Genomic DNA, 50,109 nt, shown 5'->3' with positions numbered 1-50,109 from the left:
TTGCCCGCATCCGAGATCCCGGTCGCCTGGATCGCAGCGATGTGCGCTGGAGTCAGGCCGGCTTCCTCGGCGAGCTGCATGGCCCGCCGCGCCTGAGGCCGGGACGGGTCCAGGTCCGCGGTCCGGCCGATGATCCGCACCGACGGAGTCGAGCAACTGCCGCATACGCGGCGGGGACAACCCAGCATGATCGCTCTGCGGGCCAGCTCGACCGGGAACGGCGCCAGGTGCGGGGAGAGGCCGCGCTCGGGTTCGATGCTCCACACGTCGCCGGGGTTGGCTCCGTTGCCGTATCGCTCGGCATAGCCGTGCAGGTCGTAGTGGTAGCGGCGCCCGGTCAGGTGCAGCACGTACTCGTGCCGCCCGGCGAGACGGTCCCGCACAGGGTCGGGCATGCCGCGGGTCTTCGCCCAGATGATCCGGTTGCGGACGAGCCATCCGGCGCCGATCGCGGCAGCCTCGATACGGGCCGGAATACCGGCGAGAGTGCGGCGGTGATAGCTGTCGCCGATGTTCAGCATCACCGACCCTGATGGGGTGAGGACGCGGCGCCACTCGGCGAGGCACTGCATGACCGCCTCGACGTAGCCGGCAGGTGTGGCTTCCTGGCCGAGCTGACCGGGCAAACCGTAGTCGCGCTTCTTCCAGTACGGCGGCGACGTGACGACCAAGTCGACGGAAGCGGCCGGCAGGGGAAGGCGTCTGGCATCGGCGACAAGCAGATGGCGGGTGTCGGACATGGTCACTTCCTGGGGTTGGTGGGATCGTGTCGGGTGCAGCGCCCGGGTTCGAGCCGGGCGCTGCGCTGGGGTGGTCACGGGGCGGGATCGGGCGACGCGTGTTCGCAGTCGCCGTAGTGGACGTGTGTCTGCTGGTCGGTCCATTCCGGCGTCCACCCGGACGTGATCGCCTCCGTGAGCTTCTGCAGCAGGCCCGTGTACGCCGCCAACTTCGCCCGGTAGGAGACGAGCTCGTCCCGGTACCTGGCCGCAGTACCGGGCTGCTCGTCCTGCCAGCGGTCAATCCCGGACTCGTTGACGTAGACGAGCCGCTGGTAGGTGTCGATCCGTTCACCGACCGGGCCGAGCAGCGCTCCGGGCGTCGCCCACTTGTCGAGGACGAGCGTCGCGCCGCCCTCGGCGACCGCTTGGGCATGCTCACCCGGCTCGATGAGGCGGACCTCCAGGCGGTCGGCTACAACATCAGGGCCGATGTGGAGGCGGCGCCGGCCGTGCTGGTCGTGGGCCCGCACGGTTCCGCCGCACCGGGTGACGGTCCATCCGGAGGGCAGAACCATCTCGCGCAGCCTCGGCTTGCCGGGCAGGAGGGCGCCGACTGCAGCGCCGAGGTTGTGGAGTTGTGAAGTCTGACGGTCCGGGACGGTGACGACCGCCCGGTTCGCGGCGAATGTGGTCATTTGATACTCCTGGGGTGCATTGGGTTGGCGGTCGCTTTGATGCCTTCGATCGGGCCGGCCACGTCGCGTGTGCTCACCGCGATGGCCGCTGTCACTTCCTGGGGTTCGTGGGATCGTGTCGGGTGCAGCGCCCGGGTTCGAGCCGGGCGCTGCGCTGGGGTGGTCACGTGTTGTTGGCGCAGTGCCGCAGAGCGGCGGCAACGTTGGTCAGGTCGTCGGGGTTCGGCATGTCGGCCGGGTAGCAGCCGCCTTGCTGCTCCGCCCACGCGTCGGCGAGCTTGGCGACCGGTCCGGAGAGATCGGCCAGGGCGTGGCTGAGGTCGAGGAGGATCTCCCGCAGCGAGCTGGTGTCGCCGAGGTTGTCGAGCTCGGCGAGCCGGGCAGCGTTCTCGCGAATGGCGACGGCTTCAGCTGCGCCAAGGTGGTAGTTGCTGTTCATGTCGTGCTCCTTCGGGTCGGGGATCAGGGGTGGAGGAGGTCGGGCTGGTTATCGATCGACTTGTTCGACCACAGGACCTCGGTGCGCTCACGGCTCAGATCGGACCTTGCGTTACCTGCACTGGCCGTGAGTTCGACTCGCTGCCAGCCGCCGTACAACTCGTCGTACAACGGCGAGTGGTAGCCCGAGAGAACGACCGCCGCCTTGCATCCGGCGAGCGCCCCGGCAAGTTCCCGGTGTTCGGCTTCCGTGCGCATCTCGTGCCGGTAGCCGGTCGCGATCCGCGTCGAGCCCAGGTAGGGCGGGTCGACGTACAGCAGGACGTCCGGGCGGCTGCCGAACTCGGCGATCAGTTCTAGGGCGGGGCGGGCCTCGAGCTGCACGCCCATCAGCCGCTCGGCCGCCGGGTGCAGGCGCGTTCGGTAGCCGTCCAGGTAGGCGGGCATGTTCGTGCCGATGTCGGACTTGCAGTGCCGCCACCCGGTGCGGTCCATGCGCCCCGACCGGCCCTGGGTGAGACGCACCCACACCCGGCGGGCCGTCTCCAGGTCGTCGGCCGCGGGCTCGTAGGACAGGGCGTGCTCGCTGCGGGAGTGCGGGGTGAGGGCACACATCCGGGCGAGCTCGTCGGGCTGGTCGCGCACGATCCGCCAGAAGGTGACCAGTTGGCCGTCGAGGTCGCTGGCCGTCTCCAACGGGGACGCCGCCTTGGCGAGGAGGACGGACAGGCCGCCGCAGTACGGCTCGACATAGTGCGTGTGGGCGGGCAGTCGGGCTGCAATCCGGCGAGCCAGACGCTGCTTGCCACCGAAGTACGGGACGGGCGGGCGCGTCGGGGTTGTGGTCACGGTGCTTCTCCTTCGGGTCGGGTTGGGGGTCACGGGGTGGCCTTGCAGGCGGGGCAGAGGTCGACCGGGCGGCCGTTGCGGCGGCGGTGGACCCATCCGTCCCTGCGCCCGTCGGCGCGCACTGCCGCCGCAGTCATCGAAGCGAAACGGGCGGAGACCGCGGCCGAGTCCGGGCAATCCCGGGACGCGCCGGGCCCGTCGCAGGCGATCTCGACGCCGAGACGATGCGCGGTCATCGGGGCACCGCCACGTCATCGTTGACGAGACTGAGAAGCACGTCGGCGTGGCACGGCTCATCGAGCGGGCACCAGCACATGAGGTCCCGGCCGGCCAGCTCGGCGCGCGCAGCGTCTGCCAAGGACGGCCGCTGATTGATCCAGTCCCGGAACATGGCGACGGTCTGCTCGCGGGTGGCGTCCTTCACCAGATGCGAGGTGGTGGTCCCGTCGGGATGCCGGAAACCGTGGTGCTGGCCAGACGTCTTGCCAAGGCGGCCTTCGCGCTCCCACTCGGAGCCGTCGAGGGCGGGCATGCGGACCTGGGTGCAGGGGTTTCCCCACTTGCTGCCACGACCGACGTAGACGGCACCAGCGGGCTTACGCCACCCCTTCGTGCGGCGACGCTGGATACGGACCGGAGCGGTCATCGCTGCACCGCCTCGGCGTCGGCCTGGTCCCGGTTGCTGTGCGGGGCGATCTGGAACTGGCCCCATCAGGCGCCAGTCACCTCGTCGATGTGCCGCCAGTCCGGGTGCGGGCCGCGCCGCAGCGTGCACGTCCACCCGTTGAACTGGTCACCGCACGGACGGATCTCTTCGCCGTTCGCAGACTGGTTGGTCACTGGTCTTCTCCTTCGGTGGCGGGCGCTTCGAGGCCGAGTTGGACGGCGGCGAGGTTGACGGCGTCGCGAATCGACAGGCCGTCCTCGGATGCGGCACGCAGGGCGAGCGCCCGGGTGTGGAGGTCGTCGGCGAGGGCGAGCTGGGCGGGGGTCAGATCACGGACTCGACGACGGCGGGTCGGACCCCAGCAGTCGTCGGGGGCGAGGTCAGTCATCGGGTTCCTCTCGGCTAGTTCGGTAAGACTCGGAAGACTTCGAAGCTCTGTACGGCTCTCTGACGGCCGAACGGGCCCCCGGGCCGCCGCTCGGGGTCCAGCAGGGCGGGTTCAGGCGCTCCTGGGCGGCTCTGGAGTGCTTCTCGGCCGCCGTTCCGGGCAGAGCGAACATCCCGCCACGCCAGCACTGCCCGACTTGGGGAAGTTTGCGGCGGTCCGCGCCCGCGATTCGCCCGGACACCGGTCCCTCGCGGACACCGGTCAGCCACTCCCCCGTCAGCCGCCACCCGGCAGCCTCCGCAGCCGCCCACTCCGCGGCCAGCCGGCCGATACACGCCGAGCCGATCGGATGCACGCGCACACCGTCCCGGGCCGCGCACACTGCGGGCCCGGTCCCAACCCGGTGCACGATGACCGTCAGCGGCCAGCCGTCCACCACCTCACGCAGAGCCGCCAGTTGCCGCGGCGCAGTGTGCGTGCCGTCGACGAGGACGTCCGCGCCGTCCGCCAGCAACTGGCCCACGAGCGCCGCCTGCGCGCGGGCCGTCGACTCCTCCGCGCCGCCCGCCCACCACGCCGTCGGCGTCTGCGCGTCCAGCATCAAACGCAGCGCATCCAGACCGACGTAGCGGATCGGAGTCGGCGAGTCGGCGATCAGCTTCCGGGCCAGCGTTGATTTCCCGGCCGCAGGCAGGCCCTGGGTTAGATGCAGAGTGGGCATCAGGCGGCCTCGCCTTCGATGACCCGCAGCCGCGGCTTACCCGTCCCCCGGCCTTCGAGCCGGTCCAACTCGGCTTCCAGCGCGGTGACATGCGCGGCCTGCTCCTCCGGCGACCACCGCGACGGCCGCTCAAGAACGCGCGGCACGGCGGGGGCGGCGTGGCCGAACGTGCCCGTCGGCAGGGCCTCGGCGAGGAGGCGGTCGTAGGCGTTCATGCGGCGGTCGCCTCGGCTTCCTGGTAGCGGCGGGCGTGGACGGCTCCGTGCGCGAGCGGCGAACTGCCCTGACGGCACGGGGTTCCGGGCAGCACCTGGCAGGAAGGACAGCAGGCGACGGCGCGGGCCCATGCGGCACGGCGCTGCCAGCGGCTGGGCCGACGGGAGCTCGGCCGCCTCACGCTGCCTCCTCCAGTTCCGCGGCGGTCTCTTGCGGCTGGTCGCGGCGACGCTCGGCTTCGGCGACTAGGGCCAGCAGGACCGGCCGGCCGGAGTAGGTGTTCATCGCCTGGTTCCAGGTGGCCGGCGGGATGTAGCCGTTCCAGTGCTTGGGGGCCGTGAAGCGCAGCGGCGACTCGGTGAGCTTGGCGGCCAGGTCCGGGTAGCGCAGAACGAGGGCGCGGCGGTAGGCGGCAACGCGCTGAGCTTCGGACATGTGCGTCTTGATGAACCGGGCCAGGTCGCCTTGGGCTTTGAGTTCGCGGGCGTCGGCGAAGGTCATGGGCTCGCTCATGCCGCCATCCCCTTCCGGCGGTCGTCGCCCTTGAGCGCGACGCGCTCGCACATTTCGGTGAGGCGGGAGGCGATGCGTTCGCCGAGGACGTCGCGCAGTTGGGTGGGCGGCACGTTGCTGGTGAAGATCGCCGGGCGGCACTGCTCGTACCGGTGGTTGATCAGTCGGTAGGTGACCTCTTCGGTCCACTCCGTGAGCTTGGCGGCGGCCAGGTCGTCGACGAACAGGACATCGGATCCGGCGATCGACTCGAAGGTGGCTTCGCTGTCGCGCCCGGCGCGGGGGCGAAGCTGGGCGTACAGGTCGGCGGCGGTGTAGGCGGCCCATCCGGTGGCGGCACCGGTTTCGGCGATGGCCCGCAGCACCGCGTAGGCGTAGTGGGTTTTGCCCGTGCCGGTGGGGCCGACGACGAGGAGCGAGCGGGTGTCGTCGGGGTTGGCGACGACGGCCTGCGCCCAGGCGGCGGCGACCGGGTTGGGCCGGGCGGACAGGTAGCGGCGCGGAACCTTGGTCTCGAAGTAGGCGATGGACTTCTGTCGCTGCTCTTCGACGCAGCGCAGGAAGTGCTGGCGGAGGAACTCGGTCTCGGCGGGCTGGAGGCTGTCGAGATCGGCTTCGCGGCGGACCCAGGCGTCGACGCGGGCGGCACCTTCGCGGTTGCCCTCGGGGGTGGTGAGGTACTCGGTGGCGTCGGGCAGTGGGTAGCGGCCGGAGGGGATGCCGAGGGCGGCAAGGTTGTGGCCGCGGCGTTTCTGGCTGGGCGGGATCCACTGGTCGGTCATGGCGCTCCTAGATGAGGGGTTCGTCGTAGACGTCGTGGTTCTCGGGGTTCTGGAAGGGGCGCCAGCCGCCGGAGACAGCGCGAAGCTGGGGACGGCTGCCAGGTGCTGGGGTGGGCGGCGCGAACTTGTCCTCGTAGCGGCGTTCACGGACCCAGCGGTCGGATTGCTTGATGTAGCGGAACTCGGTGTTGACGACCTCGTGCGCGTAGGCCTGTGCCGCGGCGGTGATCTTCTTGGGGTCGACTCCGTCGCGGACGGCTGCCGCCCAGGCGGCTTTGGTCTTGTCCATGTCGCGGCTCTTGGGGTGGAGCTGCCAGAAGCGACCGAACTCGAGCTTCTCTTCGGCGGTGATCTCTCGACCGGCGGCAGAAGAGGCTTCTTCTTCTTCATGGTTTCTGTGGTCTTGGTTATGGGGTCCGGATTCCGGACCCCTAGGGGTCTCGTTTTCGGACCCCTGGGGTCCGGAATCCGGACCCCTAGGGTTCTGGCTAGGGGTCTCGTTTCCGGACTGCTGCGACTCGTCTAGGGGTCCGGTTTTCGGACCTCTAGCGCCACGCTCGGGGCGGAGGTAACCGACCGCTCCAGGGATCCTGTAGAGGGCTGCGCGAGTGCCGCAGCCCTCCTCGAGGAGCTGAAGCTCGCCGGATTTCACGAGGGCATCGACGGCCTTGATGACGGATGAGCGGGCGGCGTTGGAGAACTGGACCAGTTCCGCCGTGCTCGCCCGGACGGTGCACTCCGGACCGGTGATCCAGTTGGCGCAGGCCAGCATCACGTGTCGGCCGGTTCCCTTCGACCGGGAGTGGTTCCACACCCAGTACATGGCGTCGATGCTCACGGGATCTCTCTTCGCGGAGGGGTGTCTCTGGGGGTTGATCTGCTGTTTCGGGACAGCCCTCATGGAGGCTTCAGCGGGGCGGAGTTGAGGCCTTCGCGAGGAGCTCGGCCAGTTCGGTCCGCTCCCCGGCGGTGAGATGGTGACGCAGCTTGCTGGCGATCTCTTCCAGAGATCTGTCCAGTCGGACGTAGTACGTCTTGGGCCCCTTGACGGGTGTGAGGATTCGGTCCTTGACCGCGTAGGGCTTTCGCGAGGCGATGATCTGTTCCGCCTGCTTGAACTCCTCGGGCGTGGGCTGCTCGAACGCCGCGAGGTGATACCTGCGCGCCTTGTCCGCCCACGGCAGTGAGGACGGTCCCCATGTGGCCCGCCGGTCGTGGCGCGACATCACCGAGTTGCAGCGGTCGCAGATCAAGCCGCGCACAAAGAACAGGTCGCCTCCCGCGAAGTGATCGATGACTAGCGCGCCTCGCGTCGTCCTGCTTTCTGCGGTCTGACACAGCTCGCAGTGGCCATTCGCCCGGGCCACCAGTAAGTCGTAGTTGTCGCAGGTCAAGCCGTACTTCATGTAGTGATTGCAGGAGTTTCCGGGGCTGGCGTGACGCGTTTCGGTCAGCCTGCTGGGTGAGGTCAAAGAGTCCCTCGTCATGTGAATGAGAATAGCGTTCGCGCACCGCGTTCACAATGCGCGCTGGCGTAGCGCGACCACAGATCCGTGTGTCACGATGTGCAACATGGATGAGCTGGACGAGAGGATTCAGGCGGCGGCCAAGAAGCGGGCCCGCGCCGAGGACGCCCTGAAGCGCGCTGACGAGGAACTTCGCGACCTCCTGCGAGAGGGACGAGCGGCCAACAAGGGCCCATCCCACATGGCCAAGCTCTCTGGCTTCACCCGTGAGTGGGTGGCGCGCATCGCCCCCGCTGCGAAGTCCTAGCTGCCTCATCCCTCCTCCTCCCGGCCCCGCCGTGTGCGGGGCTTTTGTCGTGTGCGGGTTCAAGTTGTCGTGCCCGGGTTGGTCTGTCATGTTTCGTGGGGTTTGCGCACGCGGTTGGTGTGCGCAAACCCGGTGTCTCGTCTGGCTGGTCGGGGCGGGGGCGCGCGGCGTGGTCCGCGTGCTTCCGTTGGTCAGGTCCCGGCGCGGCGGCCGGCTCAGGCGGCGGTGCGTTTGCTGCGGGCGTAGTAGACGGTCTGCCGGGTGCACTTGAGCCGTGCGGCGGTGATCCGTGCGGGGACGCCCCGCTGGTCGCAGAGGGCGATGGCGGCGTGCCGTTCGACCCAGGTGAGGTCGGAGGGCTGGTCTCCCCCGGCGGCCCGTTCGACGGCCATCTCGTCCGGGGCGGGTCCGGTCCAGGTGAAGTCGTCGCCGTCGGCGCGCCGTTTGGCGCGGGCCCGGTGGACGGTGCGCTGGGTGCAGCCGAGCTGTTCGGCGATCTCTCTGCTGGACATGCCTTGCCGGTCCAGCTCGGCTATGGCGGCGTGCCGCTGGGTGGCGTTCATGCGGACACCGGCTTCCGGCTGCCGGTGAGTCGGTAGCGGCGGTCGGCGGCGGCGTTGGCGGCCCGGCAGGCGTCGCAGGGCTTCTCGCCGTTCTTGAGGTGCCGGCGGTACATGCGGACCTCACCGCACTTCGGCTCGGTGGGCAGGCTGTATACGCGCGGCGTGGGGGGACGGCCGGGCTTCCAGCCGTGGTCCTTCCAACCCGCGACCGTCGCCCGGTCGGAGCTGACGCGCCCGCCGATGGCGGTCAGGTCGTAGCCGCGGGCGTCGAGGATGCGTGCGGCGTGGATCTTTTCGGCGGGTGTGAGGGTTACGGGTTCGCCGTTGAGGGCGTATTCGATGGCGATGAGGTCGAGGTCGCCGTCGAACGTTGCGGTGGTGGACGCGTAGAGGCGTTCGCGGCGGCCGGCGCCGACTCGGTTGCCGTTCATGCGGCCACCTCCGTGGCGTATTCGGGGAAGTCGCGGAAGGCGTGGTCGATGTAGTCGCGGGAGACGCCGAGGCGTTCGGCGGTGGCGCCGCGGTCGAGGCCGGTGGTCCGCATGATGAAGCTGGCGTCCTCGGCGATGACCAGACGCCGGGTGATCCCGTACATCGGCTGGAAGTGCGGGTCGTCGATGGCGTCGGCGTACTCGTCCCAGTAGGCGGGTTTAGCCCACCTCCGCTCCGCGGCGTGGCGCCGGGCGATGGTGGAGGAGCGCTTCGGAATCCCGTGGCGCGAAGGCCGTGTGCGGCTCAGGACCTCGTAGCGTTCGGTGACGCGGCGGGCTGTGCTGGAGGCGACCTGGAGGTTGTCTTCTGTGCGGGCGCGCTTGAGGAGTTCCCACACGTAGTTGCTGGACAGGCCCAACGGCCCGGCGAGGTGGATCATGGGCCATCCGTTGGCCACGAGGGCCTGGATGCGGCGCACGGTGCCTGTGGCGTCCACGCTCGGCGGCGCGACGTCCTCGACGGCCACCGCGAGGATCTTCTCGGCGTTCGAGGTGAGCACGCTGCGCTTCAGGGGCTGGCGGCGGCCGTCTTTGGTGTGGGGCAGGAGCTGCCTGACGACCTTTTCGCTGACGCCTGCCTGGGTGGCGATGCCGTGTCCGGTGGCGCCGGCCTTCATCAGCATCTGCACGTGGTTGCGCACGGGCTGGGCGTCGGTCAGGCGTCGTGGGCCGCCGGTGCGGTTGGCGTGCAGTCGGGCCTGGTTGTTGGTGTTGTAGCGCTCGATGCATTCCGGGAGGCGGCAGTGGTAGCTCGTGTAGCAGGTGAGGGTGTTGTGGTGGGGGGCTTCGCGGACGGCGGTGGTCATGACTGCGGCGTCTCCTTCCGGGGCTGGCTGATCTCGTCGATGAGCCGGTTGGCGTCGGCGAACGCGGCGAGGATGCGGCGGATGGCCGCTGCGATGAGGGCGGCGCCGGCTGCGCTGAGGCCGATTGCGCACGTGATCCAAACCCAGGTGGCGACTTCGAAAACCGTGACGTACACGTCGAGGGCTTCGAGCAGGTCTTCCTTCACGTGCGCCTCCCGCGGTGGTCGTGGAGTGCGCCGATCGCGGCGGCGAGGGCCCCGGTGATGGCTCCGGCGGCGATGAGGGCGGCGTACAGGCCGGTGAGGCGGGCGAGGGTCATGCGGCCCTCCTGGCGGCGGCGGTGCCCTTCCATGTGCGGACTCCGGAGTGGTGGGCGGTGGGCCGGTCGGAGCAGGCCCATCCGGCGGTGCGGATGTAGCCCTCGTCCTTCAGCAAGGTCATGAGTCGTCCCCAGTGCGCCTGTGGGTTGGGCGGCGCGGGGAGATCGTCGGCGTCGGCGATCTCGTAGGTGGTGAAGGTGCGGCCTGTTGCGGCGGCGGCTATGAAGCGGGGCCAGACTTCGGCGAGCCACGTCTCGTAGTCTTCGGCCTGCCGCTGCGTGCGCGTCTTCGCCGGGGCGGGGACGGATCCGTCGAGGGCGGGCTGCACGGTGGCGGTCATGACGCGGACTCCTCGGCGGTGCGGGTGGCTTCGGCGATGCCGTCGCAGGTGGCCTTGACGGCTCCCTCGCGGGCGATGGCGCGGGCGTTGCCCTCGCAGATCTGTCGCATGGTCTCGGCGTCCTGATTGATGATCGGGTCGTTCTCCTCGAGCAGGGCCTCGGTGTCGTAGCAGCGGACGCAGAGGAGGGGCTGCTTCTCACGGGTGCACCAGCGGCAGGTGAACTGGCTGGCGCCGAGGTGACCGTGGTCAGGCTCGTACAGGAACAGGGGCCGGGTCTGCTTGCAGTGGTCGCAGCGGGCTTCGACCGGTGCTGGAGCGCTCATGACTCGTCTCCCGTCTTCGCCCCGTGCTCGTCGAGCTCGGCGTTGGTCATCAGGCCGTGCGGGATGCGGCCGGTGCGCAGGACGTCGCGAAGGTCAGCAGCGGCCCGCCGGTAGGTGACGGCGCGTTCGTGCTGCTGGAGCTGGACCGGGGTTGGCTCGTCGATGAAGAGGTTGTCGCCGAAGTCGGGCCCGGCCTTGGCCATCTGCTCCCAGCGTTCGGCGAGGCTGGCGAGCGCGGTACGGAGGTCGGCTTCCTGCTGGTGCATGGTTCGAACGGTCATCTCGTGGTCTCCTTGGGGGGAGCCGCCCGCATTGCCCGCGGGCGGCTCAGGCGTGTGCGGGCTAGAACGGGACGTCTTCGGTGGGCGCAGTGCTGGTGCCGCCCCAGGGGTTTTCTGTGCGCCGCTTGGCGTTGCGCACGGACGGGGCCTCATAGGCGTCCGCCATGTAGCCGCTACCGACGTGCTCCTCGATGTGGGCCTCGACCTCGCGGTCGATGTTGAGGTCGACCGAGTCGAGGTACTTCGAGAGGCCGAGCGCGTGCCGGTGGGCTTCGTCGGTGAGGCTGTAGATGAGGCCTTCGGCGACCTGGCGGATCAGTGCGAAGCGGTAGGTGTGGATTGCGTGGCGCAGGCTGCTGACGTCGGCTGACGTGGTCTGGCCGGCCGCGAGACTGGCGTGCCCCAGGGCCCGGTTGGTGAGGATGCCGGTGAGGACTGCGGCGTGCTGCTGGTCCTCGATCGGCAGATCCTTCTCCAGCGCGGCGGTGATGGCGGTGTCGGCGGCGGCGAGCAGTCGCTCGGCTTCCTTGCTGTGGTTGGTCATGGCGTGTGGTCTCCTGTTCGGAGGTCGCCCCGCCTAGCCCGCGGGGCGACTCTCGATGGGTGCGGGCTAGGCGGCGTTAGTGGCGGCGTGGAGACGGGCGATGAGGTCGCGGATGGCCTGCGCCCCGACGTGCTCGACGGACGCCCCGAGTTCCTCGTGGGCGAGGAGGTCGATGTCGTCGATGCCCTGTGCCTGGCCGAAGGCCCGCAGTTCGGCGACCGCTGTGGCGTGGTCGTCGTCGGTGTCGGAGGTGTCCGGCTGCTGCGCTTCGGCCGCCGGCGTTGCCGCGGTAAGGGCGGCGACGCTGAGTGCGGGCCGGGAGACCGAGTACTCGCCGCGGTTGCTGGTGGAGTCGCGGAGTTCCTCGGCCGTGTACGGAACGGCGTGCAGGGCGTCGGCGGCGATCAGGCGGCAGAGTTCGCCGGTCGCACGGGCGACGAGCATGGTCTGCGGCTGCTTCTTCCACTCGGACTTGTTGACGAGTCCGAGGAGGGCGGCGCGCGGTATGTCCCAGGAGACTTGCTGCCATTCCTCGTCGTCGGCCCGCCGCCCGCGCATGACGCAGTGCTTGTCGTCGGATTCGACGAGCTGGATCTTGTGCCCCTTGGACTGGACGAGGCCGCGCATGGCGTGCGCGCGGAGGGCGGGCGTGCCCTGGATGATGTCGAACGCCTTGAGGGCGGCCATCGGCTGCAGCCCGAGCTCGTTGCCTGCGAGGATGACGGCCGTGACCTCTTCGGGCTTGCCGCGGAGCTGTCCGGCGAACGGCGTCTTGGCGATCGAGACGGCGATGTTGGCGACGACGCGGGCTTCCTCGGCCCAGATGACGAGGGCGCTCTTGGTGGTGAGCTGCTGCGGCGTCTGCTGTTCGGTGGTAGCGACTGCCTGCTGCTCGTCGCGGGTGGCGATCTCGTTGGTGGTCACGGCTGGAGGTACTCCTCGGCTTGGCGGAGGGTGTCCCAGGTCGGCATTCCGATCTGGGGGATTTCGGTGACGGGCCCGGTCCAGTCGGGCCAGATGCCGGTCGCCTGGCACTCGGCGTAGATGCGGAGGGCCCTCTCGTTGCGGGCGCGGCCGATGTCGCGGTCCTGATCGGTGAGCTCGCGGACCGTGACCAGGTACGGGGCTTGCTTCGACTGGAAGACGAAGACGAATCGGGCGCCGTCGGGGGCGAGTCCGGCGGCTTCGACGCCGTCGATGTAGAGGGCGTCTTGCTGGTGGTAGCTGCGGTCCTTGATGGCCCGGCTGATCGTGTCGGGCGCCGCATCTTTGATCGTCTTGTAGTCGACGATGATCGGGCCGCGCCGCCAGTCTGGGCGGACTCGGCAGCGGATGCCGGTCGCCTTGTCCGTCCAGTAGATCGACTGCTCTGCGACGCCCGATCCGGGCGTGAACAGCGGGCCTGCGATCGGGTGCTGGCGGATCGCCTCGGCCATCGCGACGACCATGGCGTGGTCCTTGGTGAGCAGCGGCACCTTGCCTGCGAGGTAGGCCTCGTCTCGCTGGATCTGGGCGTCCTTCTTGCGCCAGTCCGGGAAGTCGATGACCTCCAGTTCCGGGCCCTCCCCCAGCACGTACAGGTGGGCGGCGTGCCCGAGGTCGAACTCCTTCTTCGGTGCCTGCGGGTGGTCGCGGTCATACTTGAACTGGGCGGGACAGCCCGGTGCGAGGAGGGCGCGCAGGCCTGTCGAGGAGATCGACGTCGTGTCCTGGTGGTATGCCTCGGCGGGGAGCCCGTCGATGATGGCGGGCGCTTCGGCCTCGACGGCGGCGGTCATGCGGCGGCCTCGGTGCAGGTCTCGCAGCGGCCGGTGGTCGTGTCGAACGGCCCGGCGGTGTTGCCGCAGCGGGTGCACCGCAGTGGCGCCGCCTGCTTTGTGGTGCTTTCGGTGCTCATGTGCTCTCCAAAAGGATGTGCTGAGGGTGGGGCCAGGCCCCGTCGGGGGGTGTGAGGCCTGGCCCCTGGGATGCCGCGGGCGGGGAGGGAAGGGCCCGCGGCGGGTCTTCGGTTGTTGGCCGGGCGGCTACCGGTTGATGCAGCGGGGGTAGGCGGATCCGCGGCGGCAGTTGTCGTAAACCGTGGAGTTCACGGCGAACTTGTGGTCGTTGCCGTGCTTGTCGCGGGTGGTCAGCTCGTAGTCGGTGTGGCAGGACTGGTGCGAGCGCCGCTTTGTGCGGGTGCCGGTCCACGAGGTGTGACAGTCGCGGTCCGAGCCCTTCGCGACGACGCGCCCGGCCGGGCCCTGCGGGTGGCTGTCCTGGCATCCGGTCAGGAGGGCGACGGCGGTGAGAGCCGCGCCGATGAACTGGTAGGTCTTCTGCATGGCGGTCACTCAGCCCCTGCCGCGGTGACGATCCGGTCGTGGGCCTGGTTGAAGTCGGCGGTGTCGAGGCCCATCCAGGGGATGGTGTGCGACATGGCGATCATGATTTGGAGGGCGTTGAAGCCGTCCTCCTTTGCGGCCTGCGCGGCTGCTTCGATGTCCGCGTCGGTGTAGATGCCGTTGCTGGACACGTCGCCGGGCATGTAGTTGCTGCCGGGCTCGTCGCACCACGCGGCGCTCAGCTTCGTGAACAGGTCCGTGGTTCCCTTGGGGCTGAGTGACGCCTTGATGGTGTCGGCGTCTCGCGTCCAGTCGATGCCGGTGTCGGCGAGGATGGCGGCGCCTTTGAGGGCGTTCTCGCGGGTCACTGCTTCCGCGATGGCGAGGCCGCTGTGGTGGCCGATCCGCCAGCGTGCCGGGTTGTTGAGTGACTGGGTGGCGGGCATGCGGAGGACGACCAGGCCGGGCGCTACCGGCAGTGCGTCGTGGACGGTGTGCTTGTGCTGGCCGTGGACGGTCATCACGTAGTCGGTGGTCTCGGCAGGCATCGGGGTTCCCTTTCCGTGGGATGCTTCGGTGGATTCCCGCCCGCTAGCCCCGGGCGGGGGTTTCTGTTTGGGCCGCCGCCCCGCCGGCCGGGCATCATCCGGCGGGCGGCGGAGTTCAGGCGGCCGGGAACACGAGGGCGTCCAGGCGTCGGGCCGCGGCTTCCGCGTACTCCTCGTTCGCCTCAATACCGATCGCGCGACGCCCGGATTGCCGGGCAGCGTCCAACGTGCTGCCCGAGCCCGCGAACGGATCGACGACCAGGCCGCCCTCGGGGCAGGCGTAGCGGATCAGCGGATCGAGAATCCCCAGCGGCTTCTCTGTCGGGTGGAGGGCACGGCCGTGCAGATTGCTTACCTTTAGGACTGAGCGCAGCAACCGAGTGCCGTCCGACCCGTCCCACGTCTTGGCTGCGATCTTGCCAGTGTGCTCGCGAGCAGTCGCTCCGGCGCGGAGCCCGCCCTCTCCCCCGCCCCGGCGACCTGACTTCTCCGTCGGCACGGCGTGATGGGTGCTATGCCAGTCGCCGTGATACCAGTGGGTGGCCACCTCGTGGACGCGCTTGAAGCGGTCGGTGGCGAAACCTGACCCGTTCTGCTTCTCCCAGACGATGTCCTGGCTGAGCCTCCAGGTATCGAAGTCGTCACGCCGGTCGAGGAACATACGCATCGACCCGAAGCACCACATCGACGACGCTACGGGCGCGACGAGGGCGGGCCAGCCATCGGGCCACCGGTCCCACGCGAGGCTGGTCTCCGTATACGGAGGATCTGCCACAACGAGGTCGGCCTGTACGCCGAGCGCGGGCAGGACTTCCCGCATGTCACCCAGGTACAGATGGACGGTGTCGTCTTCCCAGTACGGCTTCACGACGCCACCTGCTTCGGCAGCGGCTGGGTGTCGTCGTTCGCCCGCCCCCACGTGGTGGTGCGCGGGGCCTGGCCGGGGTCGGTGACGGCGGCCAGCGGGGACACGCCGGCGCGAAGGACGGGCCCGGTCTCGAAGCGGTGGATGGCGGGGATCGGCTGGGTGGTGACGTGCTGCGGCAGCGGGTTGACCGCGGTCGCGTTGGCGAGGCGGGCCTGCGTCGCGGCGAGCACGGTGTGGAGCCGGGCCGCCTCAGCCTTGACGACGTCCAGGTCGTAAAGGGCGCCGGAGTAGTCGACGGCCGCCCGGTCCAACTGCCGTCCCAGCCACGTGTTCTCCGCGGTGAGGGCCGCGTTCTGGCCTTCGAGGCGGGCGATGTAGGCGGCCATCTCCAGGCGGGACATCCGGCGGTGCCGGGCGGCGCTGCGGGCGGTGGCGATGACGCTCATGCCGCCTCCCGTTCGTTGACAGAGTTCACGCGCTCAACGACTTCGATGCTCTGCGGGCTGAGGACGAGACCGGGCCGACGGGGCTCCGCCAGGGCCAGGGCAGCGATGTCGAAGCTGTACCGGCCGGGCCCGTAGGAGACCGTGGCGACGACAGAGTCACGGTCGCCGTGCGGGCCGTCCGAGTGGTGCGCGGTCCGGGTGACCTTCACTTCGTCGACCCGGTTTTGGTGGGTGACCCGCACGAGGTCGCCACGGTCCAAGGACCACAGCAAGTTGATGGCTTCGTCGAGGGTCACGGCTGGTCTCCGATCGTGTCGAGGGCGGCACGGATGTCGTCCTGTTGGCCGCGGATGGGGTGTCCGCATCCGGCAAGGTCGGCGGCGGCGATCAGGTCTGCGGTTGTGGCCGCATCCGAATCGGTCAGGCCGTAGTCGGCGAGGATGTGGGCGACGGCGGTCGCGTTGAAGGTCACGGCCCCTCCAGCGGGTTGAAGTCGTCGGGGATGTCGGTGTGACCGGCGAGGATGTCGTCGATCAGGTTCGGGTCGGTGATCCACCGGGGTACGGGCCGTGTCGTGACGCCGATGCCGGTGAGGAGGCCGGGTACGAGCACCGGGGCGGCGGTCGTCGGCATCGGCGGGAGGTCGGCGAGCAGTGTCGGCTCGGGCAGGAGCGCGGTCATGCGGCCACCTCCGGCAGTTGCTTGATCTGGTTGCGGATCTTGTCGTCTCGGATGCGGTGAAGGGCTTCGATCAGGTCGTCGATGCCCTCGACGGGGGTTTCGGTGAGGGAGATGGAGAGCTTGTCGCTGCCCTCCGTGTCGCCGAGGACGAGCCGCTGTTGGCGGGTGCCGTCGAAGGCGTTGCGGCCGAACTCGGCGTGGGTCGGGGCGTTGCCAAGGTCGTAGACCAGGCCGCCGATGATGCGGGCGTTCACGACGCGTCACCGTCCTCGCGCTGTGCCTTCAGGCGGGCAATCTCGGCGCGAGCCTCGGCGAGCTCGTCGACAGCCGTTCGCTGCTGGTCGGCTCGGGCCGCCAAGTCGTCACGCCAGGCGGTTACCGCCTTGGCGAACCGGTCTGCAATCTCCAGTTGCTCGTCGATGCTGAGCTTCGCGTCGATCTGGAAGGTGACGTATCCGGAGCGGTGCTGGCCTTCAGGTTCGACGTAGAGCACGGGATGGACGGAGGCGTTGCCGCGGACATGGGTCGTCCGTCCCAGGAAGAACGTGGCTGTGAAGGCGGTCACGCTGCACCTCCGGGCGTCCAGTTCGGGTAGTCGGCGGCGGTGGAGACGGGGGCGTCGGGGTGGGTGACCAGCCACTCGTCCAGTCGCCAGGCGAGCAGGTCCGACGGGGAGTGGGTGCGCGCCTCAGCGGCGACCAGGGTCAGGCGGCGGACGTCGGCCTCCACCTCGGCGGCGGGACGGTCCCAGCGGGCCGAGGCCGTCATGACGCCGCCTCCTCTTCGGTGCCGATGGCGTACCGGAGCTGCATTTCGACGCCGTACAGGCCAGCGGCGCGGGCGTGGTTCGGCTCCAGCCGCTGCATGTCCCGCAGGCGGTCCACGGCGGCGGTGACCTCACCGCGGAGACGAGCTACCTCGGCGAGGAGGGCAGGCACGTCCGTGCGGGCGTGGGCAATGAACTCGACGTTCGCGGCCATCTGCTCGGGTGCGCGGTTCTCGTCGTCGTTCTCGTGCGCGGGGTCGTCCCAGTAGTTCTCGTCTTCGAGGTGGGCGACCTTTTCGCGGTAGGAGTACGAGGCGCGGCCCGTCATCTTGAGGTCGGCGGCGACGTCGGCGTAGGTGTCGCCGTCGTAGAAGCCCCACGGCCCGGCGGTTGCCGCGTCCACGCGCGCCTGGATCTCGGTGAGCTGCTCGTCGGTGAGGGGCTGCGGGGTGCGGGTCTCGGCGGTCATGACGCCTCCCCGAAGCGCTGCTGGGCGGGGTAGCGGTCGGCGTAGAACTCGGACCAGACCTTGTCGAACATCGGCCGGTCAGCCTCGGTGTACGACTTCACCGACCGCTCCCGGCCGTCCACCAGGCCGAGCGAGTCCTTCGGCTTCTCGCCGTACTGCATCTGGTAGGCCAGCGACACGCGACGGCCGAACGACGACCGGACCGAACGGCGCTCCACATCGGAGAGGCCGCAGTCCTTCAGGTACGTCTCGACAAGCAGGGCCCGGTCCTCGGGCGCGATCTCGGCGATCTCGCCAGCCGCCTCCGCGTAGTGGTGCAACTGCCGGGACCGCTTCCACCGCGTGTCGATGCTGTCGTCCATCGCGGCGATCAACTGGACCAGGCCGAGCGCGCGGCGGATGCGGCGCTCCTCGATTTGCTGCTGCAGGGTGTCGAGCTGCTCGTCCGTGGCCCGCTCGTTGATCGCACCGCCCTGCGTCCAATACGCCTCGATCGCGTCCGCGGTCTCGTTCTGGAAGGCGACCAGGGTGGGGCGGGCTTCGTCGGCGACACGGTTCTCGTTGACCGTCGCCAGGAGCATCAGGAAGGTGCGGACCGGGACGGCGTCCATCTCGCGGAGCTTGCCGTCCTCGGCAACCGTTGCCGTCTGAGCAACGGTTGCCCAGGAGCGAGTCTTGAGCTTGCGAGACTGGGCGGGGTAGCTCAGTCCGAGGTCTTCGACGGCGGGCTTCAGCACGATGTGCGGCTGGCCGTCGATCAGAGTCGTGTGGATGGCGCCGGCGGACAGGTCGAGTTTCACGACCTCGTTCGGCTGCGCGGGAGTCGTCGTCATGCCGCCGCCTCCTGTTTCGCGATCGTGCGGAGGAACTTGCCCGCCACGACCTGGGCGGCGTGCTTCGCGGCGCACGGCGTGCAGTCCTCGATGCACTCCCGCTCGCCGCCGGGCCACTCGACCATCGAGTGGAGGCTGTCCTCGTCCACGTTGGCGACCGCTTCCAGCAGGTCGGCGATGCTCGGGCTGTGCGGGCGGATCTTCTCCACCGCGTCGGACAGGTTGATCTCGTCCACGGGTACGGGTGTCAGAATGTGAGGCACGTGAAGCCCCTTTCTTCTCGTGAGTCGTGAGGGGTGGATCGGTGCGACCTGCGGGTCGCGAGGCCCCTGCTGCCGGTGTGTGGAAGCCCGGCGGTGGGGCCGTTTGCCGCTCTAGGCGGCGCGGGCTACGGCCGGCTTCTGGAACGGCTTGACGACGTGGCGCTGCGCGAGCGCGACGATCTGCTCGCCGGTGAAGTAGATGACGCGACCGTTCCGCGAGTGCTCGATCTCGTGCTTGGTGGCCATGTTGCGCAGGGTGCGGCCACGGAACGGCGTCCACTGGGCGGCTTCGTCGGGGGTGTAGTGGAACAGCGCGCCCTCGGCGGAGTTCGGGGCGGGCAGGTTCTCGCGGATCTCAAAGGTCCGCTTTCGCGTGGCCCTGGGGGCGGTCACGGCTTCTCCTCGTGGGTGATGTCGGCAGGGGTGACACCCAGTGCGTCCGCGAGCCGGTAGATGTTCGCGTCGCTCAGGCCCGCCTTGCCGTTGAGCACCCGGGACAGATGGCTTTCGTGTATCCCGGACCGGGCGGAGAGTTCTACAAGGCTCATTTTCAGAGCCTCCCGTCTGTAGCGGATAGCGCTGGAGTGCGGTCTCACGCCAATGAAACTAGCCCCCACAGGCGCTCACAGCAAGCCTTCAGGCGACACTAAGGCTCATCTTCTTGGCCTTCACAAGCGGAGCGCACGCCATAGCTCCCGGTACGCGACGTGCGCCCCATGCAACCCAAACGCTCTGTTTGCGAGCCAAAAGGCAGGTCAAAAGGCTTGAAGGCAGCTAGGGGGTTGCATGGAAGTAGTGCATGATGAGGTTTCATGACGCGAGATTGGGTACGGCTCGGGCGTGCCTTCGAAGCCGCGCGCCGGGCGGTCGGCCTCACGCAGATCGAGGCCGCTGCGGCGCTGCACATCACGCGCACGACCGTGCAGGCCATCGAGCGCGGACGACAGCCCAACGGCAAGGCGTTCACGAAGGTCACCAGCAACATGCGCGCCTATGCCCGGCTCGTCGGCTGGAGCGAGGACTCCCCCGACCTCATCGCCGACGGAGGCGACCCCGTACCCGCCGCCGCAGCCGAACCCCCCGCCCGTGAGACGGGCTCCTCCGACCTCCCGCCGGCCGTCGAGCTCGAACTGCGCTCCGGCCGGACCCTGGACTCCGCGGTCATCCACTTGGGCACCGAGGACGATGACGCCCGGATCGTCGTCGTCGCCAAGGGCGCCGAGAACATGAGCGAGGAGGATCTCGACCGGATCTGGCAGCAGTTCCGCCGGGCCCGCCGTCACCTGCAAGGCATCGCATCCGAGACAGAAACCCCATCAGACCCGTAAAGATTCTTTCGTCACGGGTGGCGCGCGGTGTCGCAATGTGTGCCAGCATGCTCAGACCGTCACCGAGGGGGGCACGCTCGGATCGGTGAATTGAGCATGTGGGTTATGCAAGTTGAGCGTTCTGGCGGGGGCCACTTCGCACCGTTCATCGTCGACAGCATCGACGGCTGCACGTTCGTCTTCCACGAGGACGACATCACGCCCGAGGGTGCCGGGTGGTTCTCGCAGGCCATGACGGAGCAGGCGCGCAGGTGGCTGCCGCGGACCATGGAGATGCCGCGGGGGCCGATAGTCCCGGTGCGCATCATTCGGGAGCCAGTCCTGCCTGACCCCTACCGGCTGCGGCTCGACGACAGTGCCGAGCGCATCACGTACTGGGTCATCGACACCGCCATCAAACGGCACGCGGCTGACGAAATCTGCCGCCAGCTCACGGAGAGATCCCCGCACTGGCATCGTTTGCCGGTGGCGCACAGCGCTGCGGTCTGAACGAGCTGGGGGTAGCGGTGGCCTACGCCGAGAAGGTGTACAAGGTCCGGGACGGCAAGAAGACAACCAAATACACGTGGCGATGCCGATACAAGAAGCCCGACGGCACCTGGGGTAGCGAGCCCGGGTTCCCGACGAAAATCATCGCCGAGAAGTGGGGCAACGACCAAGAGGCCGCGATCCGTGAAGGGCGCTGGGCGGACCCGGAGCTCATGCGCAAACGGTTCGGGACGTTCGTCGAAGAGTGGCTGGCCGTTCAGAACCCCCGCGGCCAGACCACCGAGAACCGGCGCGAGCGGCTGCAGTCCCATATCCTGCCGCGCTGGCGGGACACCCGCCTGATCGAGCTCAACTGGTTCGACGTTGAGGCCTGGGCCCGGACGCTGCCGTGCGCTCACAGCACCACCAAGTACTGCGTCAGCTTGATGTCGCAGATTCTCACCGGCGCCGTGGACGCCCGTCACATCCCGCACAACCCACTGGCCGGCCGACGGCTGAAGGGTCTGCCGGCGGCGACCTCTGGCAAGCGCAAGGAGCGGCCGGAGGACATGTGGGCGCCGCCCGAGACGGTCCTGCAGCTGGCCCGGCGCATGGGTCCCGTTGACGGGCTGATGGTGCTGACGACGGCGTTCATCGGCCTTCGCTTCGAGGAAGCCTCGGGGCTGCATCGCCGCAATGCACTGCTGACGCGCTCCCAGAAGCACGATGGAGGGGTCTTCGAGTGCTCCCTTGTCCGCGTGGACGGAAGCGAAGGGGCGCTGGCCCAGTACTTCCGGTACGACGAGCAGGCGAAGCGGCGCACGTTCCACGGGCTGGAGCCGCCGAAGAATGCGACGTCGGCCCGGGACATTGACGTGCCACCGTTCCTGGCCGACCTGCTGGCCCGGCATCTCGACGCCTGGCCCTTCGACTTCGTGTTCACCGCACCGAAGGGCGGATGGTGGTGGCGTTCCTCGTGGTGCGCCCGGTTGCGTCCGGCGGCTGACGGGAGGAAGGCGCGGCCGGGCGGGCACGGCCATCCGCCGCTTGAGAAGTGGGAGCCGATCATGCCAGGCCTGGACATGCGGGCGCTGCGGCACTCGCACGACACCTACCAGGCAGACATCAACGTCCATCCCGTGCTGGCCCACGAACAGGCGGGGCACAAGTACCCTGGCATCAAGGGCATTTACCAGCATCCGACGCCGTCAATGCGAGTGCATCGCCTGGAGGGTCTGCAGGGCCTGTACGAGCGGGCTCTGGGGAATCTTGGGTGGGAGTCGGTCTGGGGGAGTTGATCTCCTGAATATCTCCCATTTGATCAACTGGGATCAGTGGGAGAGTGCTCAAGTCCAGGTGAGAGCCAGGCGCAAGATCTTTTAGGCTCGTTTTCCACATCACACCGGGTGATGTTCATGGCGTGGTCGTGGTACCACCACTGCACGGCCTGGTGGTCGTTCGGGTACTCGGCGAGCTGGGCGTCGCCGGACCCCACCGCGTTGTCCGCCCAGCCGTCGTTGCCGCCGCCGGTCTGCGCCCCGTGGAGATGGGTCACGGACCAGGCGGGCAGGGCGGCGACGTCCGCGTCGGCGGGCACGCCGTCGCGGCCCGGCCGGGTGCTCGGGTTCGGTGCCCCGATGGGCACCTCCACCGCTGTCACCGGGTACTCGCTGCCCTTCGGGATGCGGTTCGTCCAGGCGATCCGGACCCGCTGCCCGCGCCGCACCTCGATGGTGGGGCCCGGTACGCAGCCGTCGTAGCCCCACATGAGGGTCGGCGGGAGCTGCGGGTGGAGCCGCTGCCAGGTGGGCCGCAGCGCGATCTCCGTCTCGGTGCGGACGTCGTCGGTGGCGGGCCGCAGGATCGGCGGCACGGTCAACGGAGCGACGTACGGCTCCAGTTCCCCCGCGGCGACGGTCCCGTCCCGGTCGGCTTCGGCCGGTGCGTGCGTGACGCCCGCGGCGTCCGTGATGTGTTCGATGGTCTCGGTCAAGGCAAGAACACCCCCGTGTGTTCTCTCATGTCCCCCGTGGATGCGGCCGGTCAGTGGCCGTCTCACCTCAAGAGATGCCGTGCGCCCCCGTGAGGTTGCCTGAATGCGGCAATCCGGACGCGGAGGTCGGGTGAGGAGGGGCTGCCGGGATCCGGTCGGGCAGGAAGCCGTGGGTGCGGCTCGCGAGGTACTCCGCGCGGTAACGGTCCACGTGGCGGTGCCAGTTGAGGATGCCCGCCAGCCAGTTCCGCAGCTCCTCGACGTAGCCGTCCAGGACGGCGCGCGCCTCGGCGGAGAGCTTGAAGTCCTCGTACAGCACCGGGAACTCGTGGGCGGCGATGTGCTCGAACTGCTCCATGCGCCGCGTCATGAGGTCGTGCACGATGCGCAGGGCCCTCGGACAGTCGATGCCGAAGAAGTTCTGCACGACGAGGATCGCGTTGTGGATCTCCCCCTCGTACTCGATCTCCTTCTGGTACGAGAACACGTCGTTGACCAGCATCGCGTAGTCCATGGCCGAGTTCTCCAGGGCCCGGACGGGTCCCGTGCGGTAGACCTCGGGCGGGACGGCGGGGCCGTGGCCCATGCGGCACAGGCTCATGGTCAGGTCGGAGCCGAAGGTGGCGCGGCGCATCTCCAGGTAGTCGACCGGGTCGGGGATGCGGCCCTGGATCTGGTTCAGCACCTCCCACACCCAGCTCTCCGTCATGACGTCGACCGTGGCCTTGAACTCCGTGCGCTGCTCCGTCGTCATCCGCGCGGTCGTGCGCGCCCACAGGTCGGTGAGGCCGCGCTCCATGGCGTTGGCCGGTACGGGGACGGGTTCGTCGGCCAGCGGCATGCAGGCCGACAGGCGTTCGGTGCTGAGGCGGGCGGCGGCGAGATCGCGCCGGTGGCCGAAGACCAGCGGGTAGTAGTCGTCCCCGTAGGTGCCCCAGGCGAGCCAGCGCGCGCTGAGGTCGAGGGCCTCGGGCGAGCCGTCCGGGTCGAGCCCGGCGGAGCAGAGCGCCAGGTCGGCGGCGGCGAGCCGGTCCTCGTCCCAGACGCCCTCGCTGAGCATGCCCATGCTCCGCGTCCAGGGGACGAGTCGCTCGCGCGCGCTGTCGAGCGCCGGGTTGAGCCGCACGGTGAACGGCATGTAGAAGTCGGGCAGCCGGCTGGGGCCCGTCTTCTGGAACGGCACATGCGTGTACGCCCGCAGCCGCTCGGCCCCCACCGAGGCGAGCAGGGCGCGGACATCGGCGGCGGCGGTCCCGGGCCCGGTGGGTCCGTGCAGGGCTGAGCGTTCCTCGACGGCGCCCTTGTTCATGTACCGGCTGGAGCGCAGGTGCCACTCGTGTCCGCCGGACTGCCAGTCCTGGAGCCCGCGCGTGTACGCGGTGACGGCCGCCAGCTCCTCGGGCGTGAGGCCCTTGTCGAGGGCGAGCGCGGGCACCTCGGTGAGCGCGGTGTGCTCGAACTGGTGCAGTCGCGAGGTGAGCACGTCGTTGACGGCCTCCGCCGCCTCCTGTGTCGTACAGCCGAAAAAGGTCTCGAGCACCAGGACGCCGTTGCTGAGTTCGCCCTCGTCGCCGACCTCGCGCTCGTAGGAGAAGAGATCGTTGCGCAGGTGCACGCCGTCGGAGAAGGTCTCCATCAGGACGCGCAGCGGCCTCGTCCCGGCGACGCGGGCGGGGACCTCGGCGGTCGCGTACTCCACGAGCCCCGCGGACCAGGGCGCGCCGCCGACCTTGCGGCGCATCTCGATGTACTCGACCGGGTTGGAGACGCGGCCCTCGTTGATGTTGGACAGCTCCCACATCGACTCGTTGAGCAGGTGCTCGGTCGATTCGGCGAAGCGGCGGCGCCAGTCGAGGGTCATCGCGGGCACGGTGCGCCGCCACAGGTCGGCGAGGCCCGCCTCGACCGGGTTGGTGGGCTCGGGGACCTCGGTGGCGAGGTCCATGGGCATGAACAGGGGCAGTCGTTCGAGGTGGTCCCGGCCGCCCTCGCGGTCGTTGGTGCGCTTGTACATGTCCAGGAAGTGGTCGTCGAAGAAGAAGACCCACACGTACCAGTCGGTGATCAGGGAGAGGGCGGGGCCGTCGCAGTCGGGGTGCGTGTAGGCGCACAGCAGGCCGTAGTCGTGCGCGTCGAGATCGCTCCGCTCCCAGATGCCGCTTCCCTCCAGCATGCCCATGTCGCGGGCCCACTCGGCGGAGTGTGCGCGCGCCTCGTCGAGGTGCGGGTTGAGCCGCGCCTGATACGGCATGTAGAAGTGCGGCAGTTGGAACGGCTGTGAGGACTGCGATGTCATGTGCGCGGCCCTACCCGTGCCGCCGGAGGGGCATCCGTTCGGCGGGCGATGATCGTCCCATCGCGTGAACGATGAGTGAGCGGGCCCGCTCCTGGGAAGCGGGCGCCCCTCGCTCTACGCGGTCCAGTGCGCGGGCCGCGTCAGACCGGCGGGCAGCTCGGTGGCCCGGTCGCCGCGGGCCGCGTTGAGCTGGGCCTGAGTGAGGAAGATGCTGTCGGTGAGGTCGGCGCCGCCGAGCCGGGTGTCCCGCAGGTCCGCCCCGATCAGGTCGGCGAAGCGCAGATCGGCGCCGGTCAGGTCGGCGGCGATGAGGAGCGCGCCGCGCAGGGTGGCGCCGCGCAGGTCGGCGTCGCGCAGCCGGGCTCCGGCGAGGTCCGCGCCGCGGTGGTTCTTCTTGCGCCCGGGCACCTCGGCGCGTACGAGGTCGCTCGCCTTGAGGAGCAGGGTGTTCACGTCGCCGCGCAGCGCGGACACGTCCGCCGCGAGCAGTTCGCCGGCACCCGCGCGCGTGAGCCGCTCGATGCCGTCGAGGGCGCGCCGGGCCTCGCGGTGCACGGGCCGGGCCCTGGGCCGCTCCAGCACCTCGCTCAAGTACCACAGCAGTTCGTGGAGGTGACGCATCACGGGGAACACCTCGTACATGGTCCGCGCGCTCTCGGGGCGCTCGCGCCAACTGACGCCCTCGAAGGTGACCTGGGAGACCTTCTGGCCCGCGCCGAAGCAGTCGAAGACGGTGCACCCCTGGTAGCCCTCGTCGCGCAGCCGCGTGTGGATGCCGCAGCGGAAGTCGTCCCGGAGGTTCCGGCAGGGGCTGCCCGCGCTCTTGTCGCGCGCGAAGTCCTGTGATCTGGCGAACGGCAGGGCGACACAGCACAGCCCGAAGCAACTGCCGCAGTCGGCACGAAGGTCCGGCCGGTCGGGCCCAGCGGGAACGGAGGGGGAGGCGTCGGAGGAGGTCACGGCCCCATTGTCGCCGATCGCCCGGGTACGCCCCCTTGTGGGCCGCGCGGGGCCGCGCCACCGTGGACGCGACCGGCACCGCCCCACTCTCCGGGAGTCGACGTGGCCTCCACCTTCCTGCTTCCCCATGAACTGCGCGGAGACGGCCCGCACAAGGTGATCGCGGTGCACGGCTGGCTGGCCGACCGCTCCGCGTACGCCCCGATCGTCGCCGACCTGGACCAGGTCTCCTTCCAGTACGCGCTCGTGGACCTGCGCGGCTACGGGGAGGCGAAGGACACCCCGGGCGCGTACACGACGGCCGAGGGCGCCGCCGACGTGCTGGCGCTCGCGGACCGGCTGGGCTGGGAGCGCTTCTCGCTGCTCGGGCACTCGATGGGGGCCGGTGTGGCGCAGCGCGTCGTGGCGTCGGCACGGCACCGGGTGCGGCGTATCGCGGGGGTCTCGCCGGTCCCGGCGTCGGGTCTGGTGCTGCCGCCGCAGCAGTGGGAGCTGTTCTCCACGGCGGACAACGAACCGGCCCACCGCCGCACCATCCTCGACCTCACCACGGGCGGGGTCCGTCCGGCGGCCTGGCTCGACCGGATGACGGCGCGCTCCCTGGCGTGCGTCGACGCCAAGGCGTTCCGCGCCTGGCTGGACTCGTGGACCGGCGACGACTTCCACCGTGATCTGGAGGGCTGCACGACACCGGCGCTCGCGGTGACCGGGCAGCTCGACCCCGCGCTGCCCGCGGAGCTGATCCGGACGACGTGGCTGCACTGGTTCAGCCGCGGCGAACTGGTCGACCTGCCGGTGTGCGGGCACTACGCGATGGACGAGGCGCCACTCGCGCTGATCCGGGTCGTCGAGGACTTCCTGCGGGCGGACCGCCCCTGACCCCTGCTACGCCAGTGGCAGCGCCTCCGGTGGCTGCTGCCCGGGCGGCCGGGGACCCCTGATGCGCCGCTCGGCGGCCCGGATCGGCACGTCGTCGATGCTCGCCTCCCGCCGCCGCATCAGGCCGCGGGCGTCGAACTCCCACAGCTCGTTGCCGTAGGAACGCCAGTGCCCGCCGGCCGCGTCCCGCCATTCGTACTGGAACCGGACGGCGATCCGGTCGTCGCCGAAGGACCACAGCTCCTTGCGGAGCGCGTAGTCGAGTTCCTTGCGCCATTTCGCCGTGAGGAACGCGTGGATCTCCTTCCGCCCGCTCAGGAACGTGTCGCGGTTGCGCCACACCGAATCCTCCGTGTACGCGAGCACGACGCGGTCGGGGTCCCGGGTGTTCCAGGCGTCCTCGGCGGCCCGCACCTTGGCGAGCGCGTCGGCCTCGGTGAACGGCGGCACGGGCGGGCGCGGGCGCGCGTCGCGGGGCGTACTCATTCCGGCCACCCCGAGTTCTCGATGACGGTCACGAAGTCGGTGCGGACGAAGCCGGGCACGAAGTGGGCGAGCACGTCCGACTTGACGTTGCCGAACGCGCTGGCGGGGCGGTGCGCGATGCCCTCGGTGAACGCCCGGAGGATCTGGCGCTTGAAGTCCGGCCGGGGGTGCGCGGCCACGACCGCGTCCCGCTGCGCGTCGTCCACCTCGTCGAAGCCGAGCCCCAGCACGTCGACCTCGACCCCGGCGGTGACCAGCGCCACCTCCGGCTCCATCCGGTAGGGGATCTCGGGGGTCGTGTGCAGGGCGACGGCCGTCCAGGCGGTCCTGGCCCGCTCGGGCGGCAGGCCGTGGCGCAGCAGGAAGTCCTGGGCCGCCTCCGCGCCGTCGAGCTCGAAGCGCTGCCGGGACGCGGCGTAGCGCGGGGTGAGACCGAGGTCGTGGAAGAGGGCGGCCACGTAGAGGAGTTCGGGGTCGAAGGTCAGCTCGCGGTGGCGGCCCCGCAGCGCCCCGAAGAGGAAGACGCGGCGCGAATGGTCGTACAGGAGGGGGCCCGCGGTGTCGCGGACGAGTTCGGTCGCCTCCTTGGCGAGTGCGCTGTCGGGGATCTCGATGTCGGCGATGCGTGAGGTCACGGTCGGCTCCTGGTCGGCTGGTGCGATGCCGTCAGCCTGCCGCTCAGGCACTCTCGCGCTCCATGTCCTTCCAGCCATGAATCCCACACATACGGACATGGCACGCCGCTAGCCTGGGGCGATGAGCGCGCCCGCCCGCACCCCCTCCCGCACCGTAGCCGTCCTCGCCTACGACGACGTCCGGCTGCTCGACGTCACGGCTCCCCTTGAGGTGTTCAGCACCGCGGCCACCCTGGGCGCCCGTTACACGGTGACGCTGCTGTCCGCGCACGGTGGGCCTGTCACCACCTCGGCGGGGACCCGGCTGCTCACGGAGCCCGTCGACGGCCTCGCCGGACGCGTCCACACCCTGATCGTGCCCGGCTCGCCCGGCCTGCCCCGGCGGCTGCCGCCGGGCCTGGTCGACACCGTCCGGGCGCTGCACTCCTCGTCCTGGCGCACCACGTCCGTCTGCACCGGCGCCTTCGCGCTCGCCGAGGCGGGGCTCCTCGACGGGCGGCGCGCCACCACACACTGGCGGCATGCGGCGACGCTGGCGGGGCGCCACCCGGACATCGAGGTGCAGGACGACGCGATCTTCGTCCAGGACGGCAGGATCTACACCTCGGCGGGTGTGAGCGCCGGGCTCGACCTCTCGCTGGCCCTCGTGGAGGCCGACGAGGGCGCCGGGCTCGCCCGTGAGGTCGCCCGTGATCTGGTGGTGTTCCTCCAGCGTCCGGGCGGCCAGTCGCAGTTCTCGGTGGCCGCGCGCACCCCCGCGCCCCGCCACGCCACGCTCACCGCGCTACTCAGGTCGGTCGTCGCGGACCCGGCGGCCGACCACTCCCTGCCGGAACTCGCCCGCCGGGCCGGTCTCAGCACCCGCCATCTCACCCGCCTCTTCCACAGCGAGATCCGGGACACGCCCGGCGGCTACGTCGAGTCGGTCCGCCTCGAAGCCGCCCGGACCCTCCTCGACGCGGGCGAGAGCGTCACCTCGGCGGCCCGCCGCAGCGGCCTCGGCAGCGACGAGACCCTGCGCCGGGTGTTCCTGCGCCACCTCGGCGTGACGCCCTCCGCCTACCGGGCCCGCTTCCGGACCACGGCCCCACTCACTCCCCGTCCGGCTCCAACCGCAGCGAGATCGAGTTGATGCAGTACCGCTGGTCGGTCGGGGTCGCGTAGCCCTCGCCCTCGAAGACGTGGCCGAGGTGCGAGCCGCAGCGGGCGCAGCGGACCTCGGTGCGGACCATGCCGTGGGAGCGGTCCTCGATCAGTTCGACGGCGGCGGAGTCCTTCGGGTCGTAGAAGGACGGCCAGCCGCAGTGGGACTCGAACTTCTCGTTCGAGGTGAACAGCTCGGCACCGCACGCCCGGCAGGAGTAGACGCCCCGGGTCTTGGTGTCCGTGTACTCACCGGTGAAGGCGGGCTCGGTGCCGGCCTGGCGCAGTACGGCGTACTCCGCCGGGTTCAGCTCCGCGCGCCACTGCTCGTCCGGCTTCTCGACGTCGTACGACATGGGGGCACTCCCTCTAACGCTGTGCGAGATGGTCCAGGATGCGCGGACCGAGGTCCGTGACGTCGCCCGCGCCCATGGTGAGAACGAGATCACCGGGCTTCGCCATTCCCGCGATCGCCCCGACGGCCGCCGTCTTGTCGTGGGCCGCCTGGACGTCGGCGCCCGCGGCGCGCGCCGCGTCGACGATGAGGGCGCTGGTGATGCCGGGGATCGGGTCCTCGCGGGCCGGGTAGATGTCGAGGACGACGGAGGCGTCCGCGAGGCGCAGGGCCTCGCCCATCTCCTGGCCCAGCTCCTGGGTGCGGGAGAACAGGTGCGGCTGGAACAGGACGAGCAGGCGGGCGTCGTCGGCCGCGGCGCGCATCGCCTCCAGGTCGGCCGCCATCTCCGTGGGGTGGTGCGCGTAGGAGTCGATGACCTGGACGCCGCTCTCCTCGCCCTTGAGCTGGAGGCGGCGCTTGACGCCGGTGTACGACTTGATGGCACCGGCCAGGTTCCGGGAGGGGATGCCGAGGGCGACGCCCGCGGCGAGCGCGGCGACCGCGTTGTGCGCGTAGTGGCGGCCGGGGACCGAGACGGTGAAGGTGAGCAGCTTGCCGTCGAGGAGGACCGTGACCTCGCTGGTCAGGCCGCGGGGCGTGACCTTGTGGATGCGGATGTCCGCGGACGGCGACTCGCCGTAGGTGACGACCTTGAGGGAGGTGGTGTCGCGGATGCGGCGGGTCAGTTCGACGGCGCCGGGGTGGTCGGCGGCGATCACGAGGGTGCCGCCGGGGACGATCTTCGAGGTGAAGATCTCGAAGGAGTCGTAGATCTCGTCCATCGACGCGTAGTTGGCGTGGTGGTCGAGTTCGACGTTGAGGATGATCGCGACTTCGGGCCGGTACCGGTGGAAGCTGCGGTCCGACTCGTCGGCCTCGGCGACGAAGATGTCGCCCGCGCCGTGCAGGGCGTTGGAGCCGGGGGCGTCGAGGTCGCCGCCGATCGCGTACGAGGGGTCGAGACCCAGGGAGGACAGGGCGACGGCCAGCATCGAGGTCGTGGTCGTCTTGCCGTGGGTGCCGGCCACCGCGATCGGCCGCCGGTCCTCCATGAGGGAGGCGAGCGCGTCGGAGCGGTGCACCACGGGGATGCCGAGTTCGGCGGCGCGCCGCAGCTCCGGGTTGTCCTCGCGGATCGCGGAGGAGACGACGACGGAGGTCGCCTCGGGCGACAGGTGCGCGGCGTCGTGGCCGATGTGGACGGTGGCGCCGAGCGCGCGCAGCGCCTCGGCCGTGGCGGACTCGCGCGCGTCGCTGCCCGTGACCCGGGCGCCGCGCTGGGCGAGGATCTTGGCGATGCCCGACATCCCGGCGCCGCCGATGCCGATGAAGTGCGGTCGGTCCATGGCGGCAGCAGAAGTGGGCAGGCCGGATGCCATACGTGTCTCTCCCCTGAGGTGCTTCGGGTGTCCCGGTCCGTGGTCACTTCGACCACGGACCGGGCCAGCCTATTGCCTCCGGCCCGCCCGCCCCGCATCCGCGTCCGGCGTCACGCCTTGCTGTACGAGAACAGCTTCAGAACCGGTACCCCCACCTTGTGCCGGGCCCGCGAGGCCCAGTCCCGGTGGAAGAACTCCTCGACGTAGTGCGGGTCGGTCAGCACGATCACCTCGTCCGCCCCCACCTCGTCGACGAGCGCCTTCAGGGCGTCGAGCGGGTGGTCCTCGACGAAGCGGCCCTCGGCGGCGCAGCCGGCCTGGTGCAACGCGGTGAGGGAGACGTGCAGTGCCTGCTCCCCCGGCGCTCTGGCCTCGTCGCCCTCGGGCACCTCGTCCTCCCGGGCCGCCTCGTCCAGCTCGCCCATCGCGACGTCGTCGATGGCCCGCAGCAGGCGGTCCGCCTGGTCACCGCGGGGCTGGAGCAGCACGTGGAAGGAGACTTCCTCGTCGCCGTGCAGTGTGGTGACGAACTCCACGTCGGCGGACGTCAGTGCCTTCTCGATCATCAATACGCTCGTGAACACGACGGGCGCCCTTCTTCTCCTGCCGTGGGCCGTCGTGCGACCGGCCCTGGGGATCTGCGGAAACCATCCTGCCCCGTGGCCGCACGGGGACTGCGAGAATTAGTGTGCCCAGCGGAAGCAGTACGGAACGGATCATTCCGCCGGGTGTCGGGGCCGACGGTACCGGGTGAAGAGAAAACCGTCCTCCTCCAGGAGAGATGCCAGCTCGAAACGTTCCGGCACGGCCAGTTCGGGACCTCCGGCGATGCGCTGCGCACTGCCCGCCGTGAGCAGCGGGGAGAGGGTCAGACAGAGTTCGTCGAGCACGTGCGCGGCCACGAACTGGCCGAGCATCCGCGGCCCGCCCTCCGTGAGCTGCCGGGTCAGACCCCGCTCGGCCAGCGCCCGCACCGCCCGCCCGGGCTCGACGGCGGTGCCGTCCCCCGCGATCAGCACCTCGGCCCCGGCCGCGCGGGCCGCCGCCACCCGGTCCGCCGGCGCGCCCGCGCCCGTGAGCACGTACGTCGGTGTCAGCGGCTCGGTGAACAGGGGCAGGCCGAAGTCGAGGTCGAGGCCGGCGCTGATCACCGCGATGGCCGGTGCGGGGCCCTGACCTGCCGCCTTGCGAAGCGCGGCGAACGCCTCACGCGCGCGGGCGGGGCGGTAGCCCTCCTGGCGGACCGTCTGGGCGCCGACGACCACGACGTCCGCGAGACCGCGCAGGGTGCCGAAGACACGCATGTCGGCGGGGCAGGAGATGGGGTGGGAGCGGCCGTCGTGCTGGGCGGCGCCGTCGAGCGTGGCGACCATGTTCGCGCGCAGCCACACCTCGCCCGCCGCCTCGGCCGGATAGGCGTAGGCCTCGGCGAGCCGGTCGAGGCTCCACTCACCGTCCGGCGGCCCCTCGGGCCCTTCGCCCCCCTCCCGGCCCGCGTGATCTGCTGTTTCGTACGTCACAGGGAACAGGCGTCGCATGACGTGCAGTGTGGCACGGCCACTAAGCTGGAGAACTGTGTCGTCCTCCACCGAAGCCCCCGGCTCCCGCTCGTCCGGCATCAGCCCCATAGCCGACGCGGCGCCCCAGTCCCTGTGCGCCCGTGAGCCGCATGTCCCCGCGGAGCGCCTGGTCGCCGAGATGGTGCCGCCGCCGCGGTTCAGCTCCGCCCGCTTCGACACGTACATCCCCGATCCGAACCAGCCGAGCCAGACGCGGGCCGTGCAGGTGCTGAGCTCGTTCGCCGCCGGGCTCGGCGGGGCGCACGCCGCGGGCGCGGGCCGGAAGCGGGGCCTGTTCGGCTTCGGAAGGAAGGCAGCCGCCCCGGCCGGGCCGCGCGGCGTGTACCTCGACGGCGGGTACGGCGTCGGCAAGACCCACCTCCTCGCCTCCCTGTGGCACGCCACCCCGGCCGCGCCCGAGCGCAAGGCGTTCGGCACCTTCGTCGAGCTCACGAACCTGGTCGGCGCCCTCGGCTTCCAGCAGACGGTGCGCACGCTGAGCGAGCACCGGCTGCTCTGCATCGACGAGTTCGAGCTCGACGACCCGGGCGACACCGTCCTGGTCTCCACGCTGCTCGGCAAGCTGGTCGAGGCGGGCGTCGCGCTGGCCGCCACCTCGAACACGCTGCCCGGCAAGCTCGGCGAGGGCCGGTTCGCCGCCGCGGACTTCCTGCGCGAGATCCAGGGGCTGTCCGCGCACTTCCAGCCGCTGCGCATCGACGGCGAGGACTACCGGCACCGGGGCCTGCCCGAGGCGCCCGCGCCCTTCTCCGAGGAGCAGGTCACCAAGGCCGCGTACGCCACCGAGGGCGCCTCGCTCGACGACTTCCCGCACCTGTTGGAGCACCTGGCGCGGGTGCACCCCAGCCGGTACGGCGCGCTGACGGACGATCTGACGGCGGTCTGCCTGACGGAGGTCTCCGCCGTTCCCGACCAGTCCACCGCCCTGCGGCTCGTGGTGCTCGCCGACCGGCTCTACGACCGGGAGATACCGGTCCTCGCGTCCGGACAGCCGTTCGACCGCCTGTTCAGCGAGGAGATGCTGAACGGCGGCTACCGGAAGAAGTACTTCCGGGCGATCTCCCGGCTCACCGCCCTCGCGCGGGACGCCAAGGGCCTCGTCCAGGCGTAGCCGCCGCGTCGGGGGACGCGCAGGACGACACGAGTAACCAGTGCGCCCCGCCGTTGCTACGCGCGTGGTTCACGGCGCGCGGAGTGCGTGATAGACACACCGGGTCACAGTTCCTGTCCGCCAGCAGGAGGTTGCCCCATGTCCGATACACGGCTGTCCGCAACACGACGTCAAGTGCTCGCCCGTACCGGCGCGTTGGGGGCGGGCATCGCCTTCGCCGGGTCCCTGTCCGAGCTGTTCGCCGGTTCCGCCGCCGCCCAGGGACGTGCCGGTTACGGCCCCCTGGTGCCCGACCCGGCCGGCCTCCTCGATCTGCCGAAAGGTTTCCGCTACAAGGTCCTCTCGCGCGAGGGCGACCCCCTGCGCTCCGGCGAGGGGCAGGTGCCCAGCAACCACGACGGCATGGCCGCCTTCGCCGGCAGACAGGGCCGCGTCCACCTCGTGCGCAACCACGAGAACCGCGTCACCGGCAAGATCGCCGTGCCGACCGTCGACGGACTCACCTACGACCCGATGGGCAAGGGCGGCTGTACGGCGCTCACCGTGGACCGGCACAACAACGTGTTGTCCGAACGGGTCGCCATCGCCGGTACGGCCGTCAACTGCGCCGGTGGGCCCACCCCGTGGGGTACCTGGCTGACCTGCGAGGAGACCGAGGACCGGGCCGGCACGAACGGCTACACCAAGGACCACGGCTTCATCTTCGAGGTCGACCCGGTCGACCCGCGCCGCTCGGGCGCCGTGCCGCTCACCGCCATGGGCCGCTTCCAGCACGAGGCCATCGCCGTCGATCCGCGACGCGGTGTCGTGTACGAGACCGAGGACGCGTTCGACAAACCCTTCGGGCTGTTCTACCGGTTCCTGCCCGAGAAGCCGCGCGGCGGCCTCGGATCGCTGCGCGCGGGCGGCACGCTCCAGGCGATGCGGGTGCCCGGGGTGCCCGACCTGTCGGTGGTGCAGGAGACAGGGGCGAGCTTCACGGGCATCGAGTGGGTCGACGTACCGGATCCGCTCGCCCGGCAGACCGCCATCCGCAACCAGGACTTCGGCCCCAAGGGCATCACCCACGCCCAGAAGCTGGAGGGGTGCTACTGGGGCGGCTCCTGCGTGTACTTCGTGTCGTCGTTCGCGCGGAGCCGGGACGGGTCCGCCGCCGACCACTTCGGGCAGATCTGGCGCTACGACCCCGCCGCGCGCCGCCTCACGCTCGTCATCGTCTTCGGCCCCGCCACCGACGTCCAACTGCCCGGCGAGGAGCCCGACAACATCTGCCTCGCCCCGAGCGGCGGCCTGATGGTGTGCGAGGACGGCGAGGGCGCGCAGCACGTCTTCGGCGTGACGAGGAAGGGCGAGGTGTACGCGATGGCGCGCGGGCGCCAGAACATCGGGACGGCACAGGACCCCGCGTGGGGCGAGTTCGCGGGCGTCACCTTCTCCCCGGACCACTCCACCATGTACGTGAACTGCTACACGCCGGGCACGACGTTCGCCGTCACGGGTCCCTGGCACAAGTGACGCGCCCCTGAGCCCACCGCGCCGCCCGCACCGGCCCCGGGGCGACGGCTTCCTGCCACCCTGACCGGTTTCGGGCGGCGTGGTGCGCGCACGGCCTGGGCAGGGTCCGGGCATGGACGAACGGCCGATCACCGCATGGGAGTTCACCGACGACCGGGGGCACGTCGCCGTCGCGCCAGAGGCGCCGGAGCGGATCGTCGCGTACATACAGGCCGGTGCGAGCCTGTGGGACCTGGGGATACGTCCTGTGGGCGTCTTCGGCTCCCACCACGACGGGGACAGACCCGACCGCGCCAAGTCCGGGGGGCTGCCGCTCGACGAGGTCGCCTACCTCGGGGCGGGGTCGGGCCTCGGGCTCGACGACGTGCTCGCGGTGCGGCCGGACCTCGTGGTGGCGCTGACGTACGGCGGCGGCCAGGTGTACGGGGTCGAACCGGACGTGGCCAAACACCTGGAGGAGCATGTCCCGCTCGCCGTCCTCGACGTGGGCCAGGGGCGCGGACTCACCGCCGTGCGGGAGCGGTTCGCGGAGCTGGGGCGTTCGCTCGGGGCGGCGGAAGGACCCGAGGCGCTGACGGAACTGACGCGGGCGGAGCGGGAACTCGCGGCCGACGCCGAGGCGGCCGGGGCGGTCCGGGTACTGGCCCTGTCCCCCGGCGGGCCGGACCAGGTGCATCTCGCCCGGCCCGGGAAGTGGCCGGACCTGAGCGCGCTCGCGGGGATCGGGGTGCGCATGGTGGAGCCGCCCGAGGGACCCGGCGCCAACTGGCACACCGGGCCCTGGGCCGCCGCCGCCGAACTGGCGCCCGACGTGGTGCTGGTCGACGCCCGCGCCAACGCGGCCCCGCGGGAGCAGTACGCGGGGGACCCGCGGTGGGCGGCGGTGGCGGAGCGGGCCGTGGTGCTGCCGTGGAACCCAGAGATCGCGGCCAGCGCGGCGACGCACGCGGCGTTCTTCGACGAGGTGGCGGGGGCGCTGCGGGGGCGGGGGCCTCGCTCCGGCCACGGGCACGACCGGTGACGCATTTACCCGATTAATCCCATTTACGGAGTTATCGTCACCGGGTGATCAGCACCCTCCGTCGTACCGCGCTCCCCCGCGCCCTCGGCACTCTCGGCGCTCTCGTGCTCGGTGCCGTCGCCTGCTCGGGCGGCGGCACCGGGCCCGCGCACCCGGGACGCACGACCCGGCCCGCCGCGAGCCCGACGACCGTGGCGCCGAGCGGGCCGCCGACGCTCGCCCCGGGCCCCGCGGGCCTCGTCCCCGTCTTCACCGGCGCCCGGTCGAAGGAGCGCACGGTCGCGCTCACCTTCGACGCCGACATGACCGCGGGGCAGGGCGCGCGCGCCGCCGCCGGTGAGCGCTTCGACCATCCCCGGCTCATCGCCGCGCTCCGCGCGCTGCGGGTACCGGCCACCGTCTTCATGACCGGGCGCTGGGCCGAGCAGTACCCGGCCGAGGCCCGGGACATCGGCGGCGACCCACTCTTCGAGATCGCCAACCACTCCTACAGCCATTACGCCTTCACCGGCGACTGCTACGGCCTGCCCACCGTGCCGGCCGGGCGGATGCGCGCGGACGTCGAGCGGGCGTTCACCGCGTTCCGCGCGGCGGGGGTCCGGCACGTCGTCCCGTACTTCCGCTTCCCCGGCGGCTGTTACGACCGCCGGGCGCTGCGGGCCCTCGCCCCGACCGGTGTCACCGCCGTGCAGTGGGACGTGGTGAGCGGCGACGCCTTCGCGACGGACGCGGGCGCGGTGACGCGGCAGGTGCTCGACGGGGTGCGCCCCGGCTCGGTCGTCGTCATGCACTGCACCCGCAGCGCGGCGCCGACGACGGAACGCGTGGTGCGCGCCGTGGTCCCGGCGCTCCGCGCGAAGGGGTTCCGGTTCGTCCGGGTCTCCGAACTGCTCGCGGCGGCCCCGAAGGCGTGACCGTACGCTGGTGACCATGGAGAACACCCAGGACGGCGCCGGGACCGAGGTCGCCGAGTGCGTGCTGTGCCGCGAGCCCACCGAGTACCCGGAGTCCACCGAGGGCTCGACGCTGTGTCCGGTGTGCGAGTGGCAGGAGGCGCAGCGGGCGGCCTGTTCCGGCTAGGGCGCGTCCAGCGGTCGGCGGTCGACGGTCGGCGGCAGGACGAAGAGGGCGTGGGAACCGATGCGGCCGGTGGCAGACTGGAGGGCGTGACCAGCGACGACTCCGCCCTGCCCCAGCCCGCCGCGCCCCCGGCTTCCGACAGCCCGTTCCGTGACGAGCGCACGGCGCGCGACGAGGCACCGCAGTACGTACTGCCGCTCGTGGTGCGCATCGAGCGCGCCGCGCCGCCGGCCCGCACGGACGCCCTGGAGGCGGCGGCCCGCGCGGTGCTGGTCCTCCTCTGCGACGAGCGTTCCCTCGGCGACGGGGAGTGGGCACAGGCCGTGCGGGACTGGCAGGACGCCCGGATCCGCAAGGTGGTGCGGCGGGCCCGCGGCGCGGAGTGGCGCCGGGCGGAGGGCCTGGACGGCATCACGGTCACCGGGCACGGCGGCGCCGAGGTGCGGGTCTTCCCGCCGGTCCCGCTCGACGGCTGGCCCAAGGACCTGGCGAAGCTCCAGGTGTCCGGCACGGACCTCGACGACCCCGAGCCGCCGCCCGCCCCCGACCCGGCCGCCCCGGTGCTGTGGCTCAACCCGGACCTCGACATGACGGCGGGCAAGGCCATGGCGCAGGCCGGTCACGGCGCCCAGCTCGCCTGGTGGGAGCTGTCCGACGCGGAGCGCAAGGAGTGGCGCGAGGCGGGCTTCCCGCTGTCGGTACGGGTCGCCGAGCGGGCCCGCTGGGAGCCGCTGACGCGGGCCGGGCTGCCGGTGGTGCGGGACGCCGGGTTCACGGAGATCGCGCCGGGGTCGTGCACGGTGGTGGCCGAGGGGGCACGCGAGGGCGGCCTGCTCTCGGGGCTCGGCAGGGCATGACTCCCCCCAGGGGGCCGGAAACCGTCCCGGCCGCCTCCTCGACCCCGTCTCCACCTGGCGTGCCCGGGTCGGCGCTCGGGGGCGAAAGTGGCCGGGCCCGAACCCTGGCGACCGGGCGCGCGGCGGCCTAGCATCGGAGCGTCCGAGCGCTTTCCACTCGGACGCCATGGCTCACGCCCCGAGACCCCGGGATCGCAGCGCGCACAGCGCACCACATGCGGCCGGGTCGTTCTCGCCGACGCTCGTCCCGGCCCCTCGTCCTCCCCGCCACCGGGGCGCATCCCGCACGCTCGCGGAGCGGTGAGGGCGGTGAGCACGTGAACCGCGCCGGGGAGACGCACCCTCTCGTGCTCACTGGCCGCCGCCGATGCCGGCTCAGCCGCCGGCGGCGGCCTCTTCTCCGTACCGCATCATGGAGCCAGGGCACAGGCGGGGAACACGGTGGACGGCAGGGTCGCGGTCGGGTTCCATCCGGTGGACCACGTCGTCCACGCCTGGGACGTCGCCGTGACCCTCGGCGCCCGCGTCCGGCTGTCCGCGCCCGTGGTGGGCGCCGCCCTCGCGGTCGCCCGGCGGGTGCCGACGGGCCCGGACGCGCGTGGCCCCGGTGCCGCGTTCGCGCCGCCGGTCGAGGTGGCGCGGCGGGGCCGGACGGTCCAGACAGGTCAGACAGGGCGGACAGGGCGGGCTTTCAGCGGATGCTGGCGCTGCTGGGGCGCGACCCCGGCCGATGGCCGGGTGGCGAACCTCAAATGTAGCTCTGAAGGTTTCCCCTCCTGGGTTCAGCGGGGCCCGCCGGGGCCATGACACCAGCACGCCGTGGCGACCGGCACGGCGCAGGAGGGGGACGTCCATGCGGCGGTCGGGACAGTTGGGGACGGGGATCGGCTGGCGGCCCGAGATCGCCGGCATCGTCGAGGCCATGCCCGGCATCGACTGGGTGGAGGCCGTCGCAGAGAACCTGTGCCCGGGTCATCTGCCCGAGAGCCTGCTGCGGCTGCGCGCGCGGGGCGTCACCGTCGTGCCGCACGGCGTCTCGCTCGGTCTGGGCGGGGCGGAGCGTCCGGACGAGCACCGGCTCGCGGAGCTGGCCGCGCGCGCGGAGGCACTGGACGCACCGCTGGTCACCGAGCACATCGCGTTCGTACGGGCGGGCGGTGAACGTACGGCGTCACCGCTCCTGGAGGCCGGGCACCTGCTGCCGGTGCCGCGCACCCGCGACGCGCTCGACGTGCTGTGCGAGAACGTCCGCATCGCGCAGGACGCGCTGCCGGTACCGCTGGCCGTGGAGAACATCGCGGCGCTGTTCGGCTGGCCCGGCGAGGAGATGACCGAGGGTCAGTTCCTTTACGAGCTGGTGGAGCGCACCGGCGTACGGCTGCTGATCGACGTGGCGAACCTGCACACCAACCATGTGAACCGCGGCGAGGACCCGGCCAAGGCGCTGGACGAGCTGCCGGTCGAGGCGATCGCGTACGTCCATGTCGCGGGCGGCGTCGAACGCGACGGCGTCTGGCACGACAGCCATGCCCACCCGGTGCCGCGGGCCGTCCTCGACATCCTCGCCGAACTGGCGTCGCGGGTGCGTCCGCCGGGCGTCCTGCTGGAGCGGGACGAGAACTTCCCCGAGGACGAGCGGGAGTTGGAGCGGGAGGTCGCGGCCGTCCGCGAGACGGTCGCCGCCGCCGCGCCCGCGTCGGCCGTCCACCACCCGGCCCCCTCGGCCCCGGGGCCGGACACGCCGGCCGGGGAACCGGTGCGCGGACGGGTCGCGCTCGCCCAGGCCGCCCTGCTCTCCGCCCTCGTCGCGGGCACCCCGGTGCCGGAGGGGTTCGACCGCGCGCGGCTCGCCGTGCAGAGCCGGGCCCTGGCGGGAAAGCGGGCCGACGTGGTGGCGAAGGTGGCGCCGGAACTGCCCGCGATCCTGGGTGCCTCCGGGTATCGCGCGGCGTTCCTCGCGTACGCCCAGCGACAGCCCATGACGGCCGGGTACCGGCGCGACGCGCTCGACTTCGCCGAGGACCAGTTGCTCGGGCAGCGGGTCCAGGACGCGTCCGCGCGGCGGCGGTTGACGGACTGGTGGCTGGAGCGGTCGGGGCCCGCGCCGCTGACCGGACGCCCGGTGGCCAGGGCCCTGCGGGCGGCCAGGTTCGCGCTGCGCCGGGGCTGACCGGTCGCGGGCGGCCGTCGTCTCGTGGGCGCCGCGCCCTCCATCGTGCGGGGCGCGCGCGCCGCACCACCCCCGCGCGGCGTACGGTCGTCGGCGTAGTCCCCGCTGATGCCCGGCACCCCGCGCCCGGGGCGCACTAGCGTGCGGTGCCGCACCAGGAGGCACCATGCGACTGCTCTCATCCAGCGGGTCGTTCACCGGATCGTCCGGCGGCGTCCGCGTCAACGGCACCGTGCTCATCGTCACCGCGCTCATGGCGACGCTCGCGGCCCTCGTCTTCCCGGTCTGGTCGTACGCCGACCGCTCGGGGACCGGCCTGGACACGCTCGACGCCCAGAGCGTGCCGACCAGATTCGGGCCGCTGTCGGCCACCGACCGCGTCTTCGTCACCAAGGTCCGCCTCGCCGGACTGTGGGAGATGCCCGCCGGGCAGCAGGCCGAGGAGCGGGCGCCGAGCAAGGCCGTCGAGACGGCCGGCGAACACCTCGTCGAGGGGCACACGTTCCTGGACGCCCGGGTGCGCGAGGTCGCGGCCCGCCTCGACCTGGAGCTGCCGAACCAGCCCAACGCCCAGCAGCAGGGCTGGCTGCGGGCGTTGACGGCGGCGAAGGGCGAGGAGTACGAGCGCCTGTTCGCCAACGTCCTGCGCCGCGCCCACGGCCAGGTGTTCGCGCTGGTGGCCCAGGTGCGCGCCTCGACGCGCAACTCGCTCGTGCGGGGGCTCGCCGACGACGCCAACACCACGGTCCTCGACCACATCAAGGTCCTGGAGGCGACCGGTCTCGTCGACTTCGACGCGCTCGCGCGCAACGCGGCGACGGCGAGCCCGCCGCCCGTGACGCGCTCCGCCGCCCCGCCGGGACCGACCACGTCACCGGGGTCGGCGACACCGGTCACCCCGTCCCCCACCCTGACCCTGCCGCCCGCGGCGTCCCGCCCCAGAACCTGAGCCGCACCCCGGCACCGGAAACGGAACGTCGCGTACCGATAACACTGTGTCCGCATGCTGAACGCGCCGTAGCGCCTGCCCGAACGCGTGTCGTAGAAACACCGCATGTTCTGGGTCCTGTTCCTCGTTCTCGCCTGCGGCTTCGCGGGCGTGTCCTGCGGGCGGCTCTGCCTCGCGGCCGCGCGCGCCGCCGACGCCGAGCGCCTCGCGGACTCCCCGCACCCCCGGCACGAGCTGTCGCTGTACGAGACGGCGTTCCTGGCGGGCGGACCCGCCCGGGTCGCCGACGTGACGCTCGTGTCGATGGCCAGGAGCAGCAGGCTGCTGCTCGCGCACACCGGGTGGGCCACCGTCGTCGACCCCGTGGGCGACGACGACATGGAGCGTTCCGTGATCGGCGCCATCGGACCCGAGGGGCAGGCGCCAATCGCGCCGCTGCGGGCGGCCACGGCCACCGGCGACGCCGTCCGCGCGCTGGCCGAGCGGCTGGTCGCGGCCGGTCTCGCGGTCCCGGACTCGGCCAGGACGACCATGGCGGGCGCGGTGCGCCAGGTGCGGGCCGCGGCCGTCGCCGTGGTCGCGCTCGGCGCGGTCGCCGTGCTGATGCCGGGGCAGCCGGTCGAGCAGGAGCTGCCGGTGGCCCTCTGGTTCGCGCTGCCGCTGCTGCTGACGCTGGGCTGCCTGGCCCTGGCCCGTGTGGAGATCCACCCGTACACGCGCTGGGCGGCGCCCGCGGGTCAGCGCCTGCTCGCCGCGCTGCCGCCGGGCACGGGCAGCCTCCTCGCGGTGGCCGTGCGCGGGGTGCGGGCGGTGGACGACCCGACGCTGCGGGCCGCGTTCGCCGGGGGCCGCAGCGGCACGGGCCGGTGAGCCGGGGCGGCGCGGGAAGATCGTCGCCCCGCCACGGCGAGCGGGTGCTTTACATCCGCCCCCACCGCCCCAAGGATCCCTTGTGACCGCGAGCCGTACCGGTTCGGGGGGAACGAAAGGGACGCGTCCGAGCCATGAGAGCAGCATCCGTCCGCTACGCCGCCGCGGGCACGCTGATCCTTTCCGTCCTCACGACCGCCCCGGCGGGCGGCGCGAGCGCCGCTCCCTCGGGGCCCGGCGCACCGGAGACGGCGGGCACCGCCGTCGCCGTGCGGCGCGCCGCCACCACCGGGATCCGCTTCGGCGCCTGCCCCGCCGTGGAGCACCTGCCGGCCCCGGTCGTCTGCGGCACCGTGTCCGTCCCGCTGGACTACGCCCAGCCGCGCGGGCGACAGATCAAGCTGACCGTCAGCCGGGTCAAGGCGTCCGGCAAGCAGGCCGGGGGCAAGGCGGCCCGGCAGGGTGCGCTCGTCTTCAACCCGGGCGGGCCCGGCGGCAACGGCATGTACTTCCCACTGGTCCGCGCCGTGCCCGCGTGGAAGCGCATCGCCGCCGCGTACGACCTCGTCGGCTACGCGCCGCGCGGCGTCGGCCGGTCGGCGCCGCTGTCCTGCCAGGACCCGAAGAAGGCGGGGAAGGGACCGACCCAGGCGCCGACGCACCCCTCGGAGGCGTACAAGAGGCAACGCGTCGCGCAGGCGAAGGCGTACGCGCGGGGCTGCGCGACGCGCAACCCCGGACTGCGGCACTACACGACCCTGAACAACGCCCGCGACCTCGACGTGCTGCGGGCCGCGCTCGGCGAGAGGCGGCTGACCTTCCTGGGCGCCTCGTACGGGACGTACATCGGGGCCGTGTACGCGCACCTGTTCCCCTCCCATGTGCGGCGCATGGTCTTCGACTCGGCGGTCGACCCGGACCCGGACCGGATCTGGTACGCCTCCAACCTGGAGCAGTCGGCCGCCTTCGAGCGCCGCTGGGCCGACTTCCGGGCGTGGGTTGCGAGGCACGACGCCGCGTACGGCCTGGGGACGACACCCGAGGAGGTGCAAGGGGCCTACGAGCGGGTGCGGGCGGAGCTGGCGCGCGAGCCGGCCGGGGGCAAGGTCGGCCCCGGCCAGTTGCAGTCCGCGTTCCTCCAGGCCGGGTACTTCGACGACTACTGGCCGATGCGGGCCCAGGCGCTCTCGGCGTATCTGAAGGGCGATCCGAAACCGCTGATCGGCCAGGCCGCGCCGAGCGGGCGGACCTCCGCAGCGGCTGAGAACAGCAACGCGGTCTACACGGCGGTCGAGTGCAACGACGCGCCCTGGCCGACGGACTGGCGCACCTGGGACCGCGACGCCACCCGGCTCGCGCGCGTCGCCCCGTTCGAGACCTGGGGCAACACGTGGATGAACCTGCCGTGCGCGTACTGGTCCGCGCCGCGGCAGCAACCGGTCGACGTGCGGACGGCGCCGGGCGCGCTGCCGCCCACGCTGATCCTGGCCGCCGAGCGGGACGCGGCGACACCGTACGAGGGCGCGCGGGAACTGAACCGGCGACTCGCCGGGTCGGCGCTGGTCACGGAGTGGGGCGCGGGCACGCACGGCGTCGCGGGCGGCGCCAACGCGTGCGTGAACCGGCACCTGGACGCGTATCTGCTGGCCGGGAAGGTGCCGGGGCGGCGCGCATCGGCGTGTGCCCCGCATCCGGAGCCCACGCCGATGCGCAAGTGAGCCCGCCCGGCCCCGGGTGAACTAGGGCGTGTTGCGAAAGTCCCGCCTGCCCCACGACGCCTGGCACGCACTCTCGCCGCACCGGGCGAAAGCCCTAGTACGTCCAGTACAAGGGCTCCCACCCGGCACGCCGAGAGCACGCACCAGACGCCGCGAGGCCCGCCCTCCGGGCGAACGACGGGACTTTCGCAACACGCCCTAGGCGAGCCCCGCCACCAGTTCGGCCACGCTCTTGCGGCGGCCCGTGTAGAACGGGACCTCCTCGCGCACGTGCCGACGGGCCTCGGAGGCGCGCAGGTGACGCATGAGGTCGACGATGCGGTACAGCTCGTCGGCCTCGAAGGCGAGGATCCACTCGTAGTCGCCGAGCGAGAACGAGGCGACCGTGTTGGCGCGCACGTCCGGGTAGCCGCGCGCCATCTTGCCGTGGTCGGCGAGCATCGTGCGGCGCTCTTCGTCGGGCAGCAGGTACCAGTCGTAGGAGCGCACGAAGGGGTAGACGCTCACATAGTTGCGAGGCGTCTCGTCGGCGAGGAACGCCGGGATGTGCGAGCGGTTGAACTCGGCGGGGCGGTGCAGCGCCATGTTCGACCACACCGGTTCGAGGGCGCGGCCCAGCTTCGTGCGGCGGAAGAGGTTGTACGCCTCCTGGAGCTCGTCGGCGGTCTCCGCGTGCCACCAGATCATGAGATCGGCGTCGGCGCGCAGCCCGGAGACGTCGTAGGTGCCGCGGACGGTCACGTCCTTGGCGGCGAGCTGGTCGAACAGCTCCTGGACCTCGTCGGCGAAGCCGGCCCGGTCCTGCGGCAGTACGTCCTTCAGCTTGAAGACCGACCAGAGGGTGTAGCGGATGACCTCGTTGAGGTCCTTGGCCAGCTTGCCCTTGTTCGGGATCCGCGCCGGGTCGGTGGTAGGGGTGTCGTCGCTCATGTCCCTTATTCTCCTGCGCCGCCGTGCAGGCTCTGCACCGGGTTCGCCTTCAGGTCCGCGCGGACGCGGTGGTCGCCGCGCAGCTCGTCGACGGCGGCGTACGCGCCGGCGATGCAGGCGGGGATGCCGACGCCGTCGTACGCCGCTCCGCAGACGGTGAGGCCGGGCAGGTGCGCGAGGTGTTCGCGGACGCGGGCCACGCGCGCGCTGTGGCCGACGGGGTACTGGGGCAGGCCGTCCTGCCAGCGCGTCACGTGGGCCGCGACGGGGGCCGCACTCAGTCCGGTGGCCGCGCCCAGGTCGTGGCGGGATGCCTCGATGAGTTCGGCGTCGTCACGGGCGAGGTCCTTCTCGTCGCCGTAGCGGCCGACCGAGGTGCGTACGACGAAGAGGTCCGGGTTCTCGGCGCCGATCCAGCCCCACTTGCGGGAGGCGAACGTGGCGGCCTTGATGGTGTGGCCGTCGACGGGCGGGACGAGGAAGCCGCTGCCCTCGGGGAAGCGGGTCTCGCTCGCGCGAAACGCCATCGTGATCAGGGCCATCGAGGCGTACTCGATGCCGCGGAGTTCCTGCGAGGCCATGGGGGACGCGGTGCGCAGCAGGCTCGCCGCCGCGGGCGCGGGCAGGGCGACGACGACCTGGTCCGCGGCGTACGTGCGGCCCTGTTCGGTGACCACCCGCCAGACGGGCTCGGCGGCCGAGGGCGTCCCGTTCGCCCGCAGGGTGCTGGCCCGCTCCCCCGTCACGATCGTGCCGCCCTTCGCGCGCACCGCGTCGGCCACCGCGGCCGGGAGGGTGCCGATGCCGCCCTCGATGCCCATGAACACGGGGCCCACCTGCGGGTTGTCCGCGGTGCGGGCCTGGATCGCGCGGACCGCGGCCGTCAGGGTCGGGTGGCGGCGGGCCTCCTCGAACAACTGGGGCACCGCGCTGCGCAGGGAGATGCGGTAGGCGTCGCCCGCGTAGACGCCGCCGAGGAGCGGTTCGACGAGCCGGTCGACGACCTCGCGGCCGAGACGGGCCGCGACGTACTCGCCGACGGCGATGTCGTCGCCGATCTCGGTGGGCGGCAGGTCGTCGTCCTGCGCGACGCGCCGCAGGCCCTCCTCGGAGAGGACCCCGGCGAGCGCGTCGACGGTGCCGGGGACGCCCATGACGTGGCCCTTGGGCATGGGGCGCAGGGTGGAGCGGGTCCAGAGCGAGGCGGTCGCGGTGGACGGCGGCTGAAGCCGGTCCGCGAGGCCCACCTCACGGGCCAGGCCCACCGCTTCGGGGCGGCGCGCGAGCATCGACTCGGCGCCGAGGTCGACGCGGGCGCCGGCGATCTCGCCCGCGCGCAGTTTGCCGCCGAGCCGGTCGGACGCCTCCAGGACGGTCACCTCGACCCGGCCGGCCCCGGTGGGGTCGTCGAGCAGTCGGTGCGCTGCCGCGAGGCCCGCGATGCCGCCGCCGATGACGAGGACTCTGCGGTCCCGTGCCGTTCCCGTACCCGTACCTGTGTCCGTTTCGCGCATGCCCCCACTCTCTCAGAACCCGGCGCCGTGGCCGACGAGTCCCGACCGTGACCGGTTCGAGGCCGCCCGGCTACCACCGGACGGCCTATTCGCGCGTCGAAGGAGCGACCGATGACCGACACGTCTCCAGGAGTACGACGATGCATATGCCTGTCACCACCCGTACGCGTCCACGAACGCGGCGGGCGCGGCTACTGGCCGCGCTGTCGCTGACCGCGGTGCTCGCGCTCGCGGGCTGCTCGGCCGCGGACGACGACAGCGGCGGGGACCAGGACAAGAGCGTCGCGGACGTCAGGGCGCCGCGGGAGGCGGGCGGGGCGGCCGACAGCGGGAAGGGCGGCGGGAAGGCGTCGGGGACCACGAGGGCGCCGAAGCCCACGGACGTCCACATCATCCGCACGGCCACCCTCTCCGTCCGCGTCAAGGACGTGCCGGACGCGCTCGACAAGGCGCGCAGGGTCGCCGAGGACGCGGGCGGCATCGTCGGCGACGAGACGACGGGCCGGGACGAGGACGGCCGCGAGCGCTCACGGATCACGCTGCGGGTGCCGCAGGACGCGTACGAGGACGTGCTCGACCGGCTCTCGGGCACCGGGCGCCTGGTGGAGCGCCACGTGACGGCGAAGGACGTCACCGATCAGGTCGTCGACGTGGACAGCCGGATCGCGTCGCAGCGGGCGAGCGTGGCGCGGGTGCGCGAACTGATGGACCGGGCCACCAAGTTGAGCGATGTGGTGACCCTGGAGGGGGAGTTGAGCAGCCGCCAGTCCGCACTGGAGGCGCTGCTCGCCCAGCAGGCGTCGCTGAAGGACCGGACGACGCTCGCGACGATCACCCTCAGTCTGTCCGAGACCCCCGCGAAGGCCGGCACCGGCGGCGACGACCCGGGCTTCCTCGACGCGCTGTCGGGCGGCTGGGCCGCTTTCGTGACGGTGCTGAAGTGGCTGGCGATGGCGCTCGCGGCCGTGCTGCCGTTCGCGGCGGTGGCGGCGCTGCTGGTGTTCCTGTGGCTGCGGTGGGTACGCCCCCGGCTGCCGCGGCGCGGCGGGAGCGAGCCCGTCGCGACGGTGCCGGGGCCGCTGCCCGCGCACCCGAGGTCCGCGCCCACGAGCGGGACCGGGGAACAGGACTGACGACTAGCGTGGGGCGCATGAGCACTGATACCTCTGCACGGGAACGGCTCGTGGTCATCGGCGGTGACGCGACGGGCATGTCCGCCGCGTCACAGGCGCGGCGGCTGCGCGGCCCGGACGAGTTGGAGATCGTCGCCTTCGAACGCGGGGACTTCACCTCGTACTCGGCGTGCGGCATCCCCTACTGGGTGGGCGGCCAGGTCGGTGAGCGGGACGAGCTGATCGCGCGGACGCCCGAGGAGCACCGGGCGCGCGCCATCGACCTGCGGACCCGCACCGAGGCCGTGTCGATCGACGTGGCGGGGCAGCGGGTGCGGGCCCGCGCCCTGGACGGCGGCGACGAGTCCTGGGTCGCGTACGACAAGCTCGTGATCGCGACGGGGGCCCGGCCGACGCGGCCCGACCTGCCCGGGATGGACGCGGCCGGGGTGCACGGCGTGCAGACGCTCGGTGACGGGCAGGCGCTGCTCGACACCCTGCGGGCGACGCAGGGGCGCAGGGCCGTCGTGGTCGGCGCCGGGTACATCGGGGTGGAGATGGCCGAGGCGCTGCTGCACCGCGGGTACGAGGTGACCGTCGTCAACCGCGGCCCCGAGCCGATGTCGACGCTCGACCCGGACATGGGGCGCCTGGTGCACGAGGCGATGACGGGCATGGGCATCACGCTCGTCGACGAGGCCGAGGTGACGAAGATCCTCACCACGGACGACGGGCGGGTACGGGCCGTCGCGACCGAGGACGCCGAGTACCCGGCGGACGTCGTGGTGCTGGGCCTCGGCGTACGCCCGGAGACGACGCTCGCCCGGGACGCCGGTCTGCCGCTGGGTGAACACGGCGGCCTGCTGACCGACTTGGCGATGCGGGTGCGCGGCCACGAGAACATCTGGGCGGGCGGCGACTGCGTCGAGGTCCTCGACCTGGTCTCGGGCAGCGAGCGGCACATCGCGCTCGGCACGCACGCGAACAAGCACGGGCAGGTCATCGGGTCGAACGTGGGCGGCGGTTACGCCACCTTCCCCGGTGTCGTGGGCACGGCCGTGAGCAAGGTGTGCGACCTGGAGATCGCCCGCACCGGGCTGCGCGAGAAGGACGCGCTCCGCGCCGGGCTGCGCTTCGTGGCGGTGACCGTCGAGTCGACGAGCCGGGCGGGCTACTACCCGGACGCGGCCCCCATGACGGTGAAGATGATCGCCGAGCGGCGCACCGGGAAGCTGCTCGGCGTACAGATCGTGGGGCGCGAGGGCGCCGCGAAGCGGGTCGACGTGGCGGCGGTCGCGCTGACCGCCGGGATGACGGTGGAACAGATGACGGCCCTGGACCTGGGGTACGCGCCGCCGTTCTCACCGGTGTGGGATCCGGTGCTGGTCGCGGCCCGCAAGGCGGTGACGGCGGTCAGGGCGGCCGGTTAGGCACGGCCGCCCCGAGGAGGCGCCGGCTAGCGCGCGGTCTGCGTGTGGACGTACTCGACGAGGCGGGTGAGCGCGTCCGGGTCGGTGTTCGGCGGGACGCCGTGCCCGAGGTTGAAGACGTGGCCCTCCAGGCCGGCCGCCGCGTCGAGCACCTCGCGGGCCTTCGTCTCGACGGCCTCGGTCGTGGCGAAGAGCACCGCCGGGTCGAGGTTGCCCTGGAGCGCCTTGCCGGGGCCGACACGGCGGGTGGCCTCGTCGAGCGGCACGCGCCAGTCGACGCCGACGACGTCCGCGCCGGCCTCGCCCATGAGCCCGAGCAGTTCACCGGTGCCGACACCGAAGTGGATGCGCGGCACGCCGTACGACTCGACGGCCCGGAAGACCTTCTGCGAGGCGGGCATGACGGAGCGCCGGTAGTCGGCCGGGGAGAGCGCGCCGACCCAGGAGTCGAAGAGCTGCACGGCGCTCGCGCCCGCCTCGATCTGCACCGTGAGGAAGGCGGAGGTGATGTCGGCGAGCCGGTCGAGCAGGTCGGCCCAGAGCTGCGGGTCGCCGTACATGAGCGCCTTGGTGTGCTCGTGGTTGCGCGACGGGCCGCCCTCGACGAGGTAGCTGGCGAGGGTGAACGGGGCGCCCGCGAAGCCGATGAGCGGTGTCGCGCCGAGTTCGGCGGTCAGCAGGCCCATGGCCTCGGTGACGTACCAGACGTCCTGCGGGGTCAGGTCCCGCAGCCGGTCCAGGTCGGCGCGGGTACGGATCGGCTGCGCGATGACCGGGCCCACCCCGGGCTTGATGTCGAGGTCGACACCGATGGCCTTGAGCGGCACGACGATGTCGCTGAAGTAGATCGCGGCGTCGACCTTGTGGCGGCGCACCGGCTGCATCGTGATCTCGGCGACCAGTTCGGGCCGCATGCACGACTCCAGCATCGGGATGCCTTCGCGGACCTTGAGGTACTCGGGCAGCGAGCGCCCCGCCTGCCGCATGAACCACACCGGCGTGTGCGGCACGGGCTCGCGCCTGCACGCCCTGAGGAAGGCGGAATCCTTGACGGCGTCGTGCGTCGCTGACGGCTGCTGGCCCGTGGCCTCGGTGTTGGCACTCACACCGGAAAGTCTCGCACGGCCCCCGGGCGACAGGAGAAGCGACAGGAGAACGGCGGCGGTGCCGGGTGTCCTTGCCTGCGCGCGGCGCTCGTTCCCCTTAACCTTCCCGGCATGGCTGCGGCTCTGGGACGACGGTCGGACAGCCCGGAAGAGTCGGGCGACTCGGACGGGATGAGTGAATCGGTGCGGGAGGGGCAGAACGCTCGGGACATGAACGCTGCACAAGAGGACGAGACGGCTCCGTCCACCCCCCTGGCCTTCCGTACGGCGGTCGACGCCCTGCGGTCCGCGCGGCTGCGACCTGAGATCGAGATCGACCCCACGCGCCCGCCGCAGCGCCTGGCCCCCTTCTCCTACGCGCTGGAGGCCACGGTCGTCGACGCGGTCGCCGCCGACCCCGACGACGACGTCCTGGCCGACGGGCGCCTGGTCCTGCTGCACGACCCGGCCGGGCACGAGGCGTGGCACGGCACGTTCCGTCTGGTGACGCTGGTGCGCGCGGAGCTGGAGGCCGAGATGGCCGCCGATCCGCTGCTCCCCGACGTCTGC

71 protein-coding genes and 1 pseudogene (2 of these 72 only partly in view) are annotated in these 50,109 nt (G+C 71.5%); 19 read left to right on the top strand and 53 right to left on the bottom strand.

Going from position 1 to position 50,109, the window contains the following annotated elements; translation table 11 throughout:
- The 15 genes from ACIRF8_RS15235 to ACIRF8_RS15165 all read right to left on the bottom strand — a co-directional run.
- On the bottom strand, positions 1-740 hold the 5' portion of the coding sequence (locus ACIRF8_RS15235) for a DNA-methyltransferase (RefSeq protein WP_404214852.1). It extends 313 nt beyond the left edge of the window; the window shows 740 of its 1,053 coding nt (coding positions 1-740); the start codon lies at positions 738-740; its stop codon lies beyond the left edge, outside the window.
- 74 nt (positions 741-814) lie between these two features.
- Complete coding sequence (locus tag ACIRF8_RS15230; RefSeq protein WP_404214850.1) at positions 815-1,417, bottom strand: hypothetical protein; 603 nt, start codon at positions 1,415-1,417, stop codon at positions 815-817.
- A 163-nt stretch (positions 1,418-1,580) separates the two neighbouring features.
- Entirely contained in the window at positions 1,581-1,856 is a 276-nt protein-coding gene (locus ACIRF8_RS15225; protein ID WP_404214848.1) for a hypothetical protein, read from the bottom strand.
- Positions 1,857-1,879: 23 nt separating this feature from the next.
- Positions 1,880-2,704 carry a DNA adenine methylase gene (locus ACIRF8_RS15220; RefSeq protein WP_404214846.1) on the bottom strand — a complete coding sequence of 275 codons (825 nt, stop codon included), beginning with the start codon at positions 2,702-2,704 and terminating at the stop codon, positions 1,880-1,882.
- A 29-nt stretch (positions 2,705-2,733) separates the two neighbouring features.
- Complete coding sequence (locus ACIRF8_RS15215) at positions 2,734-2,940, bottom strand: hypothetical protein (protein ID WP_404214845.1); 207 nt, start codon at positions 2,938-2,940, stop codon at positions 2,734-2,736.
- On the bottom strand, positions 2,937-3,350 hold the full coding sequence (locus tag ACIRF8_RS15210; protein ID WP_404214843.1) for a DUF4326 domain-containing protein: 414 nt from the start codon (positions 3,348-3,350) through the stop codon (positions 2,937-2,939). Before ACIRF8_RS15210 ends, ACIRF8_RS15215 begins: the two co-directional genes overlap by 4 nt.
- A gap of 65 nt (positions 3,351-3,415) precedes the next feature.
- Positions 3,416-3,544 (bottom strand): hypothetical protein, encoded by a 129-nt coding sequence (locus tag ACIRF8_RS15205; protein WP_404214841.1) that lies wholly within the window; start codon positions 3,542-3,544, stop codon positions 3,416-3,418.
- On the bottom strand, positions 3,541-3,759 hold the full coding sequence (locus ACIRF8_RS15200; protein ID WP_404214839.1) for a hypothetical protein: 219 nt from the start codon (positions 3,757-3,759) through the stop codon (positions 3,541-3,543). Before ACIRF8_RS15200 ends, ACIRF8_RS15205 begins: the two co-directional genes overlap by 4 nt.
- Positions 3,752-4,480 carry an AAA family ATPase gene (locus ACIRF8_RS15195; protein WP_404214837.1) on the bottom strand — a complete coding sequence of 243 codons (729 nt, stop codon included), beginning with the start codon at positions 4,478-4,480 and terminating at the stop codon, positions 3,752-3,754. Before ACIRF8_RS15195 ends, ACIRF8_RS15200 begins: the two co-directional genes overlap by 8 nt.
- Entirely contained in the window at positions 4,480-4,695 is a 216-nt protein-coding gene (locus ACIRF8_RS15190) for a hypothetical protein (protein WP_404214835.1), read from the bottom strand. The genes ACIRF8_RS15195 and ACIRF8_RS15190 overlap by 1 nt, the downstream gene beginning before the upstream one ends.
- The gene (locus ACIRF8_RS15185) at positions 4,692-4,877 is read right to left on the bottom strand and encodes a hypothetical protein (protein ID WP_404214833.1); all 186 of its coding nucleotides are present in this window, start codon (positions 4,875-4,877) and stop codon (positions 4,692-4,694) included. The genes ACIRF8_RS15190 and ACIRF8_RS15185 overlap by 4 nt, the downstream gene beginning before the upstream one ends.
- The gene (locus tag ACIRF8_RS15180) at positions 4,874-5,209 is read right to left on the bottom strand and encodes a hypothetical protein (protein ID WP_404214831.1); all 336 of its coding nucleotides are present in this window, start codon (positions 5,207-5,209) and stop codon (positions 4,874-4,876) included. The genes ACIRF8_RS15185 and ACIRF8_RS15180 overlap by 4 nt, the downstream gene beginning before the upstream one ends.
- Entirely contained in the window at positions 5,206-5,991 is a 786-nt protein-coding gene (locus ACIRF8_RS15175) for an ATP-binding protein (RefSeq protein WP_404214829.1), read from the bottom strand. Before ACIRF8_RS15175 ends, ACIRF8_RS15180 begins: the two co-directional genes overlap by 4 nt.
- Before the next feature lie 7 nt (positions 5,992-5,998).
- Complete coding sequence (locus ACIRF8_RS15170) at positions 5,999-6,829, bottom strand: hypothetical protein (RefSeq protein WP_404214827.1); 831 nt, start codon at positions 6,827-6,829, stop codon at positions 5,999-6,001.
- A 70-nt stretch (positions 6,830-6,899) separates the two neighbouring features.
- On the bottom strand, positions 6,900-7,397 hold the full coding sequence (locus ACIRF8_RS15165; RefSeq protein ID WP_404214826.1) for an endonuclease domain-containing protein: 498 nt from the start codon (positions 7,395-7,397) through the stop codon (positions 6,900-6,902).
- 166 nt (positions 7,398-7,563) lie between these two features.
- On the opposite strand from ACIRF8_RS15165, the gene ACIRF8_RS15160 reads away from it, so the two are divergent.
- Entirely contained in the window at positions 7,564-7,764 is a 201-nt protein-coding gene (locus ACIRF8_RS15160; RefSeq protein WP_404214824.1) for a hypothetical protein, read from the top strand.
- A 215-nt stretch (positions 7,765-7,979) separates the two neighbouring features.
- On the opposite strand, the gene ACIRF8_RS15155 is transcribed toward ACIRF8_RS15160, so the two are convergent.
- The 26 genes from ACIRF8_RS15155 to ACIRF8_RS15030 form a co-directional block, all read right to left on the bottom strand.
- Entirely contained in the window at positions 7,980-8,327 is a 348-nt protein-coding gene (locus ACIRF8_RS15155) for a helix-turn-helix domain-containing protein (protein ID WP_404214822.1), read from the bottom strand.
- Positions 8,324-8,758, bottom strand: coding sequence for a hypothetical protein (locus tag ACIRF8_RS15150; protein WP_404214820.1), 435 nt, complete (start codon positions 8,756-8,758; stop codon positions 8,324-8,326). The genes ACIRF8_RS15155 and ACIRF8_RS15150 overlap by 4 nt, the downstream gene beginning before the upstream one ends.
- Positions 8,755-9,624, bottom strand: coding sequence for a hypothetical protein (locus ACIRF8_RS15145; protein WP_404214818.1), 870 nt, complete (start codon positions 9,622-9,624; stop codon positions 8,755-8,757). The genes ACIRF8_RS15150 and ACIRF8_RS15145 overlap by 4 nt, the downstream gene beginning before the upstream one ends.
- The gene (locus ACIRF8_RS15140) at positions 9,621-9,830 is read right to left on the bottom strand and encodes a hypothetical protein (RefSeq protein ID WP_404214816.1); all 210 of its coding nucleotides are present in this window, start codon (positions 9,828-9,830) and stop codon (positions 9,621-9,623) included. The genes ACIRF8_RS15145 and ACIRF8_RS15140 overlap by 4 nt, the downstream gene beginning before the upstream one ends.
- A gap of 109 nt (positions 9,831-9,939) precedes the next feature.
- The gene (locus tag ACIRF8_RS15135) at positions 9,940-10,284 is read right to left on the bottom strand and encodes a hypothetical protein (RefSeq protein WP_404214814.1); all 345 of its coding nucleotides are present in this window, start codon (positions 10,282-10,284) and stop codon (positions 9,940-9,942) included.
- Entirely contained in the window at positions 10,281-10,610 is a 330-nt protein-coding gene (locus tag ACIRF8_RS15130; RefSeq protein WP_404214812.1) for a hypothetical protein, read from the bottom strand. The genes ACIRF8_RS15135 and ACIRF8_RS15130 overlap by 4 nt, the downstream gene beginning before the upstream one ends.
- On the bottom strand, positions 10,607-10,891 hold the full coding sequence (locus ACIRF8_RS15125; protein ID WP_404214810.1) for a hypothetical protein: 285 nt from the start codon (positions 10,889-10,891) through the stop codon (positions 10,607-10,609). The genes ACIRF8_RS15130 and ACIRF8_RS15125 overlap by 4 nt, the downstream gene beginning before the upstream one ends.
- Positions 10,892-10,952: 61 nt before the next feature.
- Positions 10,953-11,435 (bottom strand): hypothetical protein, encoded by a 483-nt coding sequence (locus ACIRF8_RS15120; protein WP_404214808.1) that lies wholly within the window; start codon positions 11,433-11,435, stop codon positions 10,953-10,955.
- A 66-nt stretch (positions 11,436-11,501) separates the two neighbouring features.
- Positions 11,502-12,359: a hypothetical protein gene (locus ACIRF8_RS15115; protein ID WP_404214806.1), complete on the bottom strand. Its 858-nt coding sequence runs from the start codon at positions 12,357-12,359 to the stop codon at positions 11,502-11,504.
- The gene (locus ACIRF8_RS15110) at positions 12,356-13,213 is read right to left on the bottom strand and encodes a PD-(D/E)XK nuclease-like domain-containing protein (RefSeq protein WP_404214804.1); all 858 of its coding nucleotides are present in this window, start codon (positions 13,211-13,213) and stop codon (positions 12,356-12,358) included. The genes ACIRF8_RS15115 and ACIRF8_RS15110 overlap by 4 nt, the downstream gene beginning before the upstream one ends.
- The gene (locus ACIRF8_RS15105) at positions 13,210-13,332 is read right to left on the bottom strand and encodes a hypothetical protein (protein WP_404214802.1); all 123 of its coding nucleotides are present in this window, start codon (positions 13,330-13,332) and stop codon (positions 13,210-13,212) included. The genes ACIRF8_RS15110 and ACIRF8_RS15105 overlap by 4 nt, the downstream gene beginning before the upstream one ends.
- Positions 13,333-13,459: 127 nt before the next feature.
- On the bottom strand, positions 13,460-13,768 hold the full coding sequence (locus ACIRF8_RS15100; protein WP_404214801.1) for a hypothetical protein: 309 nt from the start codon (positions 13,766-13,768) through the stop codon (positions 13,460-13,462).
- Positions 13,765-14,307: a hypothetical protein gene (locus ACIRF8_RS15095; RefSeq protein ID WP_404214799.1), complete on the bottom strand. Its 543-nt coding sequence runs from the start codon at positions 14,305-14,307 to the stop codon at positions 13,765-13,767. The genes ACIRF8_RS15100 and ACIRF8_RS15095 overlap by 4 nt, the downstream gene beginning before the upstream one ends.
- Positions 14,308-14,422: 115 nt before the next feature.
- The gene (locus ACIRF8_RS15090; protein WP_404214798.1) at positions 14,423-15,175 is read right to left on the bottom strand and encodes a DNA-methyltransferase; all 753 of its coding nucleotides are present in this window, start codon (positions 15,173-15,175) and stop codon (positions 14,423-14,425) included.
- The gene (locus tag ACIRF8_RS15085) at positions 15,172-15,621 is read right to left on the bottom strand and encodes a hypothetical protein (RefSeq protein ID WP_404214796.1); all 450 of its coding nucleotides are present in this window, start codon (positions 15,619-15,621) and stop codon (positions 15,172-15,174) included. The genes ACIRF8_RS15090 and ACIRF8_RS15085 overlap by 4 nt, the downstream gene beginning before the upstream one ends.
- Entirely contained in the window at positions 15,618-15,917 is a 300-nt protein-coding gene (locus tag ACIRF8_RS15080; protein WP_404214794.1) for a hypothetical protein, read from the bottom strand. Before ACIRF8_RS15080 ends, ACIRF8_RS15085 begins: the two co-directional genes overlap by 4 nt.
- Positions 15,914-16,093: a hypothetical protein gene (locus ACIRF8_RS15075; protein ID WP_404214792.1), complete on the bottom strand. Its 180-nt coding sequence runs from the start codon at positions 16,091-16,093 to the stop codon at positions 15,914-15,916. The genes ACIRF8_RS15080 and ACIRF8_RS15075 overlap by 4 nt, the downstream gene beginning before the upstream one ends.
- Entirely contained in the window at positions 16,090-16,302 is a 213-nt protein-coding gene (locus tag ACIRF8_RS15070) for a hypothetical protein (RefSeq protein WP_404214791.1), read from the bottom strand. The genes ACIRF8_RS15075 and ACIRF8_RS15070 overlap by 4 nt, the downstream gene beginning before the upstream one ends.
- Positions 16,299-16,556 (bottom strand): hypothetical protein, encoded by a 258-nt coding sequence (locus tag ACIRF8_RS15065; RefSeq protein WP_404214789.1) that lies wholly within the window; start codon positions 16,554-16,556, stop codon positions 16,299-16,301. The genes ACIRF8_RS15070 and ACIRF8_RS15065 overlap by 4 nt, the downstream gene beginning before the upstream one ends.
- Complete coding sequence (locus tag ACIRF8_RS15060; RefSeq protein ID WP_404214788.1) at positions 16,553-16,867, bottom strand: hypothetical protein; 315 nt, start codon at positions 16,865-16,867, stop codon at positions 16,553-16,555. The genes ACIRF8_RS15065 and ACIRF8_RS15060 overlap by 4 nt, the downstream gene beginning before the upstream one ends.
- A complete protein-coding gene (locus ACIRF8_RS15055) occupies positions 16,864-17,070 on the bottom strand; it encodes a hypothetical protein (RefSeq protein ID WP_404214786.1) in 207 nt (68 codons plus the stop codon). Before ACIRF8_RS15055 ends, ACIRF8_RS15060 begins: the two co-directional genes overlap by 4 nt.
- A complete protein-coding gene (locus tag ACIRF8_RS15050) occupies positions 17,067-17,537 on the bottom strand; it encodes a hypothetical protein (RefSeq protein WP_404214784.1) in 471 nt (156 codons plus the stop codon). Before ACIRF8_RS15050 ends, ACIRF8_RS15055 begins: the two co-directional genes overlap by 4 nt.
- The gene (locus tag ACIRF8_RS15045) at positions 17,534-18,370 is read right to left on the bottom strand and encodes a phage antirepressor N-terminal domain-containing protein (RefSeq protein ID WP_404214783.1); all 837 of its coding nucleotides are present in this window, start codon (positions 18,368-18,370) and stop codon (positions 17,534-17,536) included. Before ACIRF8_RS15045 ends, ACIRF8_RS15050 begins: the two co-directional genes overlap by 4 nt.
- Positions 18,367-18,633: a hypothetical protein gene (locus ACIRF8_RS15040; protein ID WP_404214781.1), complete on the bottom strand. Its 267-nt coding sequence runs from the start codon at positions 18,631-18,633 to the stop codon at positions 18,367-18,369. Before ACIRF8_RS15040 ends, ACIRF8_RS15045 begins: the two co-directional genes overlap by 4 nt.
- A 111-nt stretch (positions 18,634-18,744) precedes the next feature.
- Complete coding sequence (locus tag ACIRF8_RS15035; protein WP_404214779.1) at positions 18,745-19,026, bottom strand: helix-turn-helix domain-containing protein; 282 nt, start codon at positions 19,024-19,026, stop codon at positions 18,745-18,747.
- Entirely contained in the window at positions 19,023-19,229 is a 207-nt protein-coding gene (locus ACIRF8_RS15030) for a helix-turn-helix domain-containing protein (RefSeq protein ID WP_404214777.1), read from the bottom strand. The genes ACIRF8_RS15035 and ACIRF8_RS15030 overlap by 4 nt, the downstream gene beginning before the upstream one ends.
- A gap of 216 nt (positions 19,230-19,445) precedes the next feature.
- On the opposite strand from ACIRF8_RS15030, the gene ACIRF8_RS15025 reads away from it, so the two are divergent.
- From ACIRF8_RS15025 to ACIRF8_RS15015, 3 genes are all read left to right on the top strand, one after another.
- A complete protein-coding gene (locus tag ACIRF8_RS15025) occupies positions 19,446-19,961 on the top strand; it encodes a helix-turn-helix domain-containing protein (protein WP_404214776.1) in 516 nt (171 codons plus the stop codon).
- Positions 19,962-20,066: 105 nt separating this feature from the next.
- A complete protein-coding gene (locus ACIRF8_RS15020) occupies positions 20,067-20,450 on the top strand; it encodes a hypothetical protein (protein ID WP_404214774.1) in 384 nt (127 codons plus the stop codon).
- Positions 20,451-20,467: 17 nt separating this feature from the next.
- Complete coding sequence (locus ACIRF8_RS15015) at positions 20,468-21,727, top strand: hypothetical protein (protein WP_404214772.1); 1,260 nt, start codon at positions 20,468-20,470, stop codon at positions 21,725-21,727.
- Positions 21,728-21,822: 95 nt separating this feature from the next.
- Here ACIRF8_RS15015 and ACIRF8_RS15010 read toward each other — a convergent pair.
- The 3 genes and pseudogenes from ACIRF8_RS15010 to ACIRF8_RS15000 form a co-directional block, all read right to left on the bottom strand.
- Positions 21,823-22,422: pseudogene (locus ACIRF8_RS15010) on the bottom strand (multicopper oxidase domain-containing protein); the annotation flags it as partial.
- Between the two features lie 67 nt (positions 22,423-22,489).
- Positions 22,490-24,718: a germacradienol/geosmin synthase Cyc2 gene (gene cyc2, locus ACIRF8_RS15005; RefSeq protein ID WP_404214770.1), complete on the bottom strand. Its 2,229-nt coding sequence runs from the start codon at positions 24,716-24,718 to the stop codon at positions 22,490-22,492.
- A 114-nt stretch (positions 24,719-24,832) separates the two neighbouring features.
- On the bottom strand, positions 24,833-25,678 hold the full coding sequence (locus ACIRF8_RS15000) for a pentapeptide repeat-containing protein (RefSeq protein WP_404214768.1): 846 nt from the start codon (positions 25,676-25,678) through the stop codon (positions 24,833-24,835).
- A gap of 102 nt (positions 25,679-25,780) precedes the next feature.
- Between ACIRF8_RS15000 and ACIRF8_RS14995 the strand changes: the two genes are divergently transcribed.
- Positions 25,781-26,557: an alpha/beta fold hydrolase gene (locus ACIRF8_RS14995; protein WP_404214766.1), complete on the top strand. Its 777-nt coding sequence runs from the start codon at positions 25,781-25,783 to the stop codon at positions 26,555-26,557.
- Between the two features lie 6 nt (positions 26,558-26,563).
- Here ACIRF8_RS14995 and ACIRF8_RS14990 read toward each other — a convergent pair whose 3' ends face one another.
- Positions 26,564-27,043 (bottom strand): nuclear transport factor 2 family protein, encoded by a 480-nt coding sequence (locus ACIRF8_RS14990; protein WP_404214764.1) that lies wholly within the window; start codon positions 27,041-27,043, stop codon positions 26,564-26,566.
- Positions 27,040-27,678, bottom strand: a complete 639-nt coding sequence (locus ACIRF8_RS14985) for an HD domain-containing protein (protein ID WP_404214762.1) — start codon at positions 27,676-27,678, stop codon at positions 27,040-27,042. The genes ACIRF8_RS14990 and ACIRF8_RS14985 overlap by 4 nt, the downstream gene beginning before the upstream one ends.
- Positions 27,679-27,799: 121 nt before the next feature.
- Here ACIRF8_RS14985 and ACIRF8_RS14980 point away from each other — a divergent pair, with 121 nt between their 5' ends.
- Positions 27,800-28,810 carry a GlxA family transcriptional regulator gene (locus ACIRF8_RS14980; protein WP_404214761.1) on the top strand — a complete coding sequence of 337 codons (1,011 nt, stop codon included), beginning with the start codon at positions 27,800-27,802 and terminating at the stop codon, positions 28,808-28,810.
- Here the strand turns inward: ACIRF8_RS14980 and msrB are convergent.
- From msrB to ACIRF8_RS14960, 4 genes are all read right to left on the bottom strand, one after another.
- Complete coding sequence (msrB, locus tag ACIRF8_RS14975) at positions 28,770-29,177, bottom strand: peptide-methionine (R)-S-oxide reductase MsrB (RefSeq protein ID WP_404214759.1); 408 nt, start codon at positions 29,175-29,177, stop codon at positions 28,770-28,772. The two genes, ACIRF8_RS14980 and msrB, sit on opposite strands and share 41 nt — an antisense overlap.
- Positions 29,178-29,190: 13 nt before the next feature.
- Entirely contained in the window at positions 29,191-30,597 is a 1,407-nt protein-coding gene (murC, locus tag ACIRF8_RS14970; protein ID WP_404214757.1) for a UDP-N-acetylmuramate--L-alanine ligase, read from the bottom strand.
- Between the two features lie 110 nt (positions 30,598-30,707).
- Complete coding sequence (locus ACIRF8_RS14965) at positions 30,708-31,181, bottom strand: indole-3-glycerol phosphate synthase (protein ID WP_404214755.1); 474 nt, start codon at positions 31,179-31,181, stop codon at positions 30,708-30,710.
- Between the two features lie 132 nt (positions 31,182-31,313).
- Complete coding sequence (locus ACIRF8_RS14960; RefSeq protein WP_404214753.1) at positions 31,314-32,135, bottom strand: pyrimidine reductase family protein; 822 nt, start codon at positions 32,133-32,135, stop codon at positions 31,314-31,316.
- 37 nt (positions 32,136-32,172) lie between these two features.
- On the opposite strand from ACIRF8_RS14960, the gene zapE reads away from it, so the two are divergent.
- The 10 genes from zapE to ACIRF8_RS14910 all read left to right on the top strand — a co-directional run bounded on the left by zapE (position 32,173) and on the right by ACIRF8_RS14910 (position 43,468).
- Entirely contained in the window at positions 32,173-33,288 is a 1,116-nt protein-coding gene (zapE, locus tag ACIRF8_RS14955) for a cell division protein ZapE (RefSeq protein WP_404214752.1), read from the top strand.
- Between the two features lie 138 nt (positions 33,289-33,426).
- A complete protein-coding gene (locus tag ACIRF8_RS14950; protein ID WP_404214750.1) occupies positions 33,427-34,803 on the top strand; it encodes a PhoX family protein in 1,377 nt (458 codons plus the stop codon).
- 112 nt (positions 34,804-34,915) lie between these two features.
- Positions 34,916-35,824, top strand: coding sequence for an ABC transporter substrate-binding protein (locus ACIRF8_RS14945; protein ID WP_404214748.1), 909 nt, complete (start codon positions 34,916-34,918; stop codon positions 35,822-35,824).
- Positions 35,825-35,868: 44 nt separating this feature from the next.
- Positions 35,869-36,738 carry a polysaccharide deacetylase family protein gene (locus ACIRF8_RS14940; RefSeq protein WP_404214746.1) on the top strand — a complete coding sequence of 290 codons (870 nt, stop codon included), beginning with the start codon at positions 35,869-35,871 and terminating at the stop codon, positions 36,736-36,738.
- A 16-nt stretch (positions 36,739-36,754) separates the two neighbouring features.
- Positions 36,755-36,904, top strand: coding sequence for a hypothetical protein (locus tag ACIRF8_RS14935; protein ID WP_404214744.1), 150 nt, complete (start codon positions 36,755-36,757; stop codon positions 36,902-36,904).
- 86 nt (positions 36,905-36,990) lie between these two features.
- Positions 36,991-37,761: an aminoacyl-tRNA hydrolase gene (locus ACIRF8_RS14930; RefSeq protein WP_404214742.1), complete on the top strand. Its 771-nt coding sequence runs from the start codon at positions 36,991-36,993 to the stop codon at positions 37,759-37,761.
- A gap of 853 nt (positions 37,762-38,614) precedes the next feature.
- The gene (locus ACIRF8_RS14925) at positions 38,615-39,931 is read left to right on the top strand and encodes a DUF692 domain-containing protein (RefSeq protein WP_404214740.1); all 1,317 of its coding nucleotides are present in this window, start codon (positions 38,615-38,617) and stop codon (positions 39,929-39,931) included.
- A gap of 166 nt (positions 39,932-40,097) precedes the next feature.
- Positions 40,098-40,880 (top strand): DUF4142 domain-containing protein, encoded by a 783-nt coding sequence (locus ACIRF8_RS14920; RefSeq protein ID WP_404214738.1) that lies wholly within the window; start codon positions 40,098-40,100, stop codon positions 40,878-40,880.
- Between the two features lie 105 nt (positions 40,881-40,985).
- Positions 40,986-41,750 (top strand): TIGR04222 domain-containing membrane protein, encoded by a 765-nt coding sequence (locus ACIRF8_RS14915; protein ID WP_404214736.1) that lies wholly within the window; start codon positions 40,986-40,988, stop codon positions 41,748-41,750.
- 134 nt (positions 41,751-41,884) lie between these two features.
- Entirely contained in the window at positions 41,885-43,468 is a 1,584-nt protein-coding gene (locus ACIRF8_RS14910) for an alpha/beta hydrolase (RefSeq protein WP_404214734.1), read from the top strand.
- Between the two features lie 198 nt (positions 43,469-43,666).
- On the opposite strand, the gene hemQ is transcribed toward ACIRF8_RS14910, so the two are convergent.
- Both hemQ and hemG read right to left on the bottom strand, forming a co-directional pair.
- Positions 43,667-44,398, bottom strand: a complete 732-nt coding sequence (gene hemQ / locus ACIRF8_RS14905) for a hydrogen peroxide-dependent heme synthase (protein WP_404214732.1) — start codon at positions 44,396-44,398, stop codon at positions 43,667-43,669.
- 5 nt (positions 44,399-44,403) lie between these two features.
- A complete protein-coding gene (gene hemG / locus ACIRF8_RS14900; RefSeq protein ID WP_404214730.1) occupies positions 44,404-45,912 on the bottom strand; it encodes a protoporphyrinogen oxidase in 1,509 nt (502 codons plus the stop codon).
- A 146-nt stretch (positions 45,913-46,058) separates the two neighbouring features.
- Between hemG and ACIRF8_RS14895 the strand changes: the two genes are divergently transcribed.
- Positions 46,059-47,045, top strand: a complete 987-nt coding sequence (locus ACIRF8_RS14895; protein WP_404214728.1) for a DUF4349 domain-containing protein — start codon at positions 46,059-46,061, stop codon at positions 47,043-47,045.
- A 17-nt stretch (positions 47,046-47,062) separates the two neighbouring features.
- Complete coding sequence (locus tag ACIRF8_RS14890; protein WP_404214726.1) at positions 47,063-48,454, top strand: FAD-dependent oxidoreductase; 1,392 nt, start codon at positions 47,063-47,065, stop codon at positions 48,452-48,454.
- Between the two features lie 26 nt (positions 48,455-48,480).
- Here the strand turns inward: ACIRF8_RS14890 and hemE are convergent, their stop codons facing one another.
- A complete protein-coding gene (gene hemE, locus ACIRF8_RS14885; protein WP_404214724.1) occupies positions 48,481-49,560 on the bottom strand; it encodes a uroporphyrinogen decarboxylase in 1,080 nt (359 codons plus the stop codon).
- A gap of 210 nt (positions 49,561-49,770) precedes the next feature.
- On the opposite strand from hemE, the gene ACIRF8_RS14880 reads away from it, so the two are divergent.
- Positions 49,771-50,109: the 5' portion of a DUF3000 domain-containing protein gene (locus tag ACIRF8_RS14880; protein ID WP_404214722.1), read on the top strand. Its footprint extends 327 nt past the window's final position; 339 of the gene's 666 nt are visible here — the first part of the coding sequence; its start codon is at positions 49,771-49,773; the stop codon falls past the right edge of the window.

Source organism: Streptomyces sp. NPDC102406, assembly GCF_044765725.1.
In the GTDB taxonomy this organism is placed as follows: domain Bacteria; phylum Actinomycetota; class Actinomycetes; order Streptomycetales; family Streptomycetaceae; genus Streptomyces.
This window is presented reverse-complemented; position numbering and strand designations above follow the sequence as displayed.

Bases quoted from the DNA above. Each gene is read 5' to 3' on its own strand.
- ACIRF8_RS15230 (WP_404214850.1), bottom strand. From the start codon at position 1,417: ATGACCACATTCGCCGCGAACCGGGCGGTCGTCACCGTCCCGGACCGT.
- ACIRF8_RS15225 (WP_404214848.1), bottom strand. From the start codon at position 1,856: ATGAACAGCAACTACCACCTTGGCGCAGCTGAAGCCGTCGCCATTCGC.
- ACIRF8_RS15215 (WP_404214845.1), bottom strand. From the start codon at position 2,940: ATGACCGCGCATCGTCTCGGCGTCGAGATCGCCTGCGACGGGCCCGGC.
- ACIRF8_RS15210 (WP_404214843.1), bottom strand. From the start codon at position 3,350: ATGACCGCTCCGGTCCGTATCCAGCGTCGCCGCACGAAGGGGTGGCGT.
- ACIRF8_RS15200 (WP_404214839.1), bottom strand. From the start codon at position 3,759: ATGACTGACCTCGCCCCCGACGACTGCTGGGGTCCGACCCGCCGTCGT.
- ACIRF8_RS15195 (WP_404214837.1), bottom strand. From the start codon at position 4,480: ATGCCCACTCTGCATCTAACCCAGGGCCTGCCTGCGGCCGGGAAATCA.
- ACIRF8_RS15190 (WP_404214835.1), bottom strand. From the start codon at position 4,695: ATGAACGCCTACGACCGCCTCCTCGCCGAGGCCCTGCCGACGGGCACG.
- ACIRF8_RS15180 (WP_404214831.1), bottom strand. From the start codon at position 5,209: ATGAGCGAGCCCATGACCTTCGCCGACGCCCGCGAACTCAAAGCCCAA.
- ACIRF8_RS15175 (WP_404214829.1), bottom strand. From the start codon at position 5,991: ATGACCGACCAGTGGATCCCGCCCAGCCAGAAACGCCGCGGCCACAAC.
- ACIRF8_RS15165 (WP_404214826.1), bottom strand. From the start codon at position 7,397: ATGAAGTACGGCTTGACCTGCGACAACTACGACTTACTGGTGGCCCGG.
- ACIRF8_RS15160 (WP_404214824.1), top strand. From the start codon at position 7,564: ATGGATGAGCTGGACGAGAGGATTCAGGCGGCGGCCAAGAAGCGGGCC.
- ACIRF8_RS15155 (WP_404214822.1), bottom strand. From the start codon at position 8,327: ATGAACGCCACCCAGCGGCACGCCGCCATAGCCGAGCTGGACCGGCAA.
- ACIRF8_RS15150 (WP_404214820.1), bottom strand. From the start codon at position 8,758: ATGAACGGCAACCGAGTCGGCGCCGGCCGCCGCGAACGCCTCTACGCG.
- ACIRF8_RS15145 (WP_404214818.1), bottom strand. From the start codon at position 9,624: ATGACCACCGCCGTCCGCGAAGCCCCCCACCACAACACCCTCACCTGC.
- ACIRF8_RS15135 (WP_404214814.1), bottom strand. From the start codon at position 10,284: ATGACCGCCACCGTGCAGCCCGCCCTCGACGGATCCGTCCCCGCCCCG.
- ACIRF8_RS15130 (WP_404214812.1), bottom strand. From the start codon at position 10,610: ATGAGCGCTCCAGCACCGGTCGAAGCCCGCTGCGACCACTGCAAGCAG.
- ACIRF8_RS15125 (WP_404214810.1), bottom strand. From the start codon at position 10,891: ATGACCGTTCGAACCATGCACCAGCAGGAAGCCGACCTCCGTACCGCG.
- ACIRF8_RS15120 (WP_404214808.1), bottom strand. From the start codon at position 11,435: ATGACCAACCACAGCAAGGAAGCCGAGCGACTGCTCGCCGCCGCCGAC.
- ACIRF8_RS15110 (WP_404214804.1), bottom strand. From the start codon at position 13,213: ATGACCGCCGCCGTCGAGGCCGAAGCGCCCGCCATCATCGACGGGCTC.
- ACIRF8_RS15105 (WP_404214802.1), bottom strand. From the start codon at position 13,332: ATGAGCACCGAAAGCACCACAAAGCAGGCGGCGCCACTGCGGTGCACC.
- ACIRF8_RS15095 (WP_404214799.1), bottom strand. From the start codon at position 14,307: ATGCCTGCCGAGACCACCGACTACGTGATGACCGTCCACGGCCAGCAC.
- ACIRF8_RS15085 (WP_404214796.1), bottom strand. From the start codon at position 15,621: ATGAGCGTCATCGCCACCGCCCGCAGCGCCGCCCGGCACCGCCGGATG.
- ACIRF8_RS15070 (WP_404214791.1), bottom strand. From the start codon at position 16,302: ATGACCGCGCTCCTGCCCGAGCCGACACTGCTCGCCGACCTCCCGCCG.
- ACIRF8_RS15055 (WP_404214786.1), bottom strand. From the start codon at position 17,070: ATGACGGCCTCGGCCCGCTGGGACCGTCCCGCCGCCGAGGTGGAGGCC.
- ACIRF8_RS15050 (WP_404214784.1), bottom strand. From the start codon at position 17,537: ATGACCGCCGAGACCCGCACCCCGCAGCCCCTCACCGACGAGCAGCTC.
- ACIRF8_RS15045 (WP_404214783.1), bottom strand. From the start codon at position 18,370: ATGACGACGACTCCCGCGCAGCCGAACGAGGTCGTGAAACTCGACCTG.
- ACIRF8_RS15025 (WP_404214776.1), top strand. From the start codon at position 19,446: ATGACGCGAGATTGGGTACGGCTCGGGCGTGCCTTCGAAGCCGCGCGC.
- ACIRF8_RS15020 (WP_404214774.1), top strand. From the start codon at position 20,067: ATGCAAGTTGAGCGTTCTGGCGGGGGCCACTTCGCACCGTTCATCGTC.
- cyc2 (WP_404214770.1), bottom strand. From the start codon at position 24,718: ATGACATCGCAGTCCTCACAGCCGTTCCAACTGCCGCACTTCTACATG.
- ACIRF8_RS14990 (WP_404214764.1), bottom strand. From the start codon at position 27,043: ATGAGTACGCCCCGCGACGCGCGCCCGCGCCCGCCCGTGCCGCCGTTC.
- ACIRF8_RS14980 (WP_404214761.1), top strand. From the start codon at position 27,800: ATGAGCGCGCCCGCCCGCACCCCCTCCCGCACCGTAGCCGTCCTCGCC.
- msrB (WP_404214759.1), bottom strand. From the start codon at position 29,177: ATGTCGTACGACGTCGAGAAGCCGGACGAGCAGTGGCGCGCGGAGCTG.
- murC (WP_404214757.1), bottom strand. From the start codon at position 30,597: ATGGCATCCGGCCTGCCCACTTCTGCTGCCGCCATGGACCGACCGCAC.
- ACIRF8_RS14960 (WP_404214753.1), bottom strand. From the start codon at position 32,135: ATGCGACGCCTGTTCCCTGTGACGTACGAAACAGCAGATCACGCGGGC.
- ACIRF8_RS14950 (WP_404214750.1), top strand. From the start codon at position 33,427: ATGTCCGATACACGGCTGTCCGCAACACGACGTCAAGTGCTCGCCCGT.
- ACIRF8_RS14945 (WP_404214748.1), top strand. From the start codon at position 34,916: ATGGACGAACGGCCGATCACCGCATGGGAGTTCACCGACGACCGGGGG.
- ACIRF8_RS14935 (WP_404214744.1), top strand. From the start codon at position 36,755: ATGGAGAACACCCAGGACGGCGCCGGGACCGAGGTCGCCGAGTGCGTG.
- ACIRF8_RS14925 (WP_404214740.1), top strand. From the start codon at position 38,615: ATGCGGCGGTCGGGACAGTTGGGGACGGGGATCGGCTGGCGGCCCGAG.
- ACIRF8_RS14920 (WP_404214738.1), top strand. From the start codon at position 40,098: ATGCGACTGCTCTCATCCAGCGGGTCGTTCACCGGATCGTCCGGCGGC.
- ACIRF8_RS14915 (WP_404214736.1), top strand. From the start codon at position 40,986: ATGTTCTGGGTCCTGTTCCTCGTTCTCGCCTGCGGCTTCGCGGGCGTG.
- ACIRF8_RS14910 (WP_404214734.1), top strand. From the start codon at position 41,885: ATGAGAGCAGCATCCGTCCGCTACGCCGCCGCGGGCACGCTGATCCTT.
- hemQ (WP_404214732.1), bottom strand. From the start codon at position 44,398: ATGAGCGACGACACCCCTACCACCGACCCGGCGCGGATCCCGAACAAG.
- hemG (WP_404214730.1), bottom strand. From the start codon at position 45,912: ATGCGCGAAACGGACACAGGTACGGGTACGGGAACGGCACGGGACCGC.
- ACIRF8_RS14895 (WP_404214728.1), top strand. From the start codon at position 46,059: ATGCCTGTCACCACCCGTACGCGTCCACGAACGCGGCGGGCGCGGCTA.
- ACIRF8_RS14890 (WP_404214726.1), top strand. From the start codon at position 47,063: ATGAGCACTGATACCTCTGCACGGGAACGGCTCGTGGTCATCGGCGGT.